Origin of the sequence: Duncaniella freteri, assembly GCF_004766125.1 — a bacterium.
In the GTDB taxonomy this organism is placed as follows: domain Bacteria; phylum Bacteroidota; class Bacteroidia; order Bacteroidales; family Muribaculaceae; genus Duncaniella; species Duncaniella freteri.
The window spans coordinates 807,401-865,071 of record NZ_SJSA01000002.1 but is presented as its reverse complement, the minus strand read 5'-3'; the positions used below and the strand labels follow the sequence as shown (position 1 = coordinate 865,071).

Sequence of the window (57,671 nt, the reverse complement as noted above, 5' to 3'; positions counted from 1 at the left end):
AGGCTCTCAGCCTCCTTTATAATCTGGAGAAAGCTACTCGCGACATGATAAAAATCATGGAGGAGGTGAAGGAACTTACCCAGAAATTTGATGAGGCATGGTCGCAAAAATCAGTATAGGTTCTTCTCTCTACGGGGCAATCTCATATAACGGGGAGAAAATCAATGAGGCAAAAGGGAGGATTCTCGGCTCTAACAAGGTCGTGATTCCTCCAGATGGTCACGTTGATGTCGCACGTATGGTTGAGGACTTCAAGAGTTTCATGCCAAAGATGGGCAGAACAAAAAAGCCAGTATTGCATATCTCACTTAATCCGCACCCCGATGATAGACTCACCGACCAAGATTTTGAAATCTTGGCCCGTGAGTACCTCGACAAACTGGGATTCGGAGAGCAGCCGTGGGTAATGTATAAGCACGAGGACATCGATCGTCACCATATACATATAGTGACCGTCAATGTCAACGAGCAGGGCAAACGTCTTAATCAGGCTTTTCTGTTCCGCCGGAGCAAGAAAATCACAAGTGAACTTGAAGAGAAATATAATCTCCATAAAGCCCAACGAGAAAGGGTATCACCTGATACACCCATTACCAAACTTGATCCTGCTGGCGATATAAAGCGGCAGGTTGCGAATATCGTCAAACTTGTTGGTATGCGTTGGCAGTTCCAGACCTTGGGCGAATACAACGCCATTCTCTCCTTATATAATATAAGGTGTGAGGCAACTGACGGTAAGGTAAATGGTCGCGAGTATCATGGATTGGTATATTTTGCCACTAATGATGCTGGAGAGACTATCGCCAATCCTTTCAAGGCTTCGAGGCTTGGCAAGTTTGCAAGTCGTTCAGCAGTCGAGAATAAGTTCGAGAGGTCAGCGACGAGGATCAATCTCAAACCGTCGAGAAGAATCATCTCGTCAGTTATCAATGACTCCTCCGGCAAGGATGATTTCATTGCCAAACTTAGGGAGAAAGGTATTGATATTCTCATCCGTGAGAATAATGATGGTAGAATCTATGGAGTCACTTTCATTGACCACAATACCCATACAGTTCTCAATGGCTCACGACTTGGCAGAGAGTTCTCGGCAAATGTCTTTGAACGTTGGTTCAACGGTGACGGTCAGAAGCCTCAAATCACAATGCCTAATCAGTCCAATGTACCGAACCGGACACAATCGACAAGTCAGACGCAATCAGGAGGTACAGCATCTTCAAACAGTTCTTCAAACCATCAAAACAATCAAGCAAGTCAACAGACATCTTCTTACTCAACCGACTTTGACCAACCATCGCTTCCCGGATTGGATCTGTTCCAGCTCGGTCCCGGCTTCGATGCCGAACAGGAGGCTATGAACCGTGAAATGGAGCGTCGCAAGAGAAAGAAGAAACGCCGTGGCCCACATTTGTAAAATCACTTAACATCCGATAAAAATGTCGCAACAAGAAGACGACCTCAGGGCATTGGCTAAAATCATGGATTTACTCCGTGGCTTGAGCATACTCGTTGTGGTCACAAATATCTATTGGTTCTGTCAAGACCTCATAGGGGAATGGCAGTTCCACCCTCAGACAATGAAAATCCTGCATGGTCTTGACGATGCAGGAAAACTCTTTCACAACCCTTGGAACGCCAAGTGGTGGTCTTTGCTTCTTCTTGCCCTTTCGTGCTTCGGCACGAAAGGTGTCAAGAATGAAAAAATACAATGGCACCAGATATGGATAATATTGAGCATAGGAGCCGGATTATTCTTCCTAAACTGGTGGATGGTTGCCGCCGGCCTACACCTTATATATATTATAACCACCGTAGCCGGATATGTCTGTCTGCTATTGGGAGGTGTATGGATGAGCCGAATGTTGAAGAACAATATGATGGATGACCGTTTTAACGAGGAAAATGAATCCTTCATGCAGGAAACGGAACTCAAAGAGAATGAGTATTCTGTCAATCTTCCTACCAAGTTCTATTACAAAAAGAAATGGAATAGAGGCTGGATAAATGTTGTCAATCCGTTTCGTGCTTCCATCGTGCTTGGCACTCCCGGTTCCGGCAAGTCATACGCAGTGGTCAATAACTTCATCAAGCAGCAGATTGAGAAAGGATTTGGTCTGTATGTATATGACTATAAGTATCCAGATTTGAGCACTATAGCATATAATCACATGCTCAATCATCAAAAGGGGTACGGTGAAAATCCACCGGAGTTCTATGTAATCAATTTCGATGATCCGGAGCGTAGCCACCGCTGTAATCCGATACATCCGGCGTTCATGACCGATATAGCGGACGCATACGAATCAGCGTACACTATCATGCTAAACCTCAATAGAAGTTGGGTGCAGAAACAGGGTGACTTTTTTGTGGAGTCTCCGATTGTACTCTTCGCTGCAATCATCTGGTATCTCCGGTGCTTCGAGGATGGTAAGTACTGCACATTCCCTCATGCCATCGAATTCCTCTGCCGTCGCTATGAGGATATATTCCCGATTCTGACGAGTTATCCACAGCTGGAGAATTACCTTTCTCCATTCATGGACGCATGGCTTGGAGGCGCTGCGGAGCAGTTGGCAGGACAAATCGCATCGGCAAAGATTCCTTTGTCGCGTATGATTTCTCCGCAGCTATATTGGGTAATGACAGGGGATGATTTCACTCTTGACATCAACAATCCTGAGCACCCTAAAATACTATGTGTAGGCAACAATCCCGACCGTCAGAACATCTACGGTGCGGCATTAGGACTCTACAATTCTCGAATTGTAAAGCTCATCAACAAGAAGGGAATGCTGAAGTCCGGTGTAATCATAGATGAGCTCCCGACCATATACTTTAAGGGGCTGGACAATCTGATTGCCACAGCACGAAGCAATAAAGTTGCTGTATGCCTCGGCTTTCAGGACTTCTCTCAGTTGAAGCGTGACTATGGTGATAAGGAAGCCGCTGTGGTGATGAACACCGTTGGCAATATCTTCTCCGGGCAGGTCGTTGGCGAGACCGCCAAAACACTCTCCGAGCGATTCGGCAAGGTTCTCCAGAAACGCCAGTCAATCTCAATCAACCGTCAGGATGTTAGTCATTCTTTCAATACCCAATTGGATTCTCTCATCCCGGCAAGTAAAATATCAACCTTAACTCAGGGTATGTTTGTCGGTGCTGTCTCCGATAACTTCGACCAGCGCATAGACCAAAAGATTTTTCATGCCGAGATTGTGGTTGACAGTGACGCGATAAATAAGGAAACCGCCGCTTACCAGCCAATCCCTGTAATAACTGACTTCAACGATGATACTCCAGACAAATCTGGCATGAAAGCCGAGATTCAACGCAACTATGACCAGATAAAGATTGATGTGATAGACATCGTAAGACGCGAGACTGCACGCATTGCAGCAGACCCAAACCTCCGTCATCTGTTGGATATGAAACCACGATAGATTGTTTACTGCCACAAATTCAGTAATATACGTGTGGTAGTCTATGATAAAAGAGGACTTTTGAGAAAAATGAAAAATTTTTTCAAAAAAGTTCTCTTTTTTTCTTCTGCCAATTCAACAAGTTAGAGATGCCGTCGAAAAAAAGTTGATTTTTTATGTAGTAGAGTCTATATATACTCTACAATCGGGGGATTTTTTACGCTATAATTTTGCAGCATAATCTTCAAAAACAAAGAATTATGCACACTGGAATATTAACCCCCTTCATCGCCGGAATGCAACCTCAGCATACAGCCGATGACTCAATGAGAGACCTGCTTGAGGACATCAATGAGAAACTCCAAATTCTCATCGAGATTCAGCAGGCTCGTCAACCTCCCTTCCATAGTCAGCCCGAAGTCAGGGCTGAACGTGACGAGATAGACATCAGTTGGATTGATCCTCACCGCTGGTATGACAACGGCCATTTCTGCCGAATTTTCGACATAGCGAAGATAACCGCTCAAAAGTGGCGCTCAAAGGGTCTTATATCCTATATCAAGTTGGGCAGAAATGTCCGCTATTCTGGTCACGAGATAATCCGCTTCATCAATGTCTATGCGTCACCACGCAACTACGCAGTCATCAGGATTGCTGAAGTTGACGAAGAATAAATCCCGGAATTTTAATCAAAACACATACCCATACTTCAAAAATGGAAACCATCCAGCAAGAAGAAGTGCTGATTGCCCGAAATAACGAGACAGGGCAGGTAGGCGCAGTGATCGGACTCAACGAGGACGGCACACCAAAGATGACCGATGTCAAATCGGCAAAACTCTCCGACCTTGTGAAATTCACAAAAGGTCAGAATCCACTCGAAGCATTCATGTCGAATTTCATGCGTCAGTGCAAGAATCCAACGACATTCGGCTTCTTCAAAGTCCCGGCTGACCGATACGAAAGTGTTGGCATGGCAATGGCAGACTTTATAAAGGATCCCGAAACCAATGCAGAGATTCTCAAAGACTTCAAGGTCGAGCAACCTTCAGTCGAGAAGACGCAATCCGAGACTATGTCGGAACCTCAGCCCGAAGCAAAGCCAGCTGTTGCACCTGAGACTCCCGGCGGCAAGTTATCTGCGATCGATGAAAGCAAAATCGACTGGAGCAACATCAAGCAGAAATGGGGCATCGACAAAAATGCAATCGATCCGAAAGACCTCACGGAAATGCTCCACAACCGAAAGTCGAAGCTCATGACACTCAACGCCGATTATTTCGGTGAGAAGTTCGACATCGACGCTCGTCTCTCTTTCCAGACCAATCCGGACGGAAATGTGACAGTTAAGCCTCACTTCATCAGAACCGAGCCTGACCTGTCTCAGGAGTTCTGCGGTGTGAAGTTCACCAAGGAGGACAAGGAGATGCTCAAAAATACCGGCAACCTCGGCCGTGTAGTGGAAATCACAGATGCCAACGGTAACAAGATTCCGTCGTTTGTCAGCATTGACCGCATGACCCACGAGTTGCAGGCTTCCCCGGCGAACATCTATATCCCGAATAAAATCTCCCAGACCGAACTTTCGCCCAAGGATATTGCCATTCTTAAATCCGGGAAACAGTTATCCAAGGACTTCACCGACTCCAAAGGAGCTACATATCCTGTCGTGCTTCAGTATAGCGCAGCCGAGCAGAAAGTCGAATTTGTTCCCCGTCCGTGCCGTCTTGAAAATATTCAGAAACAGGAGGAGGTCAAGAAGGAGAATCAATCCGAGACCCTCAACAACGGCGTCAAGGAGCAGGAGAAGAAGCAGAGCTGGACTCTCGAAGACGGCAGCATCAAGCCAATCGGTAAATGGAGCAATGTTCATTTCACCGACCAGCAGAAGGCTGATTATGTCGCCGGAAAAACGGTGAAAGTCGAAGGCTACATCGACAAACAGGGCAAGGAATCAACTGTTTATGTCAAGTTTGACCCGGTAAAGGGACGTCCGTTCCCTCATTCCACTAATCCCGATGAGGCTCAATCCATAAAGCCCGCCGCTGAGAGTGAGACCCAGTTCGCCGTGAACAACGAGGGCAAGACAAACGAGGCTACCAAGAATGTCAATGAACCTCTCCAAAAGGGTCAGACCGCCCCGAAGGATGAGGAACAGCAGAAGCAACAGCGTAAGCCCAAAGGCCCCAAAATCTAACCACTCCCTATAACCCCAACGAGTGCCGGCAGATGATGCCGTCTGTCGGCACTCTTAAAAATCAACCCAATAAAAATTTCTAAAAAAACATACTACTATGATTACCGTAATCGCACAATCCGCACGTATCGCACGCACAATCTCTTACGCCCTCGGCGCAGACTTCGAGTATAATGGCTACTATGCCAACGAGAAATACTTCATCACATGGACCTATGGTCACATGGTGGAACTCTCAGCACCCGGTATGGGACGCGACTTCTGGCTCTCGAACCATTCGTTCCCAATCCTCCCGGAGAGCTTCCCTCTCACTCATGCACCTTCCCAGCACGCATCCGGTCGTTATATGCCCGACCCACAACTCGCTGTCATCAAGCACTTGCTTGAAAAGAGCAGGAAGGTGATTCTTGCAACAGACCCCACCGAGCGTGGCGACCTTATGGCCGGGTATCTTCTCCGTTTCCTCAATTTTGAAGGAAAGGTTGTCAGAGTCGCCCTCAACGACCTGATGCACGAAACAATTAAGAACGCCATCACATATCCTTCAGACAACATATCAGGATTCGCCGACAATCTGAGACAGTTGGAACTTTACGACCGTATGGACTGGCTCACGAATCTCAACATCAACCGAGCCATCGCCTTCTCTGTAGGTCGCAATACTTACCCAGTGTCCCGCACATCGCTCCCCATTCTGCACCTTGTGGCAGAACGCGAAAAGGCAATTAAAGAATTTTCGCCCAAGAAGTCGGTAATCCCGACAATCACGGTAAGGGATTCAGACGGAGGCGTATTCTCTTTCCGCTGCTCTGATGAATGGGATGATATTCCTGAGGGTTTCAATGAGGCGGTTAAGGCCGGCGCACCCGTAGAGGTTGTCTCTATCGAAACGGAGCAGGTCGATACAAAATCGCCTAAGTTGCTGAACATCGAAGAACTCCAGAAAATGGCCGCGCTACATTTTGGAATGGATCCACTGGAGACATACCGCATAGCAAGGGGACTGTATGAGAAGAAAAGAATCTCATTCCCCGGCAGCTCACGAGCGGGCTTGATTCGTCGGGATTTCGACGATTTCAAGAAGGATGTATATCCGGCGATGTGTATCGCCAAGTGCTTCAAGGCACTCATGGGAGACAATTATTCTCCCTACTATACCACTTCCGCGAAATCCTTGTACAACAGGCCTCATGGTATTGTACTCACCGCTTTCCCATTTGTGGGACTATCAGATGATGAACGAAAAATTATCTATCTCGTCGGGAGAGGTATGCTCGCTACCTTCCAACGTAGCTTCCGCAGAAATGTAACGAAAGTAACCCTCGCTTGTGGTGGTTACACGTTCATCGCCAAGTATGTGAAAGTTGTTCGTACTGGCTGGGTGAGACTATTCGATGACACTATCAAGTCTTCACGAGCTGTACCCAATGTGGAGATAGGTCAATCCCTTACTGTTGAGTCAGTCGGCGAGATTGGGCGAACCACGAAGCAGCCGGTACCAATGGTTGACTTCACATTGCTCAAAATGGCACTCTCACTGCATGAACCTGACTGTAGAGAGAATGTGGTGAAGGATATTCGCTATCTGCGTTCACACGGGTATCTCCACCGAAATCTTGCCGGGGAGTATTCCTTGACGGAAAAGGGGCAGGCTCTCGCATATGTCACTCGCGATATGAAAATCGCTTCGGCTGATGATATTAAGTTTTGGGAATCGGCTGTATATCAAGTCGCAACAGACCAACTTCCCGAATCCGTTTTCAATGACATCCTTCACAAGTATGTGACTGATGTAACCAACGAACTTCTCGCATCACACAAACTCTCGAAACCGATGGGCGTAGAGGAAGTCTGCCCCAAGTGTGGACACGGCAAGATGAGAATCTTTGGCAAGATTGCCAAATGCAACAATCCGGAATGTGGACACTACATCCATCGACAGATCCAAGGTGTAACCCTCAGCAGCCGTGAGATTCATAATCTTCTCTCGATAGGTTCAACCTCTACTATCAGAGGTTTCATCGGGGCGGACGGCAAACCGTTCGCCGGGAAGGTAACGCTTGATGATAATCATAGCCCTATTGTCATTCAAGTGAGTAAATAAAGTCTTAATCAACGCAATAAGACTTGGAAAGGGCTCCTCATAAGGGAGTCTTTTCCATTTCTATGCAACATACAAACCTCAATATGAAAATCAAAAACTTACCACCATATCCATCTCTCGACAGATATATTCTATGTCTGTTGAACTACATGGAAGAACATAAATTCCCCAAAACGCCGGATTATTCTGAAGTCGACCAACAGGCAGACAGAGCCATTGACGCTTTTTGTGAAGCTCGTCTGAATGGCAAAAGTGTGTGTGCTGCCTCCGAAACAGCAACGCAAATTCTCTTTGAAAATATCGGAGAGTCAGAGTATGAGGTAGTTGAAAAAATTCTCACCGAAAATTTCTCTTTCACAGTTGATCTGACCGAAGACGAATGGGTTGACTACTGGGTCAACCGCATCCTTGAAGATGTACCTGACCTTTTCGATGGCTGTGAGTTCCTCTCATACGGAATCTCGGCAGCAGATATAGATATAATGAACGATGAAATCATCGGTCGAATAACAAACTACTTTGAAACACTCGGATTCAATGGCATACAATAGATTACAAACCATGTGCAACAACATTGAGGCTATTCGTGTCGCGTTTCGCCTCGGTGTTGAGAAGCGACCGCCTAACGCTGTTGAGCGTGAAGCACTGGGCAAATATGCCGGATTCGGTGGGTTGAAGTGCATACTCAACGATGCCAATGAGCTTGCAGACGCTGCCAAGTGGAGCAAATCTGATATTGAGCTGTTCGCTCCTACGGTTGAACTGCATCGCCTTATCCATGACTATTCCAAGAATGACAAGGAGTTTTCGGCTTACATGGACTCGCTGAAAGCATCTGTTCTGACAGCATTCTACACACCTTCGCCTGTGATAGATGCTTTGGCTGATACACTTAGGGAGTGTGGCGTAAAAGTTGGCAGTTTTCTTGAACCGTCTGCCGGGCAGGGTGCTTTTGTTGATTCTTTCCTGCAACGCTATCCGGGTGCTGAGACATTGGCATTTGAGAAGGATTTGCTGACAGGCAAGATTCTGGCTGCGCTCCATCCCTCTATCTCTACCGAAATAAAGGGATTTGAGAAGATTGACCCTGATTTTGAGGGATATTTCGATGTGGCAGCCTCCAATATTCCTTTCGGGGACTTTGCGGTTGCCGACCCTCGATATGCGACAAGTAAAGAGATTGCCTACCGTCAGTCAACTAAGGCTATTCACAATTACTTCTTTTTGAAGTCGCTCGACTCCGTACATGAGGGTGGAATTGTCGCTTTCATAGCCTCGCAAGGGGTGATGAATGCCGCCAGCCCCTTTGTGCGCATGGAGATGATGCGCCGTTCTGACCTTGTAGGCGCTTTCAGGCTGCCCAACAATACCTTCTCAGACAATGCCGGAACTGATGCGGGCAGTGACTTAATCATACTTCAGAAGCATACCAACAAGAAAGCGTTGTCGGCAGATGAGGAATTTTTCATCCAGTCGATCGTTGACCGTGAGACAAAAGCCCCCAACAACAAATATTTTGCGGCATTTCCGCAGAATGTCATCTGCACGGAGGCAAAGGTTGGTACTGACCAGTTCGGCAAACCGGCTATCATCTATAAGCATGAAGGTGGTGTTAATGGTATTGCCACTGATATGAGAAAGGCTCTTGATGAATCTCTGAAACTGCGCCTTAATCTTGACTTCTATAATAATAGGAGTCTCACGCCACCGACTCCCGAACCGCCATCGCCGAAGCCAGTCAAACGCACCGCCGAAAACAAAGTGGAGAAGCCGAAGCGCATAGTTGACACTCCACTGATGCAGCAATACCGGGAGATGAAGCAGAAACATCCTGATGCGATTCTTCTTTTCCGTGTAGGCGACTTCTACGAGTGTATGGGGGTTGATGCCGTCAAAGCGTCAGAGGTCTTGGGTATTACGCTTACCCGCCGGATGAACGGTGACAAGACCAGCATCGAGCTTGCCGGATTCCCACATCATGCCCTTGATGTTTATCTGCCAAAACTGGTAAGAGCCGGTAATCGCGTTGCTATCTGTGAGCAGTTGGAAGACCCGAAGCTGAAGAAAAAGACGGTGAAGCGCGACACTCCGAAGCCTGACCCTCCTAAACCGGAATCGCCAGCTCCTTCACCAGCAGCAAAAGATGATGATCCAACACCTCCGCCAACACCTTCCAATAAGGAGATAGATACATCTGGTGGCCCGGATTACAATGATAATCCCGACCCTCGTTTGTTCGCCTACAATCTTTTCGGAGAACTGGAGCCTATCGGCAAGCCACAACGTCAACCAAAACCTGCACAGCCGGAAGAAAAGCCAAAGCCGACGGTTACAATAACCGATACTCAGGCTAAGAAATTCCGTCCGCTCTCTGAAAAGGAACTGGAATTTTACGGCTCTCTTGATTGGGAAACCAATCCTCCCATCAATGGCTTCTACGAGACAATGATGAGCATCGCCCATCGTCAACTCGCGGAAATGGAGGCTGAACGTCAGGCAATGGAAGCGGCCAAGAAAGAGACAATCACTGAAGAGGGCACTATTATCGAAATATCAAACGGTGATTTTGTCCCGAAGCCAAGAGTGGCTTCGGAAGCACCCAAGCCCGCGGAACGTGATATGTCGCCTCGTCCTTTCTCGGAGGATATTCAGTTCTTCCATCATAACGGCTCTATGGTCGTGGACAAGGGGCAGGTCGGTTTTCTCTCAGAGGTTCGCAAGAATGGCGCGACTTTCTCGCCGCTGTCACTCAAACCGGAGCAGGAGAAACGCGCCATGCTCTATGTCATTCTTTCAGAGACCTATCAACAGCTCTACAACTTTGAGGCAGAGACACATGAGGCTTCAACCGAATTGCGTCAACATCTCAATGACTATTACGATGAGTTTGTGGATAAGTATGGCAATCTCAATGAGAAACAGAATGTCAAGTTCATTCTCATGGATGCCAACGGTCGTGACGCTCTTGCTCTTGAACGTGGTGAGAATGGTGTATTTGTCAAGGCCGACATCTTCGACCATCCGGTCTCTTTCTCACAAGATGAGATTACCTCGGTCGAGATGCCGCAGGATGCTCTTATGGCCTCGCTCAATAAATACGGAGAGGTCAATATGGACTATATGGCAGACTTACTCGGCATTGACAAGACCGACGGATCCATTGTCGGTGAATATGAATGGGATTTGCTTGAAACATTGAAAGGTCACATCTATTATAATCCCCTTGTGGAGAAGTATGAGATTGCTGACCGTTTCATCGCCGGAAATGTAGTTCAGAAAGCAGAGGACATCAAGGCATGGATTGACCGTGAGGAGAAAAGAATCGAGAATTTCCCCGGTTATGACGGCATAGAACCGTTCATCGAGATTTCCAAAGACTCTTTGAAAGCGTTGGAGGAAGCCATCCCCCGAAAGATTACTTTCGATGAACTGGACTTCAACTTCGGTGAACGCTGGATACCGACAGGCATATATTCGGCCTATATGAGCCACTTGTATGGCACTGACGTGAAAATCGCCTATTCTTCATCTATGGACGAGTATTCATGTGATGCCCGACGCAAAAATATGAAGATATGGGAGGAGTATTGTGTCAGAGGTTACTACCGTGTCTATGACGGCATGAGCCTTCTCAAACATGCTTTGCACAACACTGTGCCGGACATCAAGAAGTCAATTGGCAAAGATGAGAATGGCCATGACATCAAGGTACCGGATTCAGAGGCGATTCAGTTAGCCAACGCCAAGATTGATGAGATCCGCAATGGTTTCTCTGAATGGCTTGATGCTCAGTCTCCGGAGTTCAAGGACAGACTCGTTGATTTGTATAACAGCAAATTCAACTGCTATGTCCGTCCACATTACAATGGAGCGCATCAGACATTCCCGGACCTCAATATGAAGTTGTTGGGTGACCGCTATGGAATCGGCTCTATATATCAGTCGCAGAAGGACTGTATATGGATGCTGAAACAGAACGGCGGAGGGATCTGCGACCATGAGGTCGGCACGGGTAAAACATTGATAATGTGTATTGCAGCGCACGAGATGAAGCGTCTCGGACTCGCCAACAAACCGATGATTATCGGCATGAAGGCGAATGTCGCGGAGATTGCCATGACCTACCAGACGGCCTATCCCAATGCCCGTATTCTGTACGCCGATGAAAAGAGTTTCAAGGCTGAGAACCGTGTCGCTTTCTTCAATCAGATTAAGAACAACGACTATGACTGCGTGATAATGTCGCACGACCAGTTCGGCAAGATACCGCAGTCGCCGGAGATGCAGCAGCAAATCCTGCAAGCTGAACTTGATACGGTTGAGGAGAATCTCGAAGTCATCAAGCAGCAGGGACACGATATTTCCCGTGGTATGCTCAAAGGTCTTATCAAGCGAAAGGAAAATCTGACCGCCAAGATAGCCACCATCCAATATCAGATGGAGCAGAATAAGGATAGTGTCGTGGATTTCAAGCAGATGGGCATCGACCACATTTTCGTTGATGAGTCGCATTATCAGAACTTTTATGAATTTCCTAAATTTCGCATCAAGTTGCTGATTCTTATTTTGTTGCATTTTAATATAGTTCGGATTATTTATTGAGTGAGTTGTTATGAAATGAGGCATTGTACTTATTACAAGCACAATACCCCACATTCGTCATTTATGCAAACCCAAGAAAACCTCAAGTTCCATTTTACCTTTTGCCGATTTCCATTTCTTACCAACGCACCTCTGGTTTTCATCCTCAAGCGTTTCCAATGCTTTTTCCTCTTGTTCGGTAGTTATGTCAAGATATACCATTGTCGTTTGGATATTCTCATGCCCAAGCAAATAAGAGATTTGGGCAATGTTCATGCCGTTTTCAAGCCAATGGGATGCTTTGGCGTGCCTGAACTGATGCGCATGTATGTCCAAAGGAACGTCACTACATTTGCCATGCGCCATCTTTGCGTACCTTTTCAGCATTTTATTAACATTTTCCGCAGACATGGGTGTGTATATACCTCTGCTTTTTGAACTGAAGAGTAATGCTTCAGCATCGCCAGGATTAGGATGATACTCGGTAAGGTATTTCTTCAAATATTGAACAGGCTTTGCCAGAAGAGGTATTGGGCGTCTCTTTCGTCCTTTTCCTATGACAATTATGTGAGGCTTTGCGCAGTCCATGGTAATATTGCAAATCTTCAGCGTCAAAAGCTCATTGATGCGCACGGCAGTCGAATACAGAAGAAGCAGAAGCGTGTAATCACGAAAACCAATGGCGGTTCTTTGGTTTGGCATGGATAAAAGCGTGTCAACAGCCAACTTGCTGAGCCCGATCACTTTCCTTTTTGGAGTTTTTTCATTCGGCACATTCTCCGCCTGCAGGAACACTGAAACGAATGATATGTCATTATCTGATAGGTATTTCAGAAAAGCGCGCAAGGCGGACAATCTCACATTGCAGGTTGCCGGGCTACAGTTACGGACTTTTTTCATCCAAACAATCCACTCCTCAATGTTTTTCTTGCAAAAGCAATCAGCATTCAACGTTTCGGGCGTTATGCCTTTTACCGTTCTGAGGAACTCTGCATAAAGCGTCATGGAAACATGGTAGTTTCTTAGGGTATGTCGGCTGCACGCCTTGATGGAAGGCACATGGTGTTCAAGCCAGTCATGCAGGCACGCGGCAATCTGCATGGCCTGTGGGTTAATCTTCTTTTTCATAATCGTCTTGCGTTAATTGTTGGCTGATTTCATTGTCGGTACACGCCATTATGTCCGAAATCGCCGGAGTCAAAGAGTAGTAAGCCAATGTACTTTCTATTTGCCTGTGCCCCATACTCTTGCTTAGAGCCAGTAATTTGTCATGTACGGCAAATCCTTGGTGTGTCCAGCTGTTTATGTTCTCTATGGCGTAGTTGTGCCTTAGTTCGTATGGGATTGCGCGGGATGAATTGCAGCTTTGCCACAGCACCCTGAAGTGGTACGTTACCCATACAGGAGGGTGCGGCTTGTCATCCGGTGTCGGGAAAAACACCCTACGGTTCGGAATCAGCCCATCTATTTTTCCGTCATAAGTACGCATCAGGGGCAACATTGTGTCATGGAGGACTACATAATGCTGGTCATACCCTTTGCCACGTTTGATGGATACCACGCCATTTTCAAGGTTTACGTCATCGCGTTCCAGCAGGATGGCCTCGGTTGTCCTTATTCCTGAACTGTACAGTAAACGGAAGAACACCGGCAGTGTCATGCGCTGGATGGCCGCGAGTCTGCCACGCCTTGGCTTTATGTTGTCGCAAGCGTCAAAGAAGCGTTTCAATTCATAGTGTGTAAAAGGATGCGGCGTATAAGTCCTCGGCACAGACCTTGGCACTTGCGGCAAGTCAATTTTCGTCATTCCACGCTTGTTCATGTACTTGATGAAGTCTAAGACAGGATAGACACGTGACACGCAGGAGTTTGTGCATTCAGTCGGACGTTGCCTGCACCATCTGTCCACGATTTCTTGGGTAAGCTCAGTTTGTCCCGGATATTCCCTTGCGCAAAAATGATCGAACAGTATTACGTTCTTGACATAGCTATGGCTGTTACGCCCGGAAGCCTTGCGGTATTTTACATACCCTTCTATAGCGTTGGATAGGAATGAAATAGTTTTCATACGTCAAACACCCCCTTTCCTACGGGAAAGTATTCTATGCTCAATGAACATTCCTTCAGCCTCTTGAATTCCGCACTAAGGTAGCGGTCGAGAGAATCCGGGGACGCATGACCGAGGGTGGCACTTATGACAGGTTGCTGCACACCGCCCTGTAACAGGGCCGTTGCCACATTGTGGCGGAACAGATGCAGACTCTTTCTCTCATTTTCACCTTGTCTTATTCCTGCTTTGCACATGACTTTTGAGCATATAGCATCGAGATTGCTTGTATGAAGCCTTCTGTATGGCACCTGTACTGTGAGAAAAACATATGGTTCCGGGCTTCGGGGACGTTCTTTGAGCAGGTAATCAAATACAGCGTTTCCTACCACGGCACGGAGTGGCAATGTCAGGGGCTGTCCCGTCTTTGCCTGAGTGATTTTTATCAGGTCGTGTTCCCAATCGAAGCTGTCAAGCGTGAGTGCAGAGATGTCACATCCACGCAATCCCGTGTACATGGCCAAGGTTATGATGGCTTTGTCCTGTAGAGATATTGTGCTATCGTGTTCTAAAGTATGCCTGATAGCAGTCAGTTCTTGCTCCGTAAGGTATTGAATGTTTTTCCGCATATTGGGTATGGACGGCAGGTATGCGATTATACGTTCAACGGATTTGCCATAGTGAGGCAAACAGGCTTTCAGCCCATATTCCACCGAATATTTGAGCGAATGGCCCATTTTCGGTTTTATGTCTTTGGAAAACACTTCTAATACCGCATCTTCTGTTATTGATTCGAATGAGTACACTCCCATTTCCTGTAGCCGGAAGAAGAACGAAGATAGCGCATACTTCACATTTATTGAAAATTTGCAACGTCTGTCTACCATGTTGAAAGCCATGTCCGTTACATCCTTGTATTCTGCGCCGAGCAACTCATAGTGGTGAGGCTTGCTGTAGTGTTTGCAACCATCGGGTAATAATCCATTCTCAATGTATTGGCAGATTACACGCAACAGGCGTACCTTGTTCCTGTAGGTATACTTGTTGGACCACAATTCTTTTAATGTCGGTTCAACGTCGGAGAAACTCTGCCATTTATAATGGTTAGCATTTTCCGATAGCCACTCAGCCATTTTCTTCACATAGCCTATGTACATGGCTGAATAACCGGTTTCTTGTAAATAAGAAACAAGCCCCTCGACTTTTTCATTCAGATTAAATATGTCCATAATCGCATCTTGTTTAAAAGTTATTCTACAATTATGACGGAATATAATCAGAACTGTTTACGGATCAAAACAAATGATTACTAAATAATTGAGTAATTTAATAGGAAACTCATAAAAGTTCTGATAATGCGACAAATCCGGAATTTTGGATTTGTCGCAGAACTTCAAGAACCTGATGTTCAACACTCGCCATGATAGAGTGGCAGGACTCGGCAATAGTGAGGGAAGCCAGAGGGCACTCAACCTGTTGTATGCAATCCGTACCATCCAAGAGAGGAGTGGCAAAGACCTCGGTGCTACTTTCCTCAGTGGTACGACAATCTCCAACTCATTGACAGAGTTGTATCTGTTGTTCAAGTATCTGCGTCCGAAAGAACTTGAAAGGCAGGAGATAAGGTGTTTCGACGCTTGGGCGGCAATATTCGCTAAGAAGACTACCGACTTCGAGTTCAATGTCACCAACAATCTGGTACAGAAGGAGCGTTTCCGCTACTTCATCAAGGTGCCGGAGTTGGCAGCCTTTTATAACGAGATCACGGACTATAGAACCGCAGAAGATGTGGGTGTTGACCGACCGATGAAGAATGAGATTCTCCATAATATCCCTCCGACAAAGGAGCAGGAGGTTTTCATTCAGAAACTTATGGAGTTTGCCAAAAGTGGCGATGCCACAATCTTAGGTCGTGCGCCATTGTCAGACACCGAGGAGAAGGCGAAGATGCTCATAGCCACCGACTATGCCCGAAAGATGGCTCTCGACATGAGAATGATTGACCCCAGTTATTCCGATGATCCGAACAACAAGGCCAGCCATTGCGCCAAGATGATTGCTCAGTATTACCATAAATATGATGAGCAGCGCGGGACTCAGTTTGTATTTTCCGACCTTGGGACATACAAGCCCGGCGAATGGAACTTCTATTCGGAGGTCAAGCGCAAACTCATTGAGGACTATGGCATACCGCCGCATGAAATCCGCTTCATTCAGGAGTGCAAGACTGAGCGGTCAAGAAAGGCTGTGATTCAGGCAACCAACGACGGTGATGTTCGTGTCCTGTTCGGCTCTACCTCAATGCTTGGCACCGGAGTCAACGCCCAGAAAAGGTGTGTCGCAATTCATCATACCGACACACCTTGGCGCCCAAGTGATCTGGAACAGCGCAACGGTCGAGGAGTCCGTGCAGGCAACGAGATTGCCAAACTATATGCTGACAACAAAGTGGATGTAATCATCTATGCAGTAGAGAAATCGCTGGACTCCTACAAGTTCAACCTTCTTCATTGTAAGGCCACTTTCATTGCGCAGTTGAAATCCGGAGCGCTCGGAGCGAGAACTATTGACGAAGGTGCTATGGATGAGAAATCAGGCATGAATTTCTCCGAGTATATGGCTATCCTCTCCGGCAATACAGACCTGTTGGATAAAGCCAAGTTGGAGAAACGCATCGCGTCACTGGAAAGTGAGCGTAAATCCTTTGGAAAGGGCCGTGCTGATGCTGAGTTCCGTCTGAGTACCATTACCCATGATATTCAGAACAACGAGGCGGCTATGGAGCGGATGAAGGCGGACTATGAAAAATATTCTGCCGTAGTTCAGAGAGATAAAGACGGCAATCCCGTCAATAATCTCACTGTTGATAGTTGTAAGTTCAAGGACGAGCAGAATATGGGAGTTCACCTGCAAGGACTGGCACAACGTACCGACACCCACGGTCAGTATCAGCGTGTGGGCGAAGTCTATGGCTTCCCAATCTCCATAATATCAGAGCACACCCTGATTGATGGCAGGGAGGGAGTGCAGAACCGATTCGTTGTCGAAGGCTCATACAAATACAAGTACAATAACGGATTCATTGCCATGAGCGACACTCACGCCGCCTGTATGAACTTCGTCAATGCCTTAGAGAAAATTCCCAGTATAGTTGAGCAATACGAGGAACGAACTGCCAAACTCAAAGCCGATGTCCCAGTCTTGGAAGGCATTGTCGCCAAGCAATGGGGCAAAGAGGAGGAGTTGAAACAACTCAAATCCGAACTCGCCGCCCTCGACCGCAAGATAACTGCAGAGCTGAAACCCAGCGACGCTGAGGAAGCCGCCCGTGCCAAAGTAGTCACGCCGACAAAAGGCAACGGAGAGCCACTCGATGAACCGGCACCGTCTCAAAGTCAGGACTCCAAGAAGTCAATGGTGGCAGAGCCGACAACCATATACAAAGAACGGGAACCGTTAAGTTCCCGCATCATAATTGGTGGTTGTGGCGTGACTCCACCCGGAGGCTTCCGCGCCGCCGGACCGAAATTGTAGATTTAGAGCAAGTAGTGATTCGTCATTGCTTGCTCTTTTTCTTTTTGCCGAAGCCTTTTTCAATACCATGCTTACTCATCCAGACGTATAGCGTTTTGCGTGATACCTCCAGCATATTGGCGGCTTTGGCAACATTGCCATTTGTCTGTTTAAGGGCAAGTCTTACGTTGCTTTTCTGTTCTCTCTCGTTATCGGTCAAATCGAAATGAGGAAGGATTCTGATTGCCTCCTCCGGTATTCTTTTCCCCGGAGTGATATTTATCGCATCCTTTATTGTTTTGAACAGCTCACGGATATTTCTTGTCCAGACATGATTCATTATGGCTTGTATTGCCTTATTAGAAAGGGATTTTACTTCCTTACCCTGAGACATACAGTAATGTTCGGTCAACTCTCTTGCCAATGTTGGTATATCATCATGAAACTCATGCAAGGAGGGCATTGTCAGTGTGTTCCTGCTTATGACTTGTATGAGATTCCGTGATATTGTCTCATTTTCCACACCCTCTTCAAATGACTGACGCATTGAACAAACTATCACTCCAGTAAAAACAGCCCTGCCTTTGCCGTCAGACATCGTGTATTTGCCACTCTTGAAAATATCGGCTAAAACCTCCTGTGCCTCAATATCAAGATGGTCAATCTCATGGAAATATAGCGTGCCGTGGTCGGCATTTTCCATAATCGCATTGATATTGTTGGTGAAAAATCCTTTGTCTTTCTCATCCCACAACAGTTGATGATGGCGTTCAGGCAGCTTGCAATTGACAAACACAAATGGAGCCATATTGCGGTCGCTATGTAAATGCCCGATTTGTGCTACCGTATATTTTGCAGTACCTTGTGCACCTATTATCAGTACGATATTATTTCCGGATTCCTCCCGATACCGGCGCACTCGCTGAAATTCACTTTGAAGATTGCTGAACCACTTGGCAGGAGAGCGGTCTGAGAACATAGCATGTAATGGTATGGTCAGGTCATCAACCTCTGACTTTGATTTGGTGAACAGATGATTTTTGCCTACATCCCAGACATGCGCCATCACAACAGAACTCGGATTTTGAGCGGCACAGATTGACTGAACACATCCGGGAGTATTCCGTGCGAGATCAAGTAGCGATTTCACCTCTGGATTAAGGCTGGTGTAACAGGCGAGCACGATTGAATATCTTCCTGTCAATATTGCCTGTTTTGCAGTTTTGAGGTCGGTGAACTCATCAACGCAATCATCTATGAGGGGCAATGACAGCCTCATCTTTTCAACTTCCTCGGTAGTTGGTCCGTATATCAAGGCTCTTGACACACGTTTTTCGGCGGGCTGAACACTGATTTTTTCAGACATTTTTTCAAAAAATTAAAATTTTCCAAAATGAGAAATTTGCTCAAACCATTAAAGGGCGCTTATTTACGCTGTAATCAATGATTTCACAAATTTTTACCGACTGCAAAGGTAACACTTTTTCTTTAATAAGGTAACATTTTGGGTAACATAAATTTGGCGAAATGTAACACTTTTTGAGGTCTAAATCGGAGTGTGTCAGTTACATACCGTAAACAAAATGATGTGATTAAACATTTTATTTCATGCCGGGCAACAATGCCCATAAACAATGTTCAACCCTTAAAAATGATTTCACTATGTCTGATGAAATGACACCACCCGAGACAAATGCCCCGGACATGATGCCGGGGTTGAAAAACTTCTACATTGAGTGTGGAGGTAAACCGAAAAATAAGAGAGGAGGCGCCAATGATTGACGCTATACTCAGAGACCAACTGGTTTCCGTAATCATCTCAGGAAACCAAGAAAACTTCCCGGTGCGTTTCGGTGAATTTGCCGATAAGGTTACGTCCGTATGCTCTGCACCTGAAGACTGGACCGTAAACAGTGCTGAACTCATAAAGCTCAAAAGCACACTTGAACTGTATAAGATGACATATACAGGTGTATCAGATGCTGTAATCCACATCATCGGCGTGACAGTGACCTTCATCCACGAAATTCGTGACTACTTCTCAAATCTCCATTCTCCCTTTACCTCAGATTATGGTATCATGCGCCACAAAGCAGATACGGATCAAGGGTCGGTGCTTCCCAAAAGCTCATCGGCAGAATGTGCAGAAATCGAACTCATCGAATCCATTGAATTTATTCATGGTTGTGCTTTCAAATTATTCCCCAGACTCAGCAAGTCCCGTGTTCGTGAAAAGGTCAATGATTTCCTTGGCACAAACATCACAGACAGGCAGATGCACAATAATTTCGCCAACATAAAGAGTCGTCAGAATGGAGATCACGCCCAGTTTATGAAGCGGTGGTACACAAGTTTCAATGAAGAACTCGTGATTAAATCTCGCATCTCAGATGACCGCAGATCTGTGAAATCATAATCATATTATAATATACGTCAACTATGAAAAATATTTCCAAAAACAATTGGGCACTATGGCTGTTAATGGCATCGGTGTTCATGATGATGGCTCTTGCCGCCAGAGAAGTGGCCGTTGAAAAAGGCTTTGAGCCACTCTATGTCAATGTGGTATTCGTTTCAACGTTTTCGATTCTCATCGCACTTTACGCAATTATTATTGATATATTGACACCTATTCTCGATTGGGCTTTCAAGAGAATGGGCTTCAAGGCAAAGACGAAGATTGAATCTACAAAAGCAAAGAATAACGATAATCTCGTCATTGACTATGCCACAACCAGAGACAAGACACTTAAAAAGCAGGAACAGCGTATTCTTGCTATCGAAAAGAAAGTTATCACCTATGTAGGTGACATAATGTCTCCTTATCTTTCTAAACAAGACTTGTCAATTCTCATAGAAAATGTAATCAACTTCATTCACCTGAATTTTGCGCCGAATTTCGATGCTTCAGTCGCAGTTAAAACCACCCGTGTTCTCACAACAGCAGACCTCATGCACTTCGGATGGAACATCGCCAAGCCATTCCGCAAATCCGGAGCACACACAGCATTGTTTCTCAAACAGGTATTCGCAGATGCCTTCCGCAACACCGAGTTGCAGACCATCGAGCGGAAGTTGAGAAACAATCCAATGTGCGGCACCATAAAAATCAACCCTGATATATGTGGGAATAAGCAGTCAGTGGAAAGAAAAGATAGTAGAGGGGTCAAAACTACAATTCCCCAAAAACACAATACCGAATCTGTTTCTGCAAAAGAGTGTGCGCTCGCTGATATGGCAGATGATGATGTTCCCATGCCATACGAATTGGGAAACAATATCGAAGAAGATGAGGATGCCGCATGACATTTATCTAAAAAGTCGGTTTGTGGTACAATAGTGACCATTTCCACCATCAAAACACCGGCTATCTTTGCGGTGATTTCAACTAAGGTTGAAGTCACCGTTTTTACCATGACTCAGGATTCATTGTCTTTCGACCAGCTGCCAGGTGCAGTGATGTCGCTGACAGCCCTTGTAAAGGAGCTGTCAAGAGAGGTCTGTGAGTTGCGAGGTCAACTTGCTGCCCTCAGTGAGAATTCCAAACAGTCTGTAAATTTTATAGGAATAGACCGTGCTTGCTCAATACTGGGTAAAGCCAAGTCAACCATTTATGCTCTTGCCCGAGAGGGTAAGTTACCGGCCTATAAGGATCCCGGCGACAAGGAATGGAAATTCATTGAAGATGAACTTGTCAATGTCGTCAAAGGGAACAAGAGCGTTTCCAAAATCCAGAGTTTTGAGGATATGGAAGCCAATCTAAGGAAAGGCACACGCCCAAGAAATTGGGCAAAATGAGAAAGACCGTCACCGGATGTCTCTGTCCGATGGCGGTCTTATTCATTATGATTACTGCATTTATTTCAGTGAGATTGTTTTAGCAGCGGAACGCTTGTCAGGGTCTGTCACCTCAGCATATTTCTGGGTATTCTTCACGCTACGGTGTGTGAGCATCTTTGAGATTGTGTAGATGGGTACTCCGTTGTGCGAGAGCAAGGTCGCATAAGTGTGGCGGAAGCAGTGGAACGTGATTCGTCGTGTGATTCCGGCCTCGGCTATCCACGCTTTCAGCGGATAGTTTATCATCGAGCGTTTCAGCTCTTTGAATACCAATCCCTCACTGCGCTCACCACAGAGTTCCAATGCCTCCTCCGTAATCGGGAGATTGGCTTCCTCCTCGGTCTTTTCAGTGCGCAGGCGCATCACATATCCATCCTCGGCCTTTATGATATGATCCCACGACAACTGTTGAATGTCGCTGATTCGGAGTCCGGTCAGGCAGGAAAACAACGCAGCCCGTTTAAGTACCTCATGCTTACAAGGTGTTGCCGCCAGTTTCTTTACTTCATCAAGAGAGAGGAACTCAATCTTGGTATCCTTCCATTCGATTTTGGTCAGATAGTCGTTGATGTTCTCGCGAAGCAGTTTCTCCTGATAGGCTTCTTTAAGAAGTGCGCGGAATGTTGACCAGTACCCGGCTATGGAGTTGTGGGCGAGTGTGCCCTTACGGTCATCACGTCTTCCACCTTCAAGGAGGTACTTCTGGAATCTCTTGCAGAAATCCTCGGTCACTTCTCCGAGGAGGCATTTGCCCCGGCAGAAGTCGGAGAAGTGTTCATAAACTACTTTCCATTTCTGATGCTTCTTGTAGCATTTTTTGCGGAAGTAGTCCAAGAAGTCCATGCGCATCTTCTCCTTGTCGAGAAACCCGAATTGTTCATTGAGTAGTTGCTCGAAGCGGCGGCAACGTATAGCCTCCGCTTTCTCTTCCATTGAGGCGTTGAACTCACGCTCACGAGCGGACTGAGGATTGGCATACAGATAGATGCCCAGTCCCTCACGACGGCTGAGCCGGTTGGTGTGAGGATTGCGGATGGGCGGATAGAAGTCAAGGTAGAGCGAGAGGCGTCCACCTGAGATTTCCTTACGGCGAAGGAATACTTTAGTGCAGGTATCCATTTTTGTATTTTGTTTGAGTTAATTTTCTGTTGCAAAGGTAGATGGTGTTTGAATGGTGAAAACGCTCACCATCCTGTCACAATCGCCGATTTCGACTAAATCGACGGCGGTGCGAGCAAATCATCCAGTTCCTTTCGGGATATGTATGTGAATTTGCCTTTCTTTACTCGGGTGATATTGTGGTACTTCAGATAATGATGAAGCTGGTCGCGAGTCAGTCCATACTTCTCCATAGCTTCGGCATAGGTGTAGTATTTCGGCGAGTCATAAACCTCAATCCCCTTAGCTTTGTCGAAATGAACTTTGGAGTAGAATGTCGCGCCTTTCTCCTTTTTCTTTGGAATTCCTTCTTTCGAGACCAGATTGTAGATTGCAGAGAGGGTCATCCCGAATTTCTCTTGAATCTCCGCGGCAGTGTACCACTCAGTGATGTCTTCCGATGGTTTCTTTTGCGCAAAGTATCGGTCAATATGTTCTTTGCTCCAGAGTGTCTTGCCACGGCTCTGCGTTTTAGGCCATTTTTCGCGGTTGGCTATCTCATAGAGGGCCGAATTTGAGATGCCATATTTCTCTTGCACCTCTTTTGAGGTGTAGAACTCTGTTATCTGTGACCTCTGCATTGGTGGCTTGTGTTTATACTCGTTTCTACCATCAAATAGTTTATCCAGATGGTTGCGACCAATTAGAGTCTTGCCTTTCAGTTGAAGGCATGGGATAGAATTAGCGGAGAGATAATTGTAAAGACTACGTCTGCTCACGCCCAAGAGTTTTGCACACTGGGTAGGTGTCAGAAACTCCACTTCTTCAACAGCCCTTACTTCGGATGTTTGAGAAGCATATTCTTTTTTGTAAGCTTCAAGCTTTGCCTGTCGCTTCCTCTCTTTGTATGCCAGACCGGAGCACCTATGACTGCAATACTCCGTTGATGTCTTGCGAGCGATAAATTCGCGTCCACACCATAGGCATGTCTTTTTGATTTCGATGTTACTGCTCATTGCTTCATTTTTTAGTTTATTCAGCCAGTTATTTCGCCAAAAGTGTGCAAGCGCGTGCAACGGCGTGCAACCGTGTGCAAATCGTCCGCGACCTCTCTGACGAAAAATCCCGATAGCACGGCGAGATACAATCAGGATACAAATACAAGCCAAAAAGCAGTCAGAAACCGTTAGAAACGAGCAGTACGGGCAAAAGAAAAGCGCCTCGTAAGAGACGCTTTACTAATGGTTTGTGATGATTTGTGATGGTTTGTGACTATTCTGTCATTTTCCGATGCAGAAGTGGTTAAATTGTTGATATGTAGATAGATGCAAATCTAATCCGTACAAGTGACGTGAATTTTCTACGTTTGCAAGTGGTTAACCGTCTGTTTCTTAATTTCTTACAAGCCGCATTTGCCAAGCTGACAACAGTGACTCAATGCAAAGATAGCTATAATAATCCGATTATCAAAGGAATATATGAACTTTAACTTTTCGCGACATACAGATGCGCGTACAAATCCACTGATTTTTACTCTGTCGATATGTGTCTGCCGCAGTCTTATCCATAGAGGAGTTTTATCCTGTTTATCGGCTCAAATTTTAAGCTATATCCATGAAAAATGGTTTCAGATTGAGCCGATTTCTCCAATGTTTTAGCCGGATTTGAGCCTATAGGCTCTATTTCGGAGGGAACAGGATTTCAGCCAATCGGATTTTCTCATCGCCTGGAAGATTATAAATGTCCTGTTTTGTCAGGTCGGTATAGAGGTTCATATTGGGTCTGACGAATCTTCGATGACGCTGTCCGTCAATTATCACAACTACTTCATAATGCCCTTTGGAATTGACTGATACCGAAAAATCAGTGATAGTTCTTCCGTGCATATCGCACAAGGATTTTTCGATACCATCGTCTTTGGAGATATAACCGAAAGCGATAAGATTGTCGTCCAGTGTCTTTTGGATTATACCACGCCATGGTTGAGTGATATGGCACCGCTCGGCGTATTCGCCGAATTTTGAGATTGCCTCTGCTACACGGTTTATGATTGCGTTGGCATTCTTTATATCATGCTGTTTTGCAAAATCGAGTAGGTCTGTCTTGGAAATCTCACTTATTTCTCCTCCAATACTCAATCTACGCTCGATATTGGGGCCTGTGCCTTTTGTGTTGAATATAAATGTCGTATCGTATGACGGTGACATCCGCCATTTCCCATCCTCTTCAAGTAGGAATGAGAAGTTTTTGTTATGGTCATCAGTATTGTTGGCCATGACATTAAAAACCATCCGTGCGAAGAGCTGCTCAATCTCAGACTCGGGGATTGACAGTTCGCGACAGGTCGCAACGAGGTCTTCATAGCTTCGTGCCTCGGGGTTTATGGCAGCCAAAGTCTGAACATGAACCTTTTGGCCGTTTTTCCTATCGAAACGTTTGGTGAGAAAATGGTTGATGCCGTCTATGGGCAATAACCGACATTCCTCCATTTCGATTCCGGCTGCAACTGCCATGTTGTAATATGCAGTTTCAATTTCGGCAATAGGCATGGATTTGTCACCAAACTTCAAGATATAATATTCATAACCGTCAAGTCCATCTGTCTGACCCGACCGGATTTCTCCGGTCGGGTTGTCAATGGCGATAATCGCCTTCATCTGGCGACCTCCGGCTGACGTACCCACGGCAAGCAATGCCTGCAACGTCAGTTCCTCGTTGGCATTCAGTACGATGTTGTCTCGGTCTTCAAGAATTTTGAGAGAAATATCGTATAGCGATTTGATGTCGATTGTGCGAGTATGGGTAAGGTCTGCAGCGTAAGGCTCATATTCCAAAGCTCCCATACCTCGTGTGCCAATGAACATCAGTTTATACAGTGGCGTAACTTTATTGCGTGGTATTTTATTGTCCTTTACCCATTTGTCAAATAGAGTGTTACCCCAGGAATCCGGCAACGAATCAGCTATAAACGGAGGAAGCCCCTGGTAGATAGGCCGATCATCCCCATATATAGGCAAAAGAAAGTTCCGGTTCTCCGCAGGAGAAATTAGCGGAGCAATGTCAGGAATCCTGTCTTTCAGCTCTGGGTTATATGTAAAATATGTACGTCTCGTGGCTGAGTCCCACACGAGCCGTCCGATTTCCTGCCCCCATAGATTCACTTTCAAGTATTTCATGCCCGTAATTATTTTTTCGCGGAATGGCGAACACGTTGTGCCTTTTTCTCATTGTCGTTATACATATAAGGTGATTCAGGCAATTCGGGCAGCAGTGCATCCCAGTTCTCTCCAAGCCCAATTGTCTTTAATAGTCTCAGAAGAGTACTGAACGAAATGTCAGTCATATTGCCGGACTCAAATCTATAAAGTGTGGTCATGCCGATAGATGCCGCTTCGGAAACCTCCTTACGGGTCATGCGCAACCGCAACCTGTAATCACGAAACCTCATGCCGAGATTCCTGATTACATCAGGTGTAGCCAATGATTTGTTCGTAAATGTCACCATGATGATATTTATGTCTAATATATTAGTATAACACTCCGCAGAATGATATTTACAAAGTTAGACATAAAATCCCATACGACCAAATTTATTGTGCTTTATTGCGGATTTCGGAATTGATGGAGAGTGGTAAAATTGGTATATGTAAAGTTCATCCTAATGCACTGGCGATATGATTTGAACCGATGTATATCATTACAGGCTATTCAATCCATTTATCGAATCGAGGTGCGAACATGTCGATGTCGCGTTGGGGAAGTCCGAGTCTGCGGGCTTCTGTGCGCCACGATTTCATGGCAGATTTTACTTTGTTGATAATACACTTGGCTTTGTCAGCTGAAAGCATATATTCTCCAGCGGATGTCAGTAGAATATTGAGGTCGGATTCGCTTGTGGATCGGTTTATCAGCAGGCTTTGATTATCGGCGAGTGTCGGGTTGATGTCGTATGCCGGGGAAAGTTCCCAGCCTTTGCGTGTCAAGAGAAATCCGTGGTTGCGGAAATGGTCGTCAGAGTTGCCGACAATTATGTAGAATGCCACACGGCGATATAGTTCCTCTAAGTTTTGCTCGACATTGCTACCGTGTTGAACTATGAAATCCACTATGTCGGTGTAGCCGTAGCCGGTTGATGCGTTGTCGCCGTCGGTCAATCCAAGCAATGTCAATGCGGAAGCGAAATGTATTCGTCTGCCGGCGCTATTCCTGTCGAAGCGTTTTGAGAGAAGGATGTGGTAATCTTCGTCGTCTATTGTCCGTGTCTCTGCAACATTCAATCCGGCTTTGCGCCCCATTATATGACAGATATGCTCCCATTGGGCGACATCATAATCATCCTTGCGCGACGGAAATTTGGCAACAGTCAGACTGCCGTCCTCATCAATGACAGATGCCTTCGGTCTGGCACCTCCGAGGGACGTTCCGGGGTGTAACAACTGCGCCAACCATTTCTTTGACGGCAACAGATGTTTCTCCTCGCTAATTTCAATCTCATGCGCCGCCCGCATCAGTTCTCTGACATTCGCCAATGGTGGTACTCGAAGACTTTCCTCACAGTTGATGAACCTTCCACCGGGCATTTCGGCAAATCGGAAACCGCCCATGCGTGAAGCATCGTCAATACCCATCAGATAATCAAAAGAAGTCAATCTGCGCACGGCTCTCTTTTCATCGGCGGCTGCAATCTGCTCCCGGCGGTTCAGCAATGTGCGTCCCCAGCGGTCGGGTAGAGCATCCGAGAAACAAGCGAAAATATCGCGCTCCGGTCGGGTGTATTGGATGCCGGTATAATTCTGCAAATCCTCACTGAGAAAAACATCGCCATATTTGGCAAGCCACTCTTTATCATACGAAAAACCGTATGTCTCGCTCCCGCGCACCGAGTCATAAGAAAGTTCGCCTATCAGTTGGGGCGTCTCCAACCAATCAAAGTCGGCATAAACGAATAGTTTCTTCATGGCTTATTCCTTTTTTGATGCGCGCTGGCGGTGCTTCAGCGATAGGTCTTGGAGATTTCTACCCAATGAATCTTCTTTGGCAATCAAAAGAAGATCGTCATCAAGTTGCAAAGCATAAAGAACACGGGCATAGATGCCGATTGAGACGGTCGGAGAACCTTTCTCGATGCGGTTCACAGTGAGAGGCGAACAGGTAGCACGTTCAGCCACCTGCGCAATCGAGAGGTTACGACGTAGCCGGGCAAGCTTAATCTGCTCACCCATAATAGCCATTTTATGCTCCAGTTTCCGGGGCAACTTAGTCCCCATAGTGTTCTTAGCCATACTTAATCTATCTTATGATACCGCAAAGATAGCAAAAATATTTATTATATGATATGTTGAGCGATGAATAATGAACTTATCTTAGTCACTTATCTCTCTGACCAATGACCATTATACCGTGTTACTATGCCGATAATGTTACTTGGCAGGTGTTATTTCAGGATTATCCACTTGCCGGTTTTGTCCGAACCCTCTCTCGCAATGTATCCAAGTTTTTTAAGGTCTCTGGTAGCTCGTTTAGCTGTGGATTCTGAAATATGAAGAGTCTCCATTATTTCAGAATGTGTAATCTCCGGATTGTTTAGAATGGCAGTATATACTTTTTGCAGGGTTTTCTTTAGTCCTGTTACAATGTCATTATTTGAGTTTGCGGTATCATTTACAGTGTCACTTTGCGTATTTACAGTGTCATTTTCTTGAAACTGCAAAACTCGGCGGTTGAGATTCGCGATATGGTGACGGAGCATAACGTCCTGTGCGATTGTCGAATCGTCATTCTCACGGCTGTCAACTAATGACTGGATATATTCTCCTTTGTCTTCCTTTCTGACGATGGAAGGAATTAGTCCTAACTGACGCTGAATCATATTCATGACCAATCGGGTCGTTCTACCATTACCGTCAACCCACGGATGAATGGTTACCAGCAGGAAGTGTGCTTCAAAACTCAGACGATAACATGCCGCGATGTTTTCCCTATCCGCAGTGGCAATTTCTTCATTTAGCCAACTACAGAAATCGTCCACGACACGTGGAACCTTATTATATGCAAGATAACTCCTGCCGCCAATACCGGCACTGACATTACATAGGCGAAACTCTCCCTTCGATGAATCGAAATGTCCGGCAATAGTAGAGTATTCGCTTCCGGTACGGCGCATAACGAGGGCTGACAGTTGTTGCAATAATTGAGGCGTATATGTAGGATTATCAGTCGCTAACTTGAAAGCATAAAGATAAGCGTCTTTCAGGTCGACATTCATCATCTGCTCAGTCAGAGAACGACCCTTTGCGGCAATACCCTCATCGAAAAGAAGTTGATTCTCAATTTCAGTGACAGTAGAACCCTCAATCGCCGTGGAGTGGGTCACAATGGAATAGAGGTAGAACTTCTGATAGTCCACCTGCTCCTCGACTCCTGAAGTCCGATAAGCCTTCAGAGCCTCCTCTATCTGTATGTCAAGAACTTTATCCATAACTAAAAAGGTACTTTTTATGTAAGGATTTCCCACCATCCGTTGCGTCGTCCGTTTCGGCGGATGAGTATGCCTTTCTCAACGAGGCTTGAGGTTATTCGCTTAACTGTGGATGCGGATTTCTTTATGGATTTGGCAATATCAGTCTGGGTGATTTTGGGATTATCCTCGATAACCTTTAGTACGGCTAACTCTTCCAAAGTGCAGTTCAAAGTATCAATTTGAGACTTTGAAGCAGATGTTGTGATACTTTGGGGCATCGTCTTAGGCAGCGAAGCACCAACAAGCATATCGCGGTTGCGAAGCTCATTCTTTTCGCCGAGAATTACATTACGAAGGAATCTCTCAACAAATTCGGTCGTTGGCGAGATATTCAGCCCTTTATAAGATGCTCTGACAAGTGCATTGCGGAAATACCATGAATGTTCCTTGAACATATCGTTGGTTGCCGGAATGCCCATTGAACGGAGGTATTTTATAAGGAAAACGGCAGTAGTGCGGGTATTGCCCTCTCGGAAAGGATGTATTTGCCACAGGTCAGCAATAAACCGCGACAGGTGATTGATAATTTCTGAAATAGGGTGAGAAGAGTAATCAAATTCCTTTTCGCGAGCGAGGTCATATTCTATGGCTTCTCGGAGGTCTACAGCCGGTTGGTAGCTTACAGAGGCATTACCGCCAAGAACCCACTCCTTTTTACTCAATTCTACCGTTCGTAATTGACCAGCAAATTTGAATACGTCTTCAAATATGCGCCGATGTATAGATGTAAGCCCTACTAATGAAAATGCAAACGATGGTTCACTCAGAATCTTAGCGATGTTGGCAGAAACCTTGTCGCCCTCCTCATCCACAGCATCATGTCCGGACTTAGTCTCATAATACGCCTTGATGCGTTCACGAGCCTCATCAATGGAGATGTCTCCCTCAATGTGCTGACGCGCAGTGTCAAGCAGATAAGCTGAAACTTTCAGCCCATCCACATCCTGAAGACCGATAGCCGTTTGCCACGCATCAGCCTTCTCCTTCTGCCCCGGTTCCCCGTGGACTATATATTCGTCAAATTCGCTCATTTGTCAATTATATGATCTTAGTAATAAAGAATAAATGCAATAAGGAAAAACAATTTTGGTATAGGGCAGTATTGGTAATGTCTCATTTAGTTATAGCTCCCATCCTCTAAAGAAACTCTTTACCACTTCATCATCCTCCAATTCATCGAACTCTGATTGTAAAGATTCAATCTCGTCTTCGAGGAAAGTTACTTCATCGAGTTCTTCTGACGACATTAAATCATAATTCCCAGTCATAATTGGGGATGTATAGGCGTTATCAAGCTGGCTAAGATCTGCTTGGAACTCATCAGTAATATCCTTTCTGTATGACTTTTTATCCATATCTCTATTTTATATTAAATGAAACAGTGTAAAGTATTCCCTCTCCATTCTTTTTTTGATTGTAAAGAGGCAAATTAATTTCCAAATTATCACAGACAGATTTCACTTTGAGGTCTGAATTACTTCGGCCGAATGGCTTCCATCCATTGGCTATTCCTGCATCTGGTCTAATGAATAGTTCGTTATCTAATGATCGTATTGCAAGTGAACGCTCATGCTGAATGTAACCGGAATCAGTGATTGTAGGTGTTATTCCTGTAAGAGATTCTATAACCTTTGCTAAGAATAAGTTTCTGTCTGCGCTACTTCCAAAATTATCGCAGACATTTACGTCTTCAGCAGCAACACCAGAATTGCCATATGGTTTTGTTAGATTTAATATTATTTGAGTTATCTGGATGTTCAGGAATTCTTCGAGAGATTTTAACATGTGCGCAAATATCATACATCCCAGAGGTGTATAAAGGTAACGATCAGAATACTCAATCGATACGGATTTAGATTCTAACCGATTCTTTATTAATTCCCATTTATCAACCTTATAATTCATAAGACTTTTGAATACTTCGGAGATACTACAATCCTCTTTTATTCTTGTATCAAACATAATTGAATCAGTTTCCGAAGCCAGCTGGTTGATAATACTTTCGGGAAGAATGGCGGAATATATGAATTCTATGGGAGATGGAGCTTGATAAATTACACCGGAACCCCATTTATCAGATAATGTCCTTACAATACCTGTTCCAAAGTAAAGCTTCCTTGAGCCATCATTCAATTCTGCTTCAATCAGTGGTTTAAGATTTGAGGGCAAAGTCGCATTGTAGACCCCGAACTGCCATTTAAAAATGGCAGATAATATCATAGCTCTTTCCTCATAGGGAATTTCGCTGATTTTTAGTTCTTTATTCAGAACAAAGACCACACTTACACCATGTACTTTTAAATCTTCGACCAATCGATTAAAAGGATACTCCGATGGGCACCAAAGACTATAATCATTGTCGATAAAAATCCTTAGTGATCTCAAATTCTGATTGCGGCATAGCTGTGAAAACTCAGTTGCCAAATCACTTGATATACCAGAAGCAGAAGGCACGATGTCGGTGATTTCGGAAGGAGCAATTCTTGCCAAACGTTCTGTCTCCATCCAATCGATCACTTTTTGTCGGTTAAGATAGTTAAGATACCATTGTGAGCGACGGTCAATCAGACATTTCGTACAAGACCTTTCGCAATCACAACCTTTCAGAGCCTTGTAAGCCATATCCAATACGATATCTTTGTATTCTCTGAAAAGGGTTGAATAACCAGCCCCACCAAGAGCCGTGTCATAGATGAAAATGGAGTGATTAATGTTATCATATCCAAATTCAATTTCCCCTTCATTGACACCAAGTAGTTCCGTAAGTTTACGACTAAGAATCACCCCTAAGGAGTATAGTGTCTCAGTATCATCAACTTGATTGTCAAACTTGTCATAAAATTTGATTTCAACAAAGTCTGTTTGGTATCTGCCTACAAGGAGTACATGACGTCTGATTGAACTCCCATTTGATTCACCTCCCGGGCAGGTGGAACCAGAAGATAGGTGTTTATGTCCTGCCATAAGAGATTCGGCAGAGTCCATGGCCTTCTCTGACTGCATCCTACCGCAATACGGGCAAAATGCGTATCCATAACCATTCCTCCCTCTATTGTAGAAAAGAATTTCGGATTTGGGAGTAGAACAGCGAACTGTAAGTTTAGCCGATGATGTCCTTTTTTGCCATGGTTCCATTTCAAGAAGAACCGGCTGAATAAAATTCATCGGACTGTTATCCATTTTTCTCGTTGGTTTTGATCCATAGGCCACTGAGAACGCCGCTGGCTCTACAACCTCGGTAAATCTTTGCTCCGTGGACGCGGAAATATCTCTAATACCGTGCATAGAGTTTGGCTTTCCACACTTTGGGCAACCAGTCATCGCACTGCCGTAATTTATTGTAGTATAACCACAATTCGTGCAATTTTGCAAAATATATCTCGAAGTGCTGTTATCGTACTTCGATTTTAGTCTGATACCGGTCGGTTCGTAAACCCATTCATTTTTTATAATTTTACTACCCGGAGCATAGGACGAAATCGCTTGGCTAAGATGCATTGTCGGATATTCAGAGCCATTTTCCAATCCCAATATGCATTGAACAAGGCCAGTCGGAATTCCAGCACTTGGTAAAAACGATGTTTCCGCAAGATACGGCAGCAATGAAGCCTTTAGAAAATTGTCCTTTTGGATTTCAATTGCTTTGATTGCATTTCCTGACGAACCACTGTTTCTCAGAAACTCCAATGTCTTGTCAAGGGAACCCAAATGAGTATCGAACCCACACTTTGTTGCTGCGATATCTCTTTTTGTTGAGTATGCGGCATCTTCTAACGGAAGATTTTCAATTGCAGTACCCCGTACAATTCTATTATACGACTCAACCATATCCTGACGTTGGCCAGATACTATTTTATCAACATGAATTAGGAAAGCATCAAAGAGCGATAAGCCGTCATCCTTAATGAAAAAGTCTTTCACACGGGAAGTTACCTTAAAGCCTCCCTGTTCGGATACAAAGTGTCCGAATATAAAAGCGTTGATATGTCGTTGAATCAGTTGGCGGCTTTCCAGTTTCAGCAGAGGTGTCTCTGTCAAATGAGTTATAGGATAATGAGGATGGGTCCATGTATGACTTCCTATTGGATTGGGGGCGCAAAATGTCAGAGCTAAGGCTTTGGACTCATTACGACGACCTGCTCGCCCAGCCCTCTGGAGATAATTTGAAGACTTAGGCGGAACATTATTCATTACGACCTCACTTATACCACCGATGTCAACTCCCATCTCCATAGTGGTTGAACATGATAATATATTTAGGTGTCCAGCATTGAAATCCTTCTCAAAGCGGTCAAGATCTTCATTGGACTGTTGAGCCGAGTGTTCTGCGGCGAGGAAGATAGGCCTTTTCAGATATATTCGTTCATGTATATCAGAATAGAGTCCAGTTTTCATAAGTTTGGAAAGATTGGATTCAATCCATTCTTTGACACTTTTATCAGACCATTCGATAGTTCGAAAAGGGAAATATGGATAATCAAAGGTCTGCGTTACGAGAAAACGTTCAAAATTTTCTTTCCCGATATATCCGTTCATGCGTGGGCTATATCCCTTGAATACCACATCAACGATGACATTATCAACCGGACAGACATGCCCAGTTACTATTTGCTGCAACCGCACTTTCGGCCCAAGCAAATCAAGCATATAGCCATTGTTCTCGCTATCTACGGGTGTTAGAATATTGGTGGTCAAAAAATCCCATGCCTCTTTGAGAACACTGTCTACATTTGCTGACTTTTCCTGATTGAATTCACTTTCATTATCATATCCAAGAAAAGCGCATAAAAGCAATACGAGCCTTGACTGGGAATCACTTACTCCTGATCGGCCATGTCTTAGTTTAGGCCATTTGGTTACTGGGATTCCATTCTTTCGCAGCTCCGAATTTGACGGGTAGATTGCGGATGTAAAATTAATTTGAGTGAGATAGTTATTGAACTCATCAGATAGCATATAATGCCGTCCTCCACGAATCTGGTAGTCAAGACATATTTTAAGGAAGTCTTGCCAATCTTGATTCGTACAACCCTTTGAAGCCAAAATAGTGGGGCATTTGGCTTTTCTAAGGTCTGGATATACCAATCTCACAAAGCCCATATTTTCAAGTGAATTGGCACGGCGAGGAATCCAGCCGAACTGATCAACAAGCAATGCTTTAAGGTAAGACGACTGGTTGGGATATTTGCGATTACCATGTGTTTCCTTAACATGCTTGTAAAGCGTTCTGAACTCTACATCGTTTTCAAGATTCCTCATAAGTTCGTCCCATCCTATTTCTGGAGGAGCTGGAACAGATGAATTACCAGTTTTCTTTGTTTCCAATAGTATCAACTGTTCTAAAAGCATTTGAGGAAGAGACTCACGAGGTTGAGAAGTCAAATAATTATAGAGTTGACTTTCCGAATCCGATAACCCTGCCGGTTGTACCAAATCAAGGCGTTTATCCGCAAGTTTATGAAAAATCGAAGACCTTATCCATGCTCTTTCCACATCTTGGTTTATACCCATAGCAGAACGTGCGGATCCTTGTCTATTGTCAGTAAAGGTGATATATTTGCGTCCATCATATAAAGTCTCGGCATCTCTACCTTTGCTTACCTCCGCATTGTCAAGGATCAGAGAGGTTAAAATGCGACCCATCTGGGTTGCACTGGCTCGCAAATAGTTTCTATCTTTTATGGCATTTCCACAATGAGGGCAGAGCTGTTGGTTCCTATCCGAATGACGAAGCGATTTATAAGCAATTTCCCAGTCTATGCCTTCTGGGGCAATTTTTATTTTTCCTTCCTTATGATCAAATAGATGCAGATGTTCCATTGTGTGGTGACGGAGACATTTCCCTTCTGGTTTGGCTAAATAGAAAGGTGCGAAGCCGTCTGTATCTTCATCGTTGTTTGTGATTTCAGCAGATTGTTCCTCCAAAACAGAAATATCATCACTTTCATCATAGAATAACATTTTGTCCAAATCTATGACATTGGTGTGCATACGGAATCCTTTTGAATTGCTTGTCTCTCCGAATACAATAAGACCGCCGCATGAAGGACACGTTGTCACTTCAAGCATTTTTGACTTGCATGACGGGCAGTTTGTGTTCTGATATGTAGTAAGGTTCCCAATGTTCAGTCTATGGTCTTTATGTCTATCGCATTCGGGATTGACACAGACATATACACCATTTATTGAACGAATAAAAAAGTGCGCCCTTGAAGGTAACAATGCTGCCTCTTTCCCGTCAGCCAGGTTAAGTCCGGGTATTTTATTTCCCAGTACGTCTATCAGCCTCAGCGACTTGATTCTGCTTTTTGCAATCTTGGTGTCAAGTAGTTTTGCTATTTCATTCGTTGTAAGAACCGGCTTAGAGTTTAGTTTTGCTCTTAATCGCTCAATCGCTTCTAATGTAATATTAGTGCTAAATTCTCTATTTACAGCATTTATCGCATCTTGTGCTTTCGCTCTATCCATTTCAGGAATTACACGTTTGCCTCCGATAACCACAATGCTGTCCAATGATTTACCTGTCAATTGGGCGACAAATTTTTTAAGTTTTATTTCCGTTGCCGAGTCCTTTTCATCGCCCATTGTCGCCGATGTGACAGCAAAATTGACTTGATCGATTGTTACTCCGAACGCATCAAGAACCCGACGAAGCTGTAGTGCCAGCTCTGACGCCGCCGATCCGGTATATGTATGAGCCTCATCGAGAAGAATCCATTTTAATTTTCCCTTTGATTTTTCAAGAATTTCTTTGTCCTCCGCTCTTACCAGCATATAATTCAGCATGGTAGGGTTGGTGAAAAGCACTTGTGGTGGAGTCTGTCGGATTTGGGGGCGGGTAATTAGTTGTGGATAAAACCTTTCAGTATAACTTTGTGCCCTTTTAGACTTTTCAGTATCTCCGTTATATATTGCATAAGTAACTTTGTCTGGAATTGCGTTGCACCATGCATGAATCCTTTTTTGTTGACTTTTCATGAGTGCATTCAAAGGATATAGAAATATCGCTTGAACACAACCTTTCTCATTACGTTGCGCAATATCCTGTAGCACCGGAATCATGAAGCATTCTGTCTTGCCCGAGCCCGTTCCGGATGTAACGACTATGGTCTTGCCTTTTCCGGATAGCATAGTCTGCCAACTCTTTGTCTGGTGCTTGTATGGATGGCGGTCTCGGGGAAATCTTAAATCCTCATTAACATTCTCGCTGCTTAGTGCGTCGACAAATTGCGGCGTAAGGATGCCAAGCTTGCTGGAGTGTTCTCCGAAAGTTTCGCGATCCTCTTCCCACGGAAATATTGATTGGAAGACAGGCTCTGCAAGCAGCGGCTCATCCTCCGTCAATATTTTTCGCATATAGTTTTGCTCTTTGGCACGTCCCTTGAACCATAATGTTACAAGAGAGTCTACAAGCATACGTTCAGCTGATATATAGAAGTTTGAGTAATCCATATGAGCATATTAACGGTTAATATATTTTAGAGTGCGGAGAAATATGTCGCAATATGTCTCCTTAAAATATTTACGATAGAAATTAGCAATTCTTGCATGTTCCTTGTACTCCTTTGCAAACAAATCAGTGCGGTTAACAATACCACTTGCGTTTTCAGCAGCACACATTGCCGATTCTATCATTACACGGTATGAGAGTAGCATCTGATCCTCATATGGATAATACTTTCCATGTAATTTATATCTCACAACCGGAAGATCCATATTATTATCAGACAATCCTTTGATCTTAGATTTGTACTCGTTGATGTCAGACCTTGAAATGAACTGTCCTTTATCAATCTTTTGTGTTGTGATGTATGCAGTCATTACCTGAGCAAGCTCATTGGTTACAGTGGCATTCAAGAGTCCTAATACTAATTCGGTAAATTCTGCCAGCTTCATAACTATAATTTGCATCATTGGCTCAGGGATACTTGCCATCATGTCATTGATACTCTCCTGCCAGACATTTACAGGTATCCAGTGCAGAGCTACTTCAAGTTCTTGCTCAAACCGATCTATTTCTTCTTCCAAAACATTTCGGTCTCCGTTAAGCCACATTGCAATAATGAATTTAGCAATTAGATTTGGCATCCTTGCAATGGAACGTAAAGCGTTGTGGGTAGAGAATGGAAGATTGAAAGTGCTGCATAGCTTAAATGCTCTACAGACTTCCTTCCAATGATTTCCAAACATGACATTCTCATCAGCTAACAATATTTCCCATTTTGAAATATTGTCTATCTGCATTTCCTTCCGATTTACCCTGTCAAAATCATAATCATCCCGATTGTAGTATTTGGGCACAATGCGTCGTTTATCTGCCGCTCCGGAAAATACAATCACTTCCTTGTGACAGAAATCTTCAGGAAATGCAAATGTGTTTGTGGCAGAATTTGTTCTTATGAGCATTACAGGGAATAAATCCTGAATGCAAAGTTGATCGCCAACCGGGAAAGCGAAAAGTTCACCCTCATACAAATAATCATCCGTATTATCTTCGGTATTGTCAATCACTGTGACCATACCATCTTTGACTATTGAATCAAGAACAAATTTTCTGACAAATACAGGATTCCCTGAGATGTTGAGCGTTACACATGAACTTCGGTTGAAACTGTTAGCTCCATATAGATTGAATATCCTATCAATAAGCGGTTTATAATCGATTAATGAAACTATTCCGTCATAAACCTTACCGTCAAGACTCTTGATTTTAGAATCATCTTCTGTTTTATCGGAAAAATAGGAAACAGACAACTTTCTTCTGCCTCTGCCGTGAGACATAATACAATAGTGGGCAAGATTGGCAAATGATATAATCTTACCACGTGGGACTAAACCTCCATTGATATCTGTGAGTACAACACCCTCAAACGGTATGGCAATGGAAAGTTTTAAGACGGGGGTATTATTCCTATATATCCTAAAACTGCATTCGGACGGCCATGAAAGAGTATCGGCACGTCTGGAAATGCGCCACCCGTTGTCTTCTATGTTGATCACATCAGCTCCTTCAATTATTTCAATTTCCGCACGGAACGATTGATTGCTTTTGAAGTAAATCTCGGTGGACATATTACCTTCATTGCAATGGGCGAAAGCAATATCTCCTATGCAGTAGAATGTTTCGATGATGCGGTGCGAATCCGGAGTTTCCACACATATGTCAACAATGCCTGAAGGGAGTACACAGGATGTTTTCAGAGTCCTCCATTCCTTATCCAGACCATGACGATCTCGATACTTTACCTTGACGTTGCTGACCCGCTCCTTTTCCTTATCATATACTTTTACGATAGGTACCGATGATAATAGTTTGAAATTGGAACGTTCAAGCCAAGGGATATAGCTGTTGGAAAATTCCACAGTATATGGGGTAAACTTATTTTCCAACAACACGGTCTCTCCAGTCGATGAATCCGTAAGCGTTAGATCCTGAGAAAACTGCTCGTAAAACAGATTATGTCCGGCGATTGAAATCGGAATTGAAACCAGATTACTCCATGACTCTGAGAATAATGCTATGTTTTTCTCCGAATTACCTGTCTCGGACATAACATATATATTGTTGTCAAGCATCTGGAATACTTGCGGATAATCGAAATTAGGTGCGAAGCTACCTGCGATGGTCAGAAAAATACGGTCATCATTGTCGCATCTTACCTTGACCTCTACTACTGGTTCTCCGTTCCATCTGATTTCCCTGCTTGGCCCCATGGATATACGGGTATAAACCGCGCTGATTGCTTGTCCCTCATCAGAAAACTTTGTTTCCTTTCTTACATATTTCCCCGTGAGTACTCCGGCGACAAATACATCGAAAGAATAACAGGACGTAATGTTTAATCCCGGGATTGATTCAGATGATAAATCCTTTATTGCTTCTGGAAGGATGTATAGACATGCGTTATCATCATCAACAAGATGTAATCGCCACTGCAATGATAGGGGGCGAAACCGAGAACCGTTTCTGACGCGAGAATACTCGCGTTTCAATGAATCAGTAAGCTCGGCAAAAGCCTTGTCACTATCATCATATGGAAGAAGAGCGTTCTCTTCCATGATTATGGCACGAGCTATCTGAATGGAGACATCATAAATATTCTCGTTCTTGAACGAGTCACCAAGATAAGAAACACATGAAAACTGACGAATTACCGAGGAATCTGCGTTATTCCAGTCATAATTTATAGAGGACAACTCTTTCACCAAACCTTTGAGAAATCTGGAAAAGTTACCCATGTTGCCCTCGTTATTACGGATATATCTGATAGGTAAGCCCCCTTGGTTAAGAAGGGTTCGAAAGTATTCTGTCCGCTTTATGGAATGGATGAACGTGAATCCGTTTCTTTGCAATGCCATTCTGGCTGCCATATACAACTCTCCGGCTCGGCATATATCAAGACCTATCTCGACAGCGACATCCTCCTTTGACGGAATATTCCCGTTGTAGTCACGTCGCCACCATTCGGCATAACATATAGCCGCTTCCATTCCGAATTCATCAAGTTCATCGGAATGTTCGATGAGCGTAGACTTTAGTTGCCCATACTCGTCGTCGCTCACTTTGAGTTTCCATAGCGGTTTGTCTGGCAAAACCTTTTCCATCCCTCTGGAATGAAGTATGCCGGCCAATGCCGAGTGGTCTTTGATGGATGACATAATCGTTAAATTATTTATAACCCGTTCATTTCGAGGTCGGTAATGCTGCGGGATATGACGTAGGCGTACATGGTCACAAGGATATGTACTGCCTCACGCAATTCGGCATCCGGAATTTCCGGGGCGCTATGCGCTTCTTCGTTTCTCCAGCCGCGTACTTTATCCAGATAGTCGCGGAAGCGGAAGTAACGCGCATCTGTCGTATGCTTCAGGCGCTTTAAGGAGTCGTGACCGAAGATGCAATCTGAGAATGTGGTGCTGTCGGCTGAGCCTTCGCGTGTAGTCAACTCCCTGTTATTGATGAGGTAGTATAGCTTCTTCAGGAAAGGCTCGAATTTTCCGACAAGAGTGTTGAAATGGGCACGCCGGTCCAGCTCAGTCAAGTGTTCATTGCAAAGCAAATGGTTGAATGAGTTAATCAGCAGATCATTGGCTCCGTTCAGTCCCGGTTTGGCAGCTCTCTTCTGAATTACATTGATAAGATACTCTGCAACCTCATCGAGCCGACGGGATGTCTGCGCCAGTTCAACAAATTCTTCGCGTATTTCAGCCACAATCTTCTCGGCGAGGCGATGCAGATCAAGGTCGATGCTGCTTTGCTGGTTGTTGCGCAATGCCATGTCGAGAATGCCACGGATATATTCGCGTGCAAACGGCGTGTCGTTGATAAATTCCTCGTAAAGATCTATGCCCTTGCCACTCATATCGAGCACCAGGTCCTGAGCGCGTTCCGAGAACAGTTCGCGCAACACGCCATATGAATTACCGCTTCTGACTGCTTCGTTTATCTTCTCGTCGGTAAGCATCAGGTGGTTCAGCGGACGGAGCACGATGTCATGGTCATCCAAAAAACCTTTGTATGGCTCGTTCACGATGTCGAGAATCTCGCGCAGCGAGCGTTTCTCATCTTCCGCCGGGGCCTTTACATCTCCTATACGTGACGATTTCAATTCGGCGTCCTCCTCTTCGAGCGCTATGGTTCCCTCCATTATCATCTGGAGACGAAGTTTGTTGAGGTCAACGCGGTCGAGAATCTCCATCGGCAGAGTCTCGCGTGTGTATTGCAGACGGGGATAAAGGGCACGGAGGAAGATATACTCACGTTCTAAATCGGGGTCGCAGTATGTGAGTAGCTGAGCCATGAAACCATAACTGCGTATGTAGCGGTTCACAAGTTTACGATATTTGTCCTTATCATCATTGCTCAGCGGAGTCTCACGCTCCTTTACAATCGAATTGCAGAGTGATACGGCAGAGGCAACATCCTGCTTCATCATGTATTCAACCACGCGGTCACGTTCCGAATCATTGTAAAGTTTGAAAGCCTTGATGTCGTCGAGAAGGGTATAAAGACGCTGGGTATCTACCTCTCCTGTGAGAATGGTGGTCTGATAATATTTCTGGAATGCCTTCTGCACTGCATCGGCATCGTTGCGGAAGTCGATAACCATCGTGTCCTCTTTCTTCACGCCTCCCTTGTCATAGCAGCGGTTGAGGCGTGATAGGGTCTGTATGCACTGGATGCCGCCAAGTGTCTTATCCACAAACATGGTGTGGAGTAAAGGCTGGTCGAAACCGGTCTGGAACTTGTCGGCCACGATCAGTATGCGGTATTCCGGCGTGTCGAATGTCTCGCGGATTTTGTCGTCTTTGATACCCCAACCGTTCATCTTGTCCTCTGTGTATTTCGAGCCGTCGGGAAGTTCCACTTCTCCGGAGAATGCCACGAGGGTCTTGAACTCGCTCCCGTATTCCTCGGCAATCAGATTGTCGAAAATCTTCTTGTAGCGCACTGCCGAAGCCCGGCTGTCGCTCACGAACATTGCCTTCGCCCGTCCTCCGATTTTGTTGCGCGTATGCTGCATGAAGTAGCTGAGCGCAAGCCGCGCTTTCAGCGTCATGTTCTCCGGTTCGGTGTTGAGTTTCCGAAGAATCAGCGCCACCGATTTCTTCTCGCCGTAGAGTTCTTCCGGTTCTTTGGCCACACCTTCCGTAGTCATCGCCATTGTAGGATGCGCAGTGTTCTTCTCGATGTATTCAAACATCGTTCTGTAGGTGGTGTAGTTGCGGAGCACGTCGAGAATAAACTTCTCGTCGATGGCCTGCTTCATCGTATAATAGTCGTGCGCCACATATCCCTCGGGTGTTTTCTTTCCGAAGAGTGCGTATGTCTTGTCTTTCGGTGTTGCTGTGAAAGCGAAGTAACTGATATGGCTCATCTGCTGACGCTGTGTCTGCATATATGCCATGAGGGCATCCATTTGGTCTTCATAACCATCTGCATCCGCCTGTATCATCGCAGCCTGTATGTCGGCTTCGGTTGAGAGTGCCGCCACTATGTCTTTGGCGCTCTCGTTGCCGATTGCGGTGTGGGCCTCGTCGATTATCACGGCATAGTTGCGGTGCTTTTCGCGTTTCAGTTCACTGAGCGCATAACTGAATTTCTGAACAGTGCTGACGATTATTCTTCCACCTTCGTTGATTGCTTTGGCGAGTTTCTTGCTGCCACGGCGGATGTCCTTAACCACACCGGCCTCTGTGGCGAATGCGTTAACATCGTCCGCCATATTTGCATTCAGCACGATGCGGTCTGTAACCATGATGATGGAGTCGAACACCGGAGTCTGGTCGGGATTGACAAGGTTCACCAGCTGGTGTGCAAGCCAAGCCATCGACTTTGTCTTGCCGCTGCCTGCCGAGTGCTCGATCAGGTAATTGTGTCCCGGACCATCCTCTACGATCCATTTGATAAGATTGCGCACCACGCGCAACTGATGGTAGCGGGGAAAGTAGGTGACGCTCTTACCATCGCTTTGCACGTTCTTGATGAAGTGGTCGATTATGTTTAACAGGGAATCCGCCTGCCATATATCGCGCCATAGGTAACTTGTGGCGTAATCGCCCGGCACCAGCGGATTGACCGAATCCACATTGAAGGGCAGAAATGCCGTATCCTCGCCGTTGAGGAAGGTGGTCATGAAGGCATAGTTGTTGTCGATGACGAAATGCACCAACGCAGTGCGGAGCATCGGATTCTTCGGGTCGCGGTCGTGGCGGTATTGCCAGATTCCGTTGGTGTAGTTTTGGCCTGTGCCTTCGTTTTTCAGTTCGGCGGTGATAATAGGAAAACCGTTGAGCAATATGCAGAGGTCAAGTTCATTCCCTTTGTCGGCTTTGTCGAGGGAATAACGCATCTGGCGTACCACGGCGAAGCGGTTGGCGAGATAAAGCTGGTGCAAGGCGGAATCTACGCCGGCGAGTGTCGGTTTGGTCTGCATCAATTTGATGGGAATTCCCTGTATCTTCAAGCCCTTCCGCAGAATATCCACCAGCGAATGACCGTTGTCGAGTTTCGAGTTGTAGTCCTTGATTACAGCATCGAGAGCCGCGTCGCCCGACTTGAAGCGTTTGACAAGGCGGTTCCAGGTGTCGGTCTGGGCGTGGAGGAATTGCCAGAGCATATCCGGGTCAACCCGTCGCCTGATGTCGAAATCACCGGGAGTCCGCTTTACATATAGGGGAGAGGCTAAAAGTGCCACTTCGATATGTTCTTCAAATTTGGTTTCGTTGTCGATATTCATTTGTGCCTTAGGTTATAATTTTTATGACTCTGCCTTATCACTGCCAAAAATATCATCCATTATTTTCTTTATATCTTCTTCTGTGGCAAATCGGATCTCGTCTTTATTAATTTTTTTTACCCAATTCTTCATTGAGTCTTTCAATATAGGATTGCATAGATCTGTACGACTCCATAGAGTCCTTTACGATAGTTTGTAAACCCTTCGATAACTCCGAAAATTGTTCAATTAATTTAATACTGCGATCATTGCATTTTGAAAGGTGTTCAACCTTATCAGATATTGATGAAATCTTGTAAGTAATATCGTTTGTTAATGTTTGTGTGGTATTGAGCATTTGTTCAGCCTTAATTTTTGCATCGACGGCATCTCTCTTGGCTTTTTCAGTATCAAAAACAAGGTCTTTAAGATTGAGAGCATTATATAATTGCCATCCTACCAATATCGCAACTAAAGCACCTAATATGCCTACTATTATTCCAATATAGTCGAGACCGGTGCTGGCACTTCTGGGATATGTTACGCATATGGCAATAATACTAAGTACTATTGCTATCAAAGATAATGCAACCTGAATATAACTTAAGAACTTTTTCATTTGCTTTCGAGTTAGATAACTTTTCGTTTGCCGGTCACGACCTCCGAAATTATTGACTGACGCAGTTCTTTCAGCGTCTCTCGTTTCTTGGTGAGTTTTGCCTTCAATCCATCCATCTCGGCACACTTCTTGTCAAGGTAGTCGGCGATTGCCTGCTGCTCGGACAGTGGAGGTAGGGCTAATTTAAAAGACTTGATAGTATCTTGACTAATATTGGGCTGTCCACCACCATAAGCTGAATTAATTAACGTACGCTTTCCTGCCCTAAATACATAAAATGCAAAATCATTATCGATCTCATTACTGTAAGGTAGTACGCAACATGCTTGATTTGTAGCGGTTTCGATATTTAATTTCCCCAATTTTCCAATAGTAGCTCCATACATGGCTATAACAATGGATCCTTGGGGATAAATTTTTAATGCACTAAAATCATGTAGAGCAGCGGTTGTTATTTTCTTTGATGTGTCACTAATAGTCCCATCATTTAAGTCTCCGGTTTGAAGCCAATTGATACCATCCTCACAATAATATTTGTTACTACCAGACGTTGGCGTTGTGCCGCTACCAATACCATGAAATAATTGAGCCGTTTTCCTGATAGTCCAGTGCTCAGGGATGTCGCCGATCCAGTCGATGCCGGAGGGGCGGAGGGGAGTGTCGGGATTGAGACCACGGGTGACGACACGCGAAATCTCGCTCTGTTTCAATTCGTCAATCAACTCAATCTCTCGGTCAACCTTTGCAATCGCCGCATCAATCTCCCCACACTTCTCATCCAGCCATGCCGCTATCGCCTCCTGCTCAGCAAGAGGAGGTACTATGATGTCGGAGTTATTCATGTTTTCCATAGTTAAATGTTGCATTGCCGAACCATGCATGTCATTCAACTTTACTTTCGTGATGACATCAAGCAAATAGAAGGAATATTTTTTATCCATTTTACCTGATAAACCAACCTTCCATATATGGTAGTGAAAGATAACTTTTTCTTCATTCCATATGTATGGACCAATAGAAGCAGACCATGCATATAAAAGATCCCCTTTAGAACAGTATTTATTATCTTCCAACTCCATATCAGAATAGTACCAAGAGTCGTTTGTGAAAAAATTTCCAACTCTCAAAATCCGATATTTGCCCTCGGATAACAATTCTGGCTGAAGATAAGCTCTGCCATTTATAAGATTCATGCCGAATTTTAATCGTTGAATCTTCCAATGGCTCGGAATATCCCCGATCCAGTCGATGCCGGAGGGCTTATATGAATCGTATTGCTGTTTCATCGGGCTTCGGAAATTAGGGATTGGAGTGCGGATGTGGTGTCGGCTTCGAGTGCCATGAGGTCGGCAAGTATCTCGCTACTGTCGCGCAGGGGAGTGTAGCGGTAGAAAAGACGTGTCATGGGGAACTCACAGCCTACCTTGTCCTTACTCGGATCGCGCCATGCGTCGGGAACAAACGGCAGCACTTCGCGGGTTATATATTCGTCAATATTCTCCTTCATCGGTATGGTCTCGGTGTCGGTAAGTGCGGGGGCTATTACAAAGCCGCTCTCCGGTTTGCCGGGGGTAGCCCACACGGTCGGGGCCTCCGGGTCGGTGGTACCAAGCGAGCGCACAAGTTTTACAAAGCCCTGTGTAAGTTTCTTGCCGAAGTGCTCGCGCATTATCGCAAACATCTCTTCGTCGTTAATTTTCTCGTCGGGGAATGTGATGGTGGCAATATGTTCAAGTATCTCCTTATCGGCTTTCTTCACCTTATCTCCTTTGGCAGCTTCGGCGGCTTTCTTGGCAATGTCGGAATATGTCAGGCGCAGGGGACGATAGATTGTGACAGTGGTGTAGAGAAAATCCTCAATATCCATCAGTCGCGCCACCTTTATGTCATCGCTGTCAGGGAGTGTGGCGTCGGTGAAGTCGCCATATATACCCACAATCTCGTCTATAGCCTCATCGGGTATCTCATAGCGTTTCTTACCGAGACTGCGCTGGAGCAGACGGGCATAACGAGGATGGGTGGCGTCGACCATCAGAACTTTACCCTTGCGCCGGGCCGGTTTGTTGTTGTCGAGAATCCAGAGATAGGTGGATATGTCTGTTCCGTAGAAAAGATTTTTCGGCAATGCTATGATTGCATCGAGCAGGTCGCGATCCATGAGCATCTTGCGAATCTCGCTCCAGCCGCTGCCGGCAGCGCCGTTGAAAAGCGGTGAACCGTTCAGCACGATACCGATGCGGGAGCCGATCGGGTCCATCTTGCTTATCATGTGAAGCAGGAAGAGCAGGGAACCGTCGGAAGTGGAGGGCAAACCGACAGAGAAACGCCCGTCACTCTTGGCGGCATCCTCCTTGACCTTGCCTTCAATCTTCTTCCAGTCCACTCCGAAAGGAGGATTGGCAAGCATATAGCCGAAATGCTCGCCGGGAAACTGGTCGTTGGCGAGAGTATCGCCGAGGGCGATGTTTCGGTCTTTGTCGAGGTCTCCTTTTATAAGGAGGTCTGACTTGCAGATGGCGTAGGTCTTTTCGTTGAGTTCTTGACCGAAGAGATACACCTTCATTTCAGTGCGGTCAGTCATTGACTGAAGATAGCGTTTCCCTTCGGTCAGCATACCGCCGGTTCCGCAGCAGGGGTCGTAGATCTGGAAATGCTTTCCGAGTGTATTCACCTCGGCCTCGCGTCCGTGCATTACAAGTGACACCAACAACCGAACGACTTCACGCGGAGTATAGAACTGACCGGCCTTGGTGTTGGTGGTTTCCTTAGACTTACGGATGATAATCTCGAAAATTGTACCCATCATGGCGTTGTCGACGCTGTCGGGATGCAGGTCGGCATTGTTCACGAAACTCTCAGTTACCTGAAAGAGAAGGTCGTTGCGGTCGAGACGCGAGTAAATTCGGCTGATGTCACCGTTCTCGCCATCTTCCTGAGTAAATGCCAACAGAATATTCCGAACATTCTGGGTGAAACCGTCAAGATATGTCTTGAAATTGTCGGCAAGCATTTTGGGTTGGGTCAGCAGCTTGTTGAGCGACAGACCGGAGGTATTGAAGAAAGTCAGGCCATTGCGCCGCATCAGAGCCATCAGCATGACATCTTTCTTCTCGTCAGGAAATTCCTTGTATTGCTGATACAGTTCGTCGTACCGGTCCTGCAACACGCAATCCAGCCGCCGCAGAAGTGTGAACGGCAATATCACATTCTCCACTTCTGTATCGTCATAGACACCACGGATAATCTCCTTGATGTTCCAAATCATTCCTGCAAGTTCCTGTTCGGTCATATCTTGAAAGAGGTTTTAGTCGTTTATAATGCAAAGTTACTAAAAATATGTTCATTCTTCGTGAACCGAATCATAATTTTTTATCGACAGCTCTAATTTAGATTTAATTTTGTTCCGCAAATCGGCCGGAGACAAGACGCTCAGGCCTTCCCCGTAGGAGAGAATCAGTTGTTCAAGCTCAAAATTCGGGCGCACCTCAATCTCTATTTCATAGCTGTTTGCATCAGACTTCTTCAATTTTTGCGTTTCATGCAACGGCTTTGTTTGGATGTAAGGAAAGAGCGAAGGAGATACCCATAACTGTATTTTTTGTAGCTTATGATCAAGATGCTTCGTAACTCCTACAATATCTGAAAAATAATCGTCATTGAAGTCATATTCATTATTCTCGATATACGAAACCCCTGTAACGTCGTTGATATGTTCAATCCGGTCGAACGCAAGATGCGAGATTGAATCGTATCCGTGTTCCCTCCCTAAAAGAAACCACCGCTTGTTATACTCCTTAATATAATAGGGATGCAGAATTACTTCCTTGACTGCGTCTTGCCGGAAACTCTTGTAACCGATAGCCAGCACTTTCTTATTGCATATCGCCGAAAGAAGAGTGGAGAAGTATTCTTTACCCCTAAGATAGCGGCAATCATCGAATCCGACCACCTGTCTGCCATCGACATCAATGTTCAGAGATAGCTTGAAACGCTCTATAAAGGAGTGCATCCACTCCATCTGAGGGGTTCCTTCAAACCGAGAAAGTATTGCCATGCATTGGGAAAGCTGGGCAAGTTCATCATCATTGAACGGGAGCTTAAATATTGAGGACTCCGGATTTTCATAAGAATATGTCACGTTACGACCGACCTTCTTATCCACAATGCTAATTTCCGGATATGAATTGACGATGTGATCCATATCCTGTCTAATTGTATTCAATGCAGAGACAGTAGGAAATCCTTGAAGCTCCAATTCCTTATTCACCTCATCCATAAGATCTGAAGTGGAGTAACCGCCTCGTCTGAGGCAACGGTCGAGCACCTTATACCGGATATCTGAACTTTTCGTGTTTGGCATATCAATTGTTTTTCGATACGCAAAGGTAATATTTTTCTCCCAAAGGTGCAAATAGAGTGAGCCTATTCATTGTAATTTTGCAACACGAGGATAAAATCCCCCTCGTCAAAAGCAATGAAGAAAGTATTCTCGCTGATGTTGCTCCTTGCAACTCTCATGGTGTTTCTTCCGGCGTGCTCTGATGATAAGGACGAACCGGACGACATCAAGTCTCAAATCATCGGGACGTGGGATGCCACGTCGGTAAAGTTCAGTGATACGGACTGGGTTGACATCTCAAATTACCCCAGCATGGCACTTTCCATCACCTTTAATAAGGATGGAAGTTACTACGGTCGCGGCGCACTCGGTAACGGTGGCGGTACATACTCCGTTACAGGTAAAACCATCAAGACCTATATTGATGGCGAACTTTATGGCACATATTACGTCAAAAGCCTAAGCGGTAAAAATGCGGAGTTGTCACTTACGATGGGATCATCCAGCATGGAAATTCGTGCGGTGAAACGATAAAACCCAAAGGAATATGAAAAAGATCTTACTTGCCTTGTTCATGTCCGTCCTGATGCTTAGCGTCAGCACAACGGTATCGGCAGAAGAACCGACTCAAAGAGTCTATGCAGAGTTGCTTGGCACCGGAACCAACTTCTTAAACCTTAACAAGAATGTGAAGGTTTCAGTCGATCTGGGACAATTCCAGTCTGCAACGAAAGCATACACGCTTCTTGATGAGAATGGGAAGGACATCAAGTTCAACAGCATGGTCGCTGCCATGAACTACATGGGTGAACGCGGCTGGAAATTCATTCAGGCTTATGTAGTGACGGTAAGCAATCAGAATGTGCTCCACTGGCTTCTATATAAAGACATCACTGACCCTACTCAGATAAAGGAGGGTCTCAATGTCAAGAACATGGACTAACTTTAATAATCTCCAGATATGAAAAAGATTTTCTTCCTTCTTGCCATGATAATGGTTTCAGCAGGATGCTTCGCCCAAAGTAGCAAGGGCTATCATGGCTTCGCGGATCTCGGCTATACAATCGGTGTAGGCGATTACGACTTGGGCCGTTTTGAAATCAGCACCACACACGGCTATCAAGTAAACCCTTATTTCTTCGTAGGTGGCGGCGTTGGGTTTCACTTCATGCAGTCCTATAAGACCAAAGGCATGGACATCTCACTCGATGAACGCGACTCAAAGGTAAGCATACCTTTGTTCGCAGACTTTCGAGGCACGTTCACCAAACGCAAGTTCGCCCCTTTCGTTGACCTCAAACTTGGCTACTTTGTAACCAACAACGATGGTTTCTATGGAAACATATCAGCAGGTTGTCGAATGCTGACGAAAGGCTCCCAAGCGATCTCTCTGTCAATCGGCTATACATACGAGAAACTAGAGTTCGAGACATTCGACCGGTTCACCAGCTCAACCAGCATGAACTACACGCGCTCCCCCGTAAACTCGACTGCGAAGGCATCTCCATCAAACTTGGTTATGAGTTCTAAGTGTCACATTTGTCATAACATAAGTCCCTTGCCATGCCTAATTGGCAGGCAAGAGGCTTTGGCATGGCTTTTGTAATAATTCTTAGTATGGAAACAAAAGTAATTTCGCTTTTTGATACATATGATTTAAAGGCTCGATTTTTTCCTGCTTTTATCTTGGCCTGTGTCATAATATATCGTATTGCGGGATATGGGAGTATTCTATCCTATGAATCCTTTGTCAACTATTCTCAGACCCTCAGATTCATTTATGGATTCATTGGGCTATCTGTTGTTCTTTTATTCCTCTGGCCCATTTCAATGATAATTGCTAAACTCGGAGATTTGATGTCAAGGTTAATATATTTGAAGAATGGATTAGTGATAATGCCAACAACCGCCATGTTATTACCGAAACCTGCATCTCAGTTATCAAAAGAAGATAAAGACTTGAGGATTCGGATTAAACAGGATTACGACATGGACCTCCTTAGGAATCGAAAACATAACAAAGAAATAGTCGCTGAGATAGGATATGTTGTTAAACGCATAATAGAAAAAGTGCGAGATGAAAAAATGGTGACATTAAATCTTACAAATTATGGAGTAATGAGGAATTTACTTGCTGTGTTTGCCATTTTAGTCTTTTTCGAACTTTGTATGCTGTTCTGTTTAATATATGATGAGATAACAATTTCATCTTTTGTTCCGTTAGGAATGGCAATTTTAGCGTTTGTTATCGCCCTAATATTAATGCGGCATTACGGGAAAAGATATTCAGATGCAGTGTATACTGCGTTTCTAACTAAAACTAATTAATAATGACTCACAAAATTACTTTTTACCCTGTCGGTAATGGCGATTGCAATCTCATCAGCTTTAGCGATGGAGCTTCGATGATCGTAGATTGCAATTTCCGTCAGGAAGCAGAGGAAGAAGATTCTCCTTACTTTGATGTATGGAAGGAGCTAACCTCCGAGAAGTTAAATACCAAGTTTGGTTTGCCATTCGTAGATGCCTTTGTTCTAACCCATCCGGATCAAGACCATTGCCGAGGTTTTGCCGAAAAATTCTTTCTCAAAGATCCTCATAAGGATGCACCGTCTAAGTCGGAAAAAGATGACAAGCTCATTGTCATCGGTGAGCTATGGTATTCTCCACGTGTATTCTCAGAACACTCAAGAGAACTTTCTGATGATGCAAAGGCATTCAAAAAAGAAGCCGAACGTCGGATGAAGCTTTGGGAGAATAATGATGCCAACAAGAATAAGGATGGCAATCGTATAAGGATTATCGGTTATTTCGATGATGAAAAGATCAAGAATTTACCAGACTCCGTCAAAGCCTTTCCGGGAGATACAGTAAAATCTCTAAACGGATCAAGCCGCAAAGAATATCGTTTCTTCATTCATGCACCATTCAAAGATGATATTGAAGGGAATGATAGAAACTGTACCAGTATAGTATTCCAGATTAAATTTGATGTTGACAAGACATCCGATGTAGGAAAAGTTATTCTTGGCGGAGATGCTGAATGGAGAGTTTGGCGTAAGATTCAGGAAGCAACTGATGACGATACCAATTTGAAATGGAATATTTTCGAGGCTCCTCACCACTGCAGCTACACCTTCTTTTCGGATAGTCGCGATAATGAGCCGGAACAATCTGCGCTAAATTTTTTAGCATATAGGGAAGGCAACGGGTATATAGTGAGCAGTTCTAAGCTCATAAAGCCCAATACTGACAACCCTCCTTGTCAGAAGGCCAAGAATCGTTATCTGGATGCAATGGACGACAAAGAGGATGAGGACTATTTCAAGTGTACCACAACTAAAGATGACGAAGGTAATGAAGTGTATAACCCCGTAGTGTTTGAGATTGTGGCTGATGGAATAAAACCCGTTGTCAAAACAAAATCTGAAACCAAGGCGAACCGACATGCTACCACGCCTCACTATTATGGCTAAATTCTCAGATAGTTTACCGACCATTGAGGAGGCTACGGCCTTTTCAACAGTAATAAACATTATCAACCAGTTTCTTGACGAATCCTTCAAGAAACTGGTTGCTTTGCCAGATGGCAGAATAGGTTATGTCTGTTCTGTTATTACTGGAGCAGCTTCTAATTCTAATTTGAAATATCGTGAACCGATTATAATAGCAAGCCCAAGGAATTCCGATATAGAGTCTCCTGAGATGACTTTGAATGTTTACCCTGACAGGCTGGATTTCCCATTTACATATTTCCCTCATATAAACCCTAAGGAAGAGGGATTCCCTCGATCAATTTGTCTTGTTCGGGAAAACTTTAATGATTGGTATGCTGAGCATACATTTGAAGATTTTCTATGTCTCATAATCAAATGGTTTACTGATGCCAAAGACGGGAATCTTGTCAAAACCAAAGAGGGGGATCGCTGGGAGCCTTTTTACCTTGGTGAGCCAGATTTATATTATTTCCGATTTCCTATGTTTGACAATACTCTTCAAACGTACGACGACCCATTTCAATTGACATTTGAAATTGATTCTAAAACATTCAAAGGACCTCATGATTATAAATCTGATCCCGATAACGGAATTTTAGGATTGTTACTTTATAGGGGCGCCAGCCGTCCTCTTAAAACATGGATTTATGACAGACCCCTGACAGTAGGTCAACTCTTAAATTTAATAGAGACATACGAGGTTTGGAATACAGATTCTCTTATCAACAAAGTGAGAGAGTGTCGGGACAAGTACGAATATATATTTTTGCAAATTGGATTCTGTAGACCGATAAACATTATAGGAAAGACTAATAAGGTAGATTACATTTGCTTTAAGGCTTCCGTTGATGCTATTGTCGAAAGAAAATTTGATGATAAGATTCAGTTGGTCCAAATAATAGATTTGCCAACTCCACAATTTGCACGAGGCCTGAGCAATACATCAGAAGATGTCGGCTCCAAAGATATTGCTATCATTGGTTGTGGAGCTATAGGAAGTAAATTAGCATACCATCTTTTTAGAACTGGATTTGAGAAATTGACGCTTATAGATTCTGACCAGATGCTCCCACATAACTACTTAAGACATGGCTTATCAATGGGAGGATTTTTGGATAATAAAGCCAAGCTGCTTAAAGAGTTTCTCAAAATAATGCTACCAAAATTTGGGGGGCAAATCAAATCGGTTGAAGAGGATGTTATACCAAAAATCAACTCGAATAGTCTACATAACGATATAATAATCGATTGCACAGCATCTGCAATGCTTCTCCATGCTATGGATGATCATAGGCCAGATCTTTCCCAGTCGATAGTCCGATTTGCAATATCTGATGGTGGAAAGGTCGGGTTGGTATATTTTAACAGCACAAAAGGCGTGAGGCTTTCCGATTACTATATGTACCTTTTGCGTATATGCGTCACAAATTCAGAATATGAGGAGGATTTTTGTCAATGGTTCAAGACTGAATCCAGTTACACTTTAGATAAAGTCCGTATTGGCGAAGGATGTCATTCGAACACGATGGTTCTTGGAGATGATTTGATTTCTACCCATGCCGGAATTGCATCCAATTTGATTAGAAATCATAATTATAACAACCAGAATAACGAGATATATCTATCTTTCTTAGACTATGATTGGCCAGGTTCATGCCATACAGATAGAATTTCTTTACCTGATTTTAAACAATACGATGTAGACTCATCCGAGTGGAAAGTCCGGCTTCCCAAAGACTTGGAAGATTTAATAAGGGTTCAATCACGTCGAGCTGGCAAAAATGAAACTGGAGGCTATCTTATGGGCTGTTGGGATATTAAACGGAAAGTAGTATATATTCTACATACCTTCGTACCTACAGATATTCGAGGCACCCATTCAAAACTGACGTTAGGAACAGGAGGCTGGAAAAATGAGATCGATAGGGTACAAAAATTGACATCAGGCTCTCTCAGATATATAGGAGATTGGCACTCACATCCTAAAGGTTCAACAAAAATGTCAAATATTGACGTTGAATCATGTGCGACTACCTTATATTCAGAGATGGACAACAATCGGTTCCTCTGTTTAATTTGTAATAATGACCAGCTGTCTTTCAATATCATATCGTTAAATACTTGAGTTCAGTGATGATTGTCAGATAAAATTATGCGTCCGTTTGACTGCGATGCAGCTGTTGTCGTTACCCCTCAGGGAGCCGAGATTATTGTTTTAAAGATTATTAGAAGGTAATCTTAGTATATGAAACGCCCCGACAAGAGGGTGAGTCTTGTCAGGGCGTTGGGTGAGATTACCTCTTAGTAGAGGCGGATGCAGGTGACGTCGGCTTCTTTGACGATGGCCGGGTTGTCAGGCTTGTCTTTGGAGAAGGCGAAAGCGAGGTGCTGGATGCGATGCTTGGGGCAGAGCTTCATGAGGAAGTTGGTGAACTTTTTCAGCTCGGCGGCGAGCCATTCTACATCGTTGGTCGAGGTGACTCCGCCGAGCAGCAACACGTTGTCGGGGAGATGTGCAGCTCCGTTTGTGGCTGTTAGGATTACGAGCGATACAGCAAACGTTGCATCTTCGGATGTAAGAGTGGCTCCATTGGTGTAGTCCTGATAGCGCAGTTTGGCTACCGGTGTACCGTAATTGTCGGCGAGATATTTCTCGATGTCGGCGAAGGCTGCTCTGAGGCGAGGGTCGCTTACGGATGCGATGCCGGTGGGCGGCTCTGCCTCAAGTGGGCTGTTGGCTGCCGAGGTCGCCTTGCGGCCAAAGATGGTTTTTACACGGGAGAGAAGTTGGTTGAGGTTGTTTGCTACTTTCATTTTCTAGAATTTTTGTTGGTGTTTTGGGAATTGAGTTCGTTGATTTTTTCTTCGAGGCGTTGCTTTTGGTCGAGGGCGCGGGCAGTTTCCTGCACACGGTCTTCGTAGGCTTTCACCTCCGATTCGATATGCTTGACGCGCTCCGGGTCACGGAACCAGCTCTCGATGCTGTCGAGTCCTTCGGTCCCGACTCCGCCGTGCATCAGGATGTAGTGATACTTGATGTCGGAGATTCGGGCCTTCTCGATGCGTGATTCCTGCCATATCGTAGTTGCGCCAAAGAAGATGAACGTGAATACCGCGATGAACATGGCGAGATAGACCTGCCATGATTCCGGGGCGATACGGATTGTCTTTTCAATCTTCTGCACCGGCGGATTGGCGGTGAAGTCATCAATTCTATTGGTGATTTCGGTCTTCAGGTCGTTGACTTCGGTTGTCAGATTACTTCCTATTTCGCTGACCGTCTGCGTCTGGGTTTCGATGGATGTCTGCATCTCATCGACTTTCTCGGTGACGGCTGACGTTATGGTTGTACCCATATTGTTCAGGTCGTCGGCGGTGGCGCAGTTGAGCTGCGACTCCTTGATTTCGGTACAGGTACCGCTGATGTTGCTGAGGTCTTCAGCGATGTTCTGGAGAATGTTCTCCTGAGAATTTTCAAAATTTTCTTTCATGCTTTTTCGTTTTTGAAATTACAAACTTCTGCCTTTTTTTCTCTTTTGACGGCGTTTCATCTCGTTGATGAACGCCTCTTCTTCCGGGTCGTAGGCAGGTCCGACTTGGAAGATGCCGCCGATTGCGTTGCCGAGATTTTCGGCAATATCGGCTACGGCTTCTATGGCTTTGCCAATGGCGCCGGATTCCTGTTTGGGGTGGGATTGCATCTGTTTCGGAGCGGATGCCGCCGGTTGAGCCTGACTGTTTTTATTCCTTTCGAGTGCCTTGCAGATTATCTCGTAAGAACATCTGCCGTCGCGGTCAATCTGCGAAGCCTTGAACTTCCGGCCATCCTTCGTGTATGACAGTCCTTCGACTTCGGTCGAGTTCCGGCGGAATTTCTTTTTCACGGAGATGCCTTTCTGTGCCAGTTCGCGTTGGAAAGTAGTCCAGTCTTTGGCAGTCCGTTTGGCAGCCTGAACCGCGAGGTAGATCTCCTGACGGGTCTTCGAGCGTCCTTTAAGTCGCTCAGTTTTCACTTGGTCTTTGTTCAATCCGTAGGTCAGACCATACTTCTTTTTCATCTCGTCGCAGATTTCGTTGTTGCGGTAATACTCGAAACTGTCGCTTACGCATTTGCCGTCATTGTCCACTCGGTTATATACGATGTGGCAGTGCGGATGCTCCTTGTCGAGATGACGGGATATGATAAACTGGGTGTTTTTGATGCCCATTTTCTCCATATATTCCAGAGCGAGTTTCACCATAAATTCATCGCTCATGCGCTCCGCGTCTTTCGGAGAATAGGACAACGAGATATGTCCGCACCAATGCTGAACGCGGTAGTTGAGATGTCTCTGACACTCAAAACCGTCGATAATATCTTTCGGTGTGTCGGTCAGCAGTCCCTCGGAATAAAGCAGACGAGCCTCTTTGTTTTTCTCTTTCAGCGCGAGTGCATACTCCACGCAGCCGGAAAAACAGCTTCCTTTAGTTATGCCTCCAATCATACGACAGTCGTGTATAAAGAGTTTTTATTTCTTTGCTAAGACCTTTGAGAGACCACTCCACGAGCTTGAACCCCGCTTCGTTGGCCTTCTTCGCAAGCTGGTTCAGATTGTTCGCCATGCTCCCGATCTGACGCAGAATCGCCATGTCATCGGGTGTGGCTACTGCCGTAACCTTGGCGTTGAGCAGAGCGTGGCGCCAGAAGTCGGATAGCTTTCTGCCGGATTTTCGACAGTTCTCCTGCACGGTATGATACTGTTCTTCATTGAGCCGGACACTGACTACGTATGACTTGCCGGACTTCTCGGTTGCTCCCGGAGGAGCCTTCTTTCTTTTTGTGAAAGTCATTGTCTTGGAATTTTGGAATTTGACATTGTGACCATCGGGAACGGACTCCAGCCACCCGGTAACGGAGGATGCAAGGTCGGAAATGTTTACATTGCCACTACCTTGCTATCCTCCTATTCTAGACAGAATATCCGGATACCGGCGCTGCCGATGGCTTCGCCATTTTCACTGCCGAGGGGCAGTGGTCAGAACGATTTACTGATTAGAGTGAACCAGCCTTCATAGTTGGCAGCGTTATTGTCGAGGTGTTCATTGATGATGTGTTCGACAAAGTTGCTGACGCTGTAACCGGGACCGCCGAAGAATCGGGCAGTGCGCTCGACTCGGTCAAACGTGTCATTGCTGATGGCTACCTGATGCTTGTTGTCCTTGCCGAGTTTAATCGGGGCAAAGAAAGCGGTTCGGTAATCTTCAAGTTCGCTCTTGCGCTGCTTGGCGGTGGGACGGGTTGACTTGGGCTGAGCGGTTTCGCTCTGTCCTGCGATTGGCTGGACATTGGAGTTGACGTGATTTTCCACAGTTTCGGAAAGATTTGAGTTGTTGAAAATATCAGTCACTTCAGATGACTGAGGATTTGAGATTTTTGATTGTGCCATTTTATTCAGATTTCAGTGAGCTTTCGCTCGGTTTGTATTCTTCGATGCCTACGAGTTCCAGCTGTAGCGCGTCAACGAGTTGTCGCAATGCCGGATTTCGTTGCATCATTTGTTCAAGGATGCCGTGTGGAGTTTGCTCGGCTATCAGGAAGTCCGCAATGTCGAGACCTTGTTCACGCTGCTCATCGGTAGCCATCTGTTCAAGCGATTCAAACAGAGTTGCCTTTATTCCCGAATCATCGAATAGCGTCA

General features: G+C 45.0%; 42 protein-coding genes and 2 pseudogenes (2 of these 44 running past the window's edge). 18 read left to right on the top strand and 26 right to left on the bottom strand.

Features of this window, described 5'->3' with window-relative positions:
• The 8 genes and pseudogenes from EZ315_RS13815 to EZ315_RS17005 all read left to right on the top strand — a co-directional run.
• Positions 1 to 119, top strand: the end of a protein-coding gene (locus EZ315_RS13815; protein WP_135472603.1) for a plasmid mobilization protein. 304 nt of this gene lie to the left of the window's left edge; the window shows 119 of its 423 coding nt (coding positions 305-423); its start codon lies off the left edge, out of view; it ends in the stop codon at positions 117 to 119.
• Positions 98 to 1,414: a conjugal transfer protein MobB gene (gene mobB / locus EZ315_RS13810; protein ID WP_135472602.1), complete on the top strand. Its 1,317-nt coding sequence runs from the start codon at positions 98 to 100 to the stop codon at positions 1,412 to 1,414. The genes EZ315_RS13815 and mobB overlap by 22 nt, the downstream gene beginning before the upstream one ends.
• Positions 1,415 to 1,436: 22 nt before the next feature.
• The gene (mobC, locus tag EZ315_RS13805; protein ID WP_135472601.1) at positions 1,437 to 3,440 is read left to right on the top strand and encodes a conjugal transfer protein MobC; all 2,004 of its coding nucleotides are present in this window, start codon (positions 1,437 to 1,439) and stop codon (positions 3,438 to 3,440) included.
• Between the two features lie 239 nt (positions 3,441 to 3,679).
• Positions 3,680 to 4,093 carry a helix-turn-helix domain-containing protein gene (locus EZ315_RS13800; RefSeq protein WP_135472600.1) on the top strand — a complete coding sequence of 138 codons (414 nt, stop codon included), beginning with the start codon at positions 3,680 to 3,682 and terminating at the stop codon, positions 4,091 to 4,093.
• Positions 4,094 to 4,134: 41 nt separating this feature from the next.
• Positions 4,135 to 5,616, top strand: a complete 1,482-nt coding sequence (locus EZ315_RS13795) for a DUF4099 domain-containing protein (protein ID WP_135472599.1) — start codon at positions 4,135 to 4,137, stop codon at positions 5,614 to 5,616.
• 97 nt (positions 5,617 to 5,713) lie between these two features.
• Positions 5,714 to 7,720 carry a type IA DNA topoisomerase gene (locus EZ315_RS13790; RefSeq protein WP_135472598.1) on the top strand — a complete coding sequence of 669 codons (2,007 nt, stop codon included), beginning with the start codon at positions 5,714 to 5,716 and terminating at the stop codon, positions 7,718 to 7,720.
• Between the two features lie 62 nt (positions 7,721 to 7,782).
• The gene (locus EZ315_RS13785; protein WP_135472597.1) at positions 7,783 to 8,271 is read left to right on the top strand and encodes a DUF1896 family protein; all 489 of its coding nucleotides are present in this window, start codon (positions 7,783 to 7,785) and stop codon (positions 8,269 to 8,271) included.
• Positions 8,258 to 12,232 (top strand): annotated as a pseudogene (locus EZ315_RS17005) (MutS N-terminal domain-containing protein); the annotation flags it as partial. The gene EZ315_RS13785 and the pseudogene EZ315_RS17005, both read left to right, overlap by 14 nt.
• 147 nt (positions 12,233 to 12,379) lie before the next feature.
• Here EZ315_RS17005 and EZ315_RS13775 read toward each other — a convergent pair.
• From EZ315_RS13775 to EZ315_RS13765, 3 genes are read right to left on the bottom strand one after another with little or no spacing between them, the layout of a single operon-like run.
• A complete protein-coding gene (locus EZ315_RS13775; RefSeq protein WP_005680570.1) occupies positions 12,380 to 13,429 on the bottom strand; it encodes a tyrosine-type recombinase/integrase in 1,050 nt (349 codons plus the stop codon).
• On the bottom strand, positions 13,413 to 14,369 hold the full coding sequence (locus EZ315_RS13770) for a tyrosine-type recombinase/integrase (RefSeq protein WP_118214583.1): 957 nt from the start codon (positions 14,367 to 14,369) through the stop codon (positions 13,413 to 13,415). The genes EZ315_RS13775 and EZ315_RS13770 overlap by 17 nt, the downstream gene beginning before the upstream one ends.
• Positions 14,366 to 15,577 carry a tyrosine-type recombinase/integrase gene (locus tag EZ315_RS13765; RefSeq protein WP_135471678.1) on the bottom strand — a complete coding sequence of 404 codons (1,212 nt, stop codon included), beginning with the start codon at positions 15,575 to 15,577 and terminating at the stop codon, positions 14,366 to 14,368. Before EZ315_RS13765 ends, EZ315_RS13770 begins: the two co-directional genes overlap by 4 nt.
• A 145-nt stretch (positions 15,578 to 15,722) precedes the next feature.
• Between EZ315_RS13765 and EZ315_RS13760 the strand changes: the two are divergent.
• Positions 15,723 to 17,882: pseudogene (locus tag EZ315_RS13760) on the top strand (helicase-related protein); the annotation flags it as partial.
• A 22-nt stretch (positions 17,883 to 17,904) separates the two neighbouring features.
• Here EZ315_RS13760 and EZ315_RS13755 read toward each other — a convergent pair.
• On the bottom strand, positions 17,905 to 19,227 hold the full coding sequence (locus tag EZ315_RS13755) for a sigma-54-dependent transcriptional regulator (protein WP_135472594.1): 1,323 nt from the start codon (positions 19,225 to 19,227) through the stop codon (positions 17,905 to 17,907).
• Positions 19,228 to 19,635: 408 nt separating this feature from the next.
• Here EZ315_RS13755 and EZ315_RS13750 point away from each other — a divergent pair, with 408 nt between their 5' ends.
• From EZ315_RS13750 to EZ315_RS13740, 3 genes are read left to right on the top strand one after another with little or no spacing between them, the layout of a single operon-like run.
• Positions 19,636 to 20,277 carry a hypothetical protein gene (locus tag EZ315_RS13750; RefSeq protein WP_135472593.1) on the top strand — a complete coding sequence of 214 codons (642 nt, stop codon included), beginning with the start codon at positions 19,636 to 19,638 and terminating at the stop codon, positions 20,275 to 20,277.
• A gap of 23 nt (positions 20,278 to 20,300) precedes the next feature.
• Positions 20,301 to 21,167, top strand: a complete 867-nt coding sequence (locus EZ315_RS13745) for a hypothetical protein (RefSeq protein WP_135472592.1) — start codon at positions 20,301 to 20,303, stop codon at positions 21,165 to 21,167.
• A gap of 33 nt (positions 21,168 to 21,200) precedes the next feature.
• The gene (locus tag EZ315_RS13740; RefSeq protein ID WP_137070945.1) at positions 21,201 to 21,659 is read left to right on the top strand and encodes a helix-turn-helix transcriptional regulator; all 459 of its coding nucleotides are present in this window, start codon (positions 21,201 to 21,203) and stop codon (positions 21,657 to 21,659) included.
• Positions 21,660 to 21,719: 60 nt separating this feature from the next.
• Here EZ315_RS13740 and EZ315_RS13735 read toward each other — a convergent pair whose 3' ends face one another.
• The 16 genes from EZ315_RS13735 to EZ315_RS13660 form a co-directional block, all read right to left on the bottom strand.
• Entirely contained in the window at positions 21,720 to 22,820 is a 1,101-nt protein-coding gene (locus tag EZ315_RS13735; protein WP_123485039.1) for a site-specific integrase, read from the bottom strand.
• A gap of 95 nt (positions 22,821 to 22,915) precedes the next feature.
• Positions 22,916 to 23,815 (bottom strand): helix-turn-helix domain-containing protein, encoded by a 900-nt coding sequence (locus EZ315_RS13730; RefSeq protein ID WP_135472590.1) that lies wholly within the window; start codon positions 23,813 to 23,815, stop codon positions 22,916 to 22,918.
• Between the two features lie 663 nt (positions 23,816 to 24,478).
• Positions 24,479 to 25,975, bottom strand: coding sequence for a type II toxin-antitoxin system HipA family toxin (locus EZ315_RS13725; protein ID WP_135472589.1), 1,497 nt, complete (start codon positions 25,973 to 25,975; stop codon positions 24,479 to 24,481).
• 8 nt (positions 25,976 to 25,983) lie between these two features.
• The gene (locus tag EZ315_RS13720) at positions 25,984 to 26,304 is read right to left on the bottom strand and encodes a helix-turn-helix domain-containing protein (RefSeq protein ID WP_135472588.1); all 321 of its coding nucleotides are present in this window, start codon (positions 26,302 to 26,304) and stop codon (positions 25,984 to 25,986) included.
• A gap of 199 nt (positions 26,305 to 26,503) precedes the next feature.
• Positions 26,504 to 27,757, bottom strand: a complete 1,254-nt coding sequence (locus tag EZ315_RS13715) for a type II toxin-antitoxin system HipA family toxin (RefSeq protein WP_135472587.1) — start codon at positions 27,755 to 27,757, stop codon at positions 26,504 to 26,506.
• 3 nt (positions 27,758 to 27,760) lie between these two features.
• Positions 27,761 to 28,081 carry a helix-turn-helix transcriptional regulator gene (locus EZ315_RS13710; RefSeq protein ID WP_135472586.1) on the bottom strand — a complete coding sequence of 107 codons (321 nt, stop codon included), beginning with the start codon at positions 28,079 to 28,081 and terminating at the stop codon, positions 27,761 to 27,763.
• Positions 28,082 to 28,233: 152 nt separating this feature from the next.
• Entirely contained in the window at positions 28,234 to 29,277 is a 1,044-nt protein-coding gene (locus tag EZ315_RS13705) for a Fic family protein (RefSeq protein ID WP_135472585.1), read from the bottom strand.
• Between the two features lie 17 nt (positions 29,278 to 29,294).
• Positions 29,295 to 30,350, bottom strand: a complete 1,056-nt coding sequence (locus tag EZ315_RS13700) for a Fic family protein (protein WP_135472584.1) — start codon at positions 30,348 to 30,350, stop codon at positions 29,295 to 29,297.
• 90 nt (positions 30,351 to 30,440) lie between these two features.
• The gene (locus tag EZ315_RS13695) at positions 30,441 to 30,674 is read right to left on the bottom strand and encodes a hypothetical protein (protein ID WP_135472583.1); all 234 of its coding nucleotides are present in this window, start codon (positions 30,672 to 30,674) and stop codon (positions 30,441 to 30,443) included.
• A 4-nt stretch (positions 30,675 to 30,678) separates the two neighbouring features.
• Positions 30,679 to 36,771, bottom strand: a complete 6,093-nt coding sequence (locus tag EZ315_RS13690) for a DEAD/DEAH box helicase (RefSeq protein WP_135472582.1) — start codon at positions 36,769 to 36,771, stop codon at positions 30,679 to 30,681.
• Between the two features lie 9 nt (positions 36,772 to 36,780).
• Positions 36,781 to 39,882: a hypothetical protein gene (locus tag EZ315_RS13685; protein ID WP_207104622.1), complete on the bottom strand. Its 3,102-nt coding sequence runs from the start codon at positions 39,880 to 39,882 to the stop codon at positions 36,781 to 36,783.
• A gap of 110 nt (positions 39,883 to 39,992) precedes the next feature.
• Entirely contained in the window at positions 39,993 to 43,559 is a 3,567-nt protein-coding gene (locus EZ315_RS13680) for a type I restriction endonuclease subunit R (protein ID WP_135472580.1), read from the bottom strand.
• A gap of 106 nt (positions 43,560 to 43,665) precedes the next feature.
• On the bottom strand, positions 43,666 to 44,157 hold the full coding sequence (locus tag EZ315_RS13675) for a hypothetical protein (RefSeq protein ID WP_135472579.1): 492 nt from the start codon (positions 44,155 to 44,157) through the stop codon (positions 43,666 to 43,668).
• An 11-nt stretch (positions 44,158 to 44,168) separates the two neighbouring features.
• The gene (locus EZ315_RS16410; RefSeq protein ID WP_170957559.1) at positions 44,169 to 45,443 is read right to left on the bottom strand and encodes a restriction endonuclease subunit S; all 1,275 of its coding nucleotides are present in this window, start codon (positions 45,441 to 45,443) and stop codon (positions 44,169 to 44,171) included.
• Positions 45,440 to 47,446 carry a type I restriction-modification system subunit M gene (locus EZ315_RS13665; protein WP_135472578.1) on the bottom strand — a complete coding sequence of 669 codons (2,007 nt, stop codon included), beginning with the start codon at positions 47,444 to 47,446 and terminating at the stop codon, positions 45,440 to 45,442. The genes EZ315_RS16410 and EZ315_RS13665 overlap by 4 nt, the downstream gene beginning before the upstream one ends.
• A gap of 51 nt (positions 47,447 to 47,497) precedes the next feature.
• The gene (locus EZ315_RS13660) at positions 47,498 to 48,517 is read right to left on the bottom strand and encodes a helix-turn-helix transcriptional regulator (protein ID WP_135472577.1); all 1,020 of its coding nucleotides are present in this window, start codon (positions 48,515 to 48,517) and stop codon (positions 47,498 to 47,500) included.
• Positions 48,518 to 48,631: 114 nt separating this feature from the next.
• On the opposite strand from EZ315_RS13660, the gene EZ315_RS13655 reads away from it, so the two are divergent.
• From EZ315_RS13655 to EZ315_RS13630, 6 genes are read left to right on the top strand one after another with little or no spacing between them, the layout of a single operon-like run.
• Positions 48,632 to 49,030 carry a hypothetical protein gene (locus EZ315_RS13655; RefSeq protein ID WP_135472576.1) on the top strand — a complete coding sequence of 133 codons (399 nt, stop codon included), beginning with the start codon at positions 48,632 to 48,634 and terminating at the stop codon, positions 49,028 to 49,030.
• Positions 49,031 to 49,043: 13 nt separating this feature from the next.
• Complete coding sequence (locus tag EZ315_RS13650) at positions 49,044 to 49,439, top strand: hypothetical protein (RefSeq protein WP_242452606.1); 396 nt, start codon at positions 49,044 to 49,046, stop codon at positions 49,437 to 49,439.
• Positions 49,440 to 49,457: 18 nt separating this feature from the next.
• Positions 49,458 to 50,102 (top strand): hypothetical protein, encoded by a 645-nt coding sequence (locus EZ315_RS13645; RefSeq protein ID WP_135472575.1) that lies wholly within the window; start codon positions 49,458 to 49,460, stop codon positions 50,100 to 50,102.
• Positions 50,103 to 50,113: 11 nt separating this feature from the next.
• Positions 50,114 to 50,824: a hypothetical protein gene (locus EZ315_RS13640; protein WP_135472574.1), complete on the top strand. Its 711-nt coding sequence runs from the start codon at positions 50,114 to 50,116 to the stop codon at positions 50,822 to 50,824.
• Between the two features lie 2 nt (positions 50,825 to 50,826).
• A complete protein-coding gene (locus tag EZ315_RS13635; RefSeq protein WP_135472573.1) occupies positions 50,827 to 51,972 on the top strand; it encodes a ComEC/Rec2 family competence protein in 1,146 nt (381 codons plus the stop codon).
• Entirely contained in the window at positions 51,965 to 54,118 is a 2,154-nt protein-coding gene (locus tag EZ315_RS13630) for a ThiF family adenylyltransferase (RefSeq protein ID WP_170957558.1), read from the top strand. Before EZ315_RS13635 ends, EZ315_RS13630 begins: the two co-directional genes overlap by 8 nt.
• Positions 54,119 to 54,294: 176 nt before the next feature.
• On the opposite strand, the gene EZ315_RS13625 is transcribed toward EZ315_RS13630, so the two are convergent.
• From EZ315_RS13625 to EZ315_RS13600, 6 genes are all read right to left on the bottom strand, one after another.
• Positions 54,295 to 54,807: a hypothetical protein gene (locus EZ315_RS13625; RefSeq protein ID WP_135472571.1), complete on the bottom strand. Its 513-nt coding sequence runs from the start codon at positions 54,805 to 54,807 to the stop codon at positions 54,295 to 54,297.
• Positions 54,804 to 55,484: a hypothetical protein gene (locus EZ315_RS13620; protein ID WP_135472570.1), complete on the bottom strand. Its 681-nt coding sequence runs from the start codon at positions 55,482 to 55,484 to the stop codon at positions 54,804 to 54,806. Before EZ315_RS13620 ends, EZ315_RS13625 begins: the two co-directional genes overlap by 4 nt.
• An 18-nt stretch (positions 55,485 to 55,502) precedes the next feature.
• Positions 55,503 to 56,477: a relaxase/mobilization nuclease domain-containing protein gene (locus tag EZ315_RS13615; protein WP_135472569.1), complete on the bottom strand. Its 975-nt coding sequence runs from the start codon at positions 56,475 to 56,477 to the stop codon at positions 55,503 to 55,505.
• Positions 56,458 to 56,823 carry a plasmid mobilization protein gene (locus EZ315_RS13610; RefSeq protein WP_135472568.1) on the bottom strand — a complete coding sequence of 122 codons (366 nt, stop codon included), beginning with the start codon at positions 56,821 to 56,823 and terminating at the stop codon, positions 56,458 to 56,460. The genes EZ315_RS13615 and EZ315_RS13610 overlap by 20 nt, the downstream gene beginning before the upstream one ends.
• Before the next feature lie 185 nt (positions 56,824 to 57,008).
• Positions 57,009 to 57,419, bottom strand: a complete 411-nt coding sequence (locus tag EZ315_RS13605) for a DUF3408 domain-containing protein (protein ID WP_135472567.1) — start codon at positions 57,417 to 57,419, stop codon at positions 57,009 to 57,011.
• Between the two features lies 1 nt (position 57,420).
• Positions 57,421 to 57,671: the final stretch of a DUF6371 domain-containing protein gene (locus EZ315_RS13600; RefSeq protein ID WP_016411806.1), read on the bottom strand. The gene runs 535 nt beyond the window's last position; only the last 251 of its 786 coding nucleotides appear in the window; its start codon lies off the right edge, out of view; the stop codon is at positions 57,421 to 57,423.

Coding starts and splice junctions, on each gene's coding strand:
- mobB (WP_135472602.1), top strand. CDS start 98: ATGGTCGCAAAAATCAGTATAGGTTCTTCTCTCTACGGGGCAATCTCA.
- mobC (WP_135472601.1), top strand. CDS start 1,437: ATGTCGCAACAAGAAGACGACCTCAGGGCATTGGCTAAAATCATGGAT.
- EZ315_RS13800 (WP_135472600.1), top strand. CDS start 3,680: ATGCACACTGGAATATTAACCCCCTTCATCGCCGGAATGCAACCTCAG.
- EZ315_RS13795 (WP_135472599.1), top strand. CDS start 4,135: ATGGAAACCATCCAGCAAGAAGAAGTGCTGATTGCCCGAAATAACGAG.
- EZ315_RS13790 (WP_135472598.1), top strand. CDS start 5,714: ATGATTACCGTAATCGCACAATCCGCACGTATCGCACGCACAATCTCT.
- EZ315_RS13785 (WP_135472597.1), top strand. CDS start 7,783: ATGCAACATACAAACCTCAATATGAAAATCAAAAACTTACCACCATAT.
- EZ315_RS13775 (WP_005680570.1), bottom strand. CDS start 13,429: ATGAAAAAGAAGATTAACCCACAGGCCATGCAGATTGCCGCGTGCCTG.
- EZ315_RS13770 (WP_118214583.1), bottom strand. CDS start 14,369: ATGAAAACTATTTCATTCCTATCCAACGCTATAGAAGGGTATGTAAAA.
- EZ315_RS13765 (WP_135471678.1), bottom strand. CDS start 15,577: ATGGACATATTTAATCTGAATGAAAAAGTCGAGGGGCTTGTTTCTTAT.
- EZ315_RS13755 (WP_135472594.1), bottom strand. CDS start 19,227: ATGTCTGAAAAAATCAGTGTTCAGCCCGCCGAAAAACGTGTGTCAAGA.
- EZ315_RS13750 (WP_135472593.1), top strand. CDS start 19,636: ATGATTGACGCTATACTCAGAGACCAACTGGTTTCCGTAATCATCTCA.
- EZ315_RS13745 (WP_135472592.1), top strand. CDS start 20,301: ATGAAAAATATTTCCAAAAACAATTGGGCACTATGGCTGTTAATGGCA.
- EZ315_RS13735 (WP_123485039.1), bottom strand. CDS start 22,820: ATGGATACCTGCACTAAAGTATTCCTTCGCCGTAAGGAAATCTCAGGT.
- EZ315_RS13730 (WP_135472590.1), bottom strand. CDS start 23,815: ATGAGCAGTAACATCGAAATCAAAAAGACATGCCTATGGTGTGGACGC.
- EZ315_RS13725 (WP_135472589.1), bottom strand. CDS start 25,975: ATGAAATACTTGAAAGTGAATCTATGGGGGCAGGAAATCGGACGGCTC.
- EZ315_RS13720 (WP_135472588.1), bottom strand. CDS start 26,304: ATGGTGACATTTACGAACAAATCATTGGCTACACCTGATGTAATCAGG.
- EZ315_RS13715 (WP_135472587.1), bottom strand. CDS start 27,757: ATGAAGAAACTATTCGTTTATGCCGACTTTGATTGGTTGGAGACGCCC.
- EZ315_RS13710 (WP_135472586.1), bottom strand. CDS start 28,081: ATGGCTAAGAACACTATGGGGACTAAGTTGCCCCGGAAACTGGAGCAT.
- EZ315_RS13705 (WP_135472585.1), bottom strand. CDS start 29,277: ATGGATAAAGTTCTTGACATACAGATAGAGGAGGCTCTGAAGGCTTAT.
- EZ315_RS13700 (WP_135472584.1), bottom strand. CDS start 30,350: ATGAGCGAATTTGACGAATATATAGTCCACGGGGAACCGGGGCAGAAG.
- EZ315_RS13695 (WP_135472583.1), bottom strand. CDS start 30,674: ATGGATAAAAAGTCATACAGAAAGGATATTACTGATGAGTTCCAAGCA.
- EZ315_RS13690 (WP_135472582.1), bottom strand. CDS start 36,771: ATGGATTACTCAAACTTCTATATATCAGCTGAACGTATGCTTGTAGAC.
- EZ315_RS13680 (WP_135472580.1), bottom strand. CDS start 43,559: ATGAATATCGACAACGAAACCAAATTTGAAGAACATATCGAAGTGGCA.
- EZ315_RS13675 (WP_135472579.1), bottom strand. CDS start 44,157: ATGAAAAAGTTCTTAAGTTATATTCAGGTTGCATTATCTTTGATAGCA.
- EZ315_RS16410 (WP_170957559.1), bottom strand. CDS start 45,443: ATGAAACAGCAATACGATTCATATAAGCCCTCCGGCATCGACTGGATC.
- EZ315_RS13665 (WP_135472578.1), bottom strand. CDS start 47,446: ATGACCGAACAGGAACTTGCAGGAATGATTTGGAACATCAAGGAGATT.
- EZ315_RS13660 (WP_135472577.1), bottom strand. CDS start 48,517: ATGCCAAACACGAAAAGTTCAGATATCCGGTATAAGGTGCTCGACCGT.
- EZ315_RS13655 (WP_135472576.1), top strand. CDS start 48,632: ATGAAGAAAGTATTCTCGCTGATGTTGCTCCTTGCAACTCTCATGGTG.
- EZ315_RS13650 (WP_242452606.1), top strand. CDS start 49,044: ATGAAAAAGATCTTACTTGCCTTGTTCATGTCCGTCCTGATGCTTAGC.
- EZ315_RS13645 (WP_135472575.1), top strand. CDS start 49,458: ATGAAAAAGATTTTCTTCCTTCTTGCCATGATAATGGTTTCAGCAGGA.
- EZ315_RS13640 (WP_135472574.1), top strand. CDS start 50,114: ATGGAAACAAAAGTAATTTCGCTTTTTGATACATATGATTTAAAGGCT.
- EZ315_RS13635 (WP_135472573.1), top strand. CDS start 50,827: ATGACTCACAAAATTACTTTTTACCCTGTCGGTAATGGCGATTGCAAT.
- EZ315_RS13630 (WP_170957558.1), top strand. CDS start 51,965: ATGGCTAAATTCTCAGATAGTTTACCGACCATTGAGGAGGCTACGGCC.
- EZ315_RS13625 (WP_135472571.1), bottom strand. CDS start 54,807: ATGAAAGTAGCAAACAACCTCAACCAACTTCTCTCCCGTGTAAAAACC.
- EZ315_RS13620 (WP_135472570.1), bottom strand. CDS start 55,484: ATGAAAGAAAATTTTGAAAATTCTCAGGAGAACATTCTCCAGAACATC.
- EZ315_RS13615 (WP_135472569.1), bottom strand. CDS start 56,477: ATGATTGGAGGCATAACTAAAGGAAGCTGTTTTTCCGGCTGCGTGGAG.
- EZ315_RS13610 (WP_135472568.1), bottom strand. CDS start 56,823: ATGACTTTCACAAAAAGAAAGAAGGCTCCTCCGGGAGCAACCGAGAAG.
- EZ315_RS13605 (WP_135472567.1), bottom strand. CDS start 57,419: ATGGCACAATCAAAAATCTCAAATCCTCAGTCATCTGAAGTGACTGAT.